Origin of the sequence: Bradyrhizobium sp. HKCCYLRH2047 (assembly GCF_051168175.1) — a bacterium.
Classification (GTDB): Bacteria; Pseudomonadota; Alphaproteobacteria; order Rhizobiales; family Xanthobacteraceae; genus Bradyrhizobium.
This window is the reverse complement of record NZ_JBNPUM010000003.1, coordinates 220,252-277,922: the sequence shown is the minus strand read 5'-3', so window position 1 is coordinate 277,922 and position 57,671 is coordinate 220,252. Positions and strand designations below refer to the sequence as shown.

Below are 57,671 nucleotides of genomic sequence, written 5' to 3'. Positions count from 1 at the left end.
TCGCCGATGCCACCGAGGCGCTGCGGCTGGCACCGGCGCAGGCGATCTACAATCTGCGCGGCTCGGCCTACTACGACAAAGGCGAGTACGAGATCGCGATCGCCGACTTCAACGACGCCATCAAGAGCGGCGCGCCGAGCGGCACGCTCTTCCACAACCGCGGCAACGCCCATCGCGGCACCGGCGACTACGCCAAGGCGATCGCCGACTACGACCAGGCGATCAGGCTGATGCCGAAATCCGCGCTGTCCTGGCAGAATCGCGGCATCTCCAAGGAAGCGACGGGCGACCTCGACGGCGCGCTTGGCGACATCAACGAGGCGATCCGGCTCGATCCGGCGCTGGCCTCGCCGCTGATCAACCGCAGTGTGATCTGGCGCGCCAAGGGCCATCTCGACCGCGCCGTCGCCGACGCTTCGGAGGCGGTCCGGCTCGCGCAGAATCCGCCGGCCAACGTGATGACGCCGCCGGGCAGCGTCGTCATCGCTGCCCATGTGCATCGTGCGCTGGCCTATGAGGCCAAGGGCGAGTTCGACGCGGCCAAGGCGGATTACGCCGCGGCGCTGACGCCGACCGCATCCGATGCCGGCAGCAAGGCCAACCAGGCCACCGCCAGGGTGCGTCTGTCGCTGCTGTCGGAGGCGGTGGTGCGCCCCCAGCCGCAGCCGGAATCCACGGCCCCCTCCTCGGCCGCAGCGGCGCCGACGGGGCAGCGCATGGCGCTGGTCATCGGCAACGGGGCCTACGCTCACGTGCAGCCACTGCCCAATCCGCCGCGCGATGCGCGAGCAATCGCCAGGAGCCTGCGCGACATCGGCTTCACGGTGACCGAGGGCATCGATCTCGACCGCGCGGCGATGCAGGCCAAGACGCGCGACTTCCTGCGCGAGGCGACGCGGGCGCAGGTGGCCGTCGTGTTCTATGCCGGCCACGGCGTGCAGATCGACGGCCGCAACTATCTCCTGCCCACCGACATCGCACCGTCCGCGGGCAGCGATGTGGTCACGGCAATGGTCGACATGGACCAGATCCTGGCCGGGCTCGACGACCAGGTCCGCACCAACATCCTGATCCTCGATGCCTGCCGCAACAATCCGTTCGCGCCGCCGGAGACCGCAAGCGCCGGACCCGGCCGGGGTCTCAGCGCCAGCGGGCTGGCCGCACCATCGTCGCTCGGTGCCGGCGCGACGTCCGGGGCCGGCACGCTGATCGCGTTCGCGACCGCGCCGGGCAAGGTCGCGCTCGACGGCGACGGCGACAACAGCCCGTTCTCGGCGGCGCTGACCCGCCACATCGGCACGCCCGGGCTCGAGGTGCAGCAGATGCTGACGCGCGTACGCGCCGAGGTCGTGGCCGGCACCAAGAACCGGCAGGTGCCGTGGTCGAATTCCTCGCTGCTTGGCGAAGTCTATCTGGCGGCGAGATAAACCTGCGGCTGGGCAGGCACTGCCACAGCCCGACCATCACAGCCCGCGAGACAGGTGCGGCACGCCCGAATCCTGATATCCTTTCTGAACAATGGAGACCAAGCGTGTCGCCGTCGGCCCGCCGCATCGCCGACACGATCCGCTAGCAACAAGTTCGTCTCGAAGGATGAGGGAGGCTCGCATGATCGGTCGTTTCGTTGTCGGACTAGGTGTGTCGCTCGCGCTGGCGGCAGGCCCGGCGCTCGCCGACGATGTCAGCGGCGTCTGGCTGCGCGAAAGCGGCGCCTCCAAGGTCAGATTCGCGCCCTGCGGCGGCGCCATCTGCGGCACGCTGGTCTGGATCAAGGAAGGCACGGTTACCCCCGCCAAGGTCGGCCAGCGGCTGTTCTCCGGCATGAAGCCGACCGGACCCAACGCCTGGGCCGGCAGCTACAGCAATCCCGACGACGGCAAGACCTACGATGCCAAGATGACCCTGTCCGGCGGCACGCTGACCACGGCCGGCTGCGCCTTCGGCGGCGTCATCTGCCGTTCCTCGACCTGGACGCGGACGAATTAGAGCTCCGTTTGCGAATTCATACTACGGTCGGGTCACATCAGGGCATCGATCGTCCATATGGCAGCGAAAACGCAGGCGCGGCTGGGATTCGTGCTGTTTGCGGTGATCACCGCGGCAGCCGCGACGTTCGTGCTGGCACGCCGCTCGGCGACACCGTCCGGCAGCGACCACCGCATGGTCCGCCAGCTCGTCGTCCACTACAATCTGCTGGCTCGCCCCGATGACCCGATCATCGTGCTCGGTGACAGCATCGTCGAGGCGGCGACGCTGCCGGCCAACGCCTGCGGGCATCCGGTCGTCAACGCCGGTCTCGCCGGCGCCGGGACGCGCAGCGATCTCGCCGGCTGGCTGAAGCCCGCACTCGGGCCGAAACGGCCGTTCGCGATCATCGTCTCGCTCGGCGTGAACGACGCGCTGGCCGCCAAGCCCGACTCCAGCGAGGTCTTCGCTGCGCGCTACGAGGCCCTGCTGCGCGAGCTGTCAAAGCTCACCACGCGCATCTTCATCGCCGAGTTTCCCTCCGTCGAGGCGCGCGGGCCATTCACGCCGGCCATGGAGAAGGCCGCCGCGGCGAGCATCACCGGCTATCGCGCCGTGCTGCCGGACCTCGCAAGGCGCACCGGCGCGACCTTCCTGCCCCTGCCGCCGATGGAATCGCCGTTCACGCTCGAAGGCATCCATCTGAATGCCACGGGCTATCGGTCCTGGGACCAGGCGATCCTGCAAGGAACCGAGCTCGCCTGCCGCTGATCCGCAGGCTGCGAAAACATTCCTTCACTTCGCGCCGGCTAGGATTGGGCGCACATCCCGTCGAGACGGTTAACGATCGCCGCATGGCCCTGCCTCACACATCGACATCGTCTGGGACTCACAAGCTGCTCGGGCTCGAGCTGCTGCGTTTCATCGCCACGATCTCGGTGCTGTTGTGGCACTATCCGCACTTCGCCTACGTCGCCGACGCGCCGGTCGATCTCGTCCGAAGCGAATTGCCATTCTACCGCGTGCTGTTCCCGTTCTACGAGCTCGGCGAATACGGCGTGGTGATCTTCTGGTGCATCTCCGGGTTCATCTTCTTCTGGAAGTACAGCGCGCTCATCCCGGATGGCGCGGTCGACGGCTGGACCTTCTTCGTCAACCGGCTGTCGCGGCTCTATCCGCTGCATCTCGCAACGCTGCTGCTGGTCGCGGGGCTGCAGGCCCTCTATGTCGCGCAGCACGGCTTCTTCTTCGTCTACCAGAGCAACGATCTCGCTCATTTCGTCGCCCAGCTTTTCATGGCGAGCGACTGGCTGCCGCCGACCGGGGTCAGCTTCAACGGCCCGATCTGGTCGGTCTCGATCGAGGTGCTGGTCTATGCCGCGTTCTTCCTGGCGCTGCGTTTCGTCACCGCATCGCCGCTGTTGAACCTGGCGATGATCCTGGCCGGGATCGCGAGCGGGACGCTGGTCGGAAAATGTTTCGTGTTCTTCTATGCTGGTGGCCTCGCCGCGATGGCGCGGCAGAGCGTTGCCGATGCCCCGTACCGGCCAAAACTGGAGGCGCTCGCCGCCTGCGCCGTCGTCGGCATTCCCTTGGCGCTGCGGGTGTCAGGCATCGCGCTCGCCGAGCGCGCGGCAGCGCTCCTGCTCGTCTACACACCGCTCCTGTTGTTCGTCTGCACAACCCCGCTGACACTGCCCAAGCGTGTCGAAGATCTGCTGCAGGCCGCGGGCAACATGACCTATTCGTGCTACCTGCTGCACTTCCCGATCCAGCTCATGATCGCGCTGGCATTCGCGTCCTGGGGCCAACCGATCCCGTACGGCAGCCAGCTGTTCTGGATCGGCTTCATGGGACTGACCCTGACGGCGGCATATCTCACTTATGCCGGCTTCGAGGCCCCCGCCCAGCGACTGATCCGCCGCGCGCTGCTGCGCAAAAACGAAGCGGGGCGGATTGCTCCGGCCCCGCTTCCACGTCATTGATCATCGCCTGATCGCCAGGCGCGCTGCCTCAGGCAGCTGATTACTTGCCCCAGATCTCCTCGGCGAGCTCGACGCAGAGGCGCAGCTTGGCCCACTGCTCTTCCTCGCTCAGGATGTTGCCTTCCTCGGTGGAGGCAAAGCCGCATTGCGGCGACAGCGCGAGCTGGTCCAGCGGGGCGAACTTCGAGGCCTCTTCCAGGCGGCGCTTGATGTCGTCCTTCTTCTCGAGCTCGCCGACCTTCGAGGTGACGAGACCGACGACGACGACCTTGTTGCCCTTGGGCAGGAAGCGCAGGGGCTCGAAGCCGCCGGCACGCTCGCTGTCATATTCCAGGAAATAGCCGTCGTAGTTGGTGTTGGCGAGCATGGTCTCCGCAACCGGCTCGTAGCCGCCCGAGGAGATCCAGGTCGAGCGGAAATTGCCGCGGCAGACATGGGTGGTGATGGTCATGTCGGCGGGACGCTCGGCGATCGCGTAGTTGATGATGCGCGAATAGATCTGCTGCAGGCCGTCGGGATTGTCGCCGCGCTCGCGCGCCTTCTTCAGCTCGTCCTGCGAGCACAGATAGGCCCACACGGTGTCGTCGAACTGCAGATAGCGGCAGCCGGCGTCGTAGAACGCCTTCACGGCCTTGCGGTAGGTCTTGCCGAGATCCTCGTAGAAGGCGTCGAGATCGGGATAGACGTCCTTGGAGATCGATTTGCGGCCGCCTCGGAAGTGCAGCACGGCCGGCGACGGGATCGTCATCTTCGCCGTCACATGCGCCGTATCGGCGTGCTTCTTCAGGAAGCGGAAATGGTCGAGCATCGGATGATCGGCCGGGAAGTCGAGCTTGCCGATAACGCGCACCGCGTCATGACGGGTCTGCACGCCGGTGAACTGAATACCGGCGTCCGGGTGAAACAGCTCGCAGCCGGTCAGCTTGGCGAGGAAGTCGAAATGCCACCAGGAGCGGCGGAACTCGCCGTCGGTCGCAAGCTTCAGGCCGGTCGAGGCCTGGCGATGCACGACCTTCTCGATCTCCATGTCCTCGATCTTTGCGAGGTCGGCCGCCGAGATCTCGCCCTTCTCGAGCTTGGCGCGGGCTTCCTTGATCTTCTGCGGCCGCAAGAGGCTGCCGACTTCGTCGGCGCGGAATGGGGGCTTGGTGCGTTGCATGTGCTCACTCCTTGGAAGGCGTCGATTCGTTGGATAGGGTTGTTGGACCCGCGATCTGTCCTGGCTGGTCACCTGGGCAAAGCGTGATGGACTGGGTCCATCCCCTACCCCGTATCCGGTCGGTATACAATTCTGTCGAAGAGAGATCGTGGAGAGGCACGGCGCAATCCATGCCAGGTGCGGTGGTCTGGCCAATTCCGACCGCGTTCGATGGGCAATCTTGAGGTGACCCCATCAAATCCGTCTCCAGGCAAAGCGCCCTCGGGATAACGAGGCTCCGGCCGCCAGGCCGTCACAACTGGATTCTGCATACCGATGTTGACGACGGCCGCGCCATACCGCCAGACCTTCCGCGCGACCTCGGTCGATTGCGCGAGCCACGCCGTCCCCGCAACCAATGATGACGCTTCGGCTCGTCGCGTTCAAGCCTATCGATCAGGTCAGTGCGCGGCGGCGCTCGCGACGCCGAGATGCCGCTCCAGGGGCGCCGGATCGGCCTTCAAGGCGCTCGACGGCGCATCGTGCACGATGGTGCCGCGCTCCAGGATCACGACACGGTCGGCCAGCGCCAGCAGCTTCTGCGCGTGCTGCTCGACGATGATGGAGCACAGCCCGCCGGCGCGGCTGATGGTGCCGATCGCAGCCAGCAGCTCCTCGACGATGATCGGCGCGAGGCCTTCGGTCGGCTCATCCAGCAGCAGCACCTTGGGATTGAGCGTCAGCGCGCGGCCGATCGCCAGCATCTGCTGCTCGCCGCCGGAAAGCTGGTTGCCGAAATTGTTGCGCCGCTCCTTGAGCCGCGGAAACATCTGGTAGACGCGCTCGACCGTCCAGGGTCCGGGCTGCGCCACCGCGGTCATGTTCTCCTCCACCGTGAGCGAGCGGAAGATGTTGCGCTCCTGCGGCACCCAGCCGATGCCGGCGCGGGCGCGCTGGTCGGCGCGCAGGCCGGTGATGTCGGCACCATCAAGCGCAATCGTGCCGGAGAAGCGGCGGGTAACGCCGACGATGGAGTTGATCAGCGTGGTCTTGCCGGTGCCGTTGCGGCCGAGCAGCGCCAGCACCTGCCCCTCGGGCAGCTTCAGCGACATGTCCGGCAGCACGACCGCCTGGCCGTAGCCGGCGCGCAGGTTCTCGATTGTCAGCAGATCGGTCATCACGCGGCCTCGCCGAGATAGACGGCCTTGACCTGCGGATCGCGCGCGACCTCGTCGGGCGCGCCCTCGACCAGCAGCGCGCCGGAGACGAGAACCGAGATGCGGTCGGCGAAGGAGAAGACGAGATCCATGTCGTGCTCGATCAAGAGCACCGTCACGTCGCGCGGCAGCGCCGCGACGGCGGCGAGAATATCCTTGCGCTCGCCCTCGGGCACGCCGGCGGCGGGCTCGTCGAGGAGCAGAACGCGCGGGCGCGCGGCGATCGCGACCGCGATCTCCAGCAGGCGCTGCTTGCCATAGGGCAAGGTCGAGGTGCGATCGTTCATCACGTCGAGTAGCCGGAAGCGTTCCAAGGTCTCGGCGATCTCGGCATTGATGTCGTCGCGCGTGCCCATGCGCCGCCACCAGTTGCCGCCGCCGCCGAGTCGCTCGGAGACCGCGAGCCCGATCGTCTCCAGCGGCGTGAGGTCCGGATAGAGCTGGTTGATCTGGAAGGTGCGCGACAGGCCGCGCAGCACGCGCTTGTGCACGGGCAGGTCGGTGATGTCCTGGCCTTCGAGCAGGATGCGCCCCGCGCTCGGCTCCAGCACGCCAGTGAGCTGATTGATGACTGTGGTCTTGCCGGCGCCGTTCGGACCGATCAGCGCATGGCGCGCGCCCGGCGCGATCTGCAGCGACAGATTGCGGGTGACATGGAGGCCGCCGAAATGCTTGTCGAGGCCGCGGGTTTCCAATGCGTAGGTCATGGCGCCTCGTTATCGGTGAGGGCCACCGCGGCCTTGCGGCCGGCGATCTGCCGAAGGATGAGATTGGGCAGCCACAGCGCATAGGCGTGGATGCGATGGCGGCCGACCAGAACGATGACGACGAGCACGAGGCCGATCCAGAACATCCAGTATTGCGGCGTGATCCACTGGAACAGCTCCTGCAGCATCCGGAACACGGCGGCGCCGATCAGCCCGCCATAGAGATAGCCGGATCCGCCGATGACCAGCATCAGCACGAGGTCGGCGGAGCGCTCGAACGAGAACACGTCGAGCGAGGCCAGCGCCGTGGTCTGGGTGAACAGCGCCCCGGCAATGCCGGCGTAGAACGCGCCGACGGTGTAGATCGCGATCAGGCGCTTGTTGACGGGAATGCCGACGGCGGCGGCGCGCAACGGATTGTTCTTGATCGCGCGCAGCGACAGACCGAAGGGGGAATGCACGATCGTCCGCGCCAGCAGGAACAGCACGAACAGCACCGCGAGCGCATAGAAGAACCCGGTCTTGCCGAACATGTCGAAGGCGAACACGCCGAAGATCGGCTGGATGTCGATGCCCTGGAGACCGTCGGTGCCGCCGGTGATGTTGGAGAAGCGCTCCGCCAGCGCCTCCATCAACAGCGCGATGCCGAGCGTCACCATCAGCCGCGTCAGGTCGACGCCGCGGATGACCAGGAAGCTGGTGGCGAAGCCAAGCACGGTGGCGGTGAGGCCGGCCACGATCAGCGCCAACACCGGCTCGTTGATGATGCCGTGCACCGAGAGCAGGCCCGCGCAATAGGCGCCGACGCCGAAGAAGGCGGCGTGGCCGAGCGAGACGATGCCAGCATAGCCGAGGATCAGGTCGAGCGACAGCGCGAACAGCGCCAGCCGCAGGATCTCGGTCATGATCAGGTAGCGCGAGGGAAACGCGAGGCCAACCGCCAGCACGACGATCCAGAAGGCGAACTCGCTCCAGTGCCAGCGGCCGTGCTGCCTGGCGTGAAATCCGACCTCGGTTTGTGCGTTCGTGGTCATGCGATCCTCACCGCGTCGCCGTGCGGCCGAACAGGCCGTTCGGACGCCAGATCAGGATCACGATCATGATGGTGTAGATGACGAAGGGGCCGAGCTTCGGCACATAATATTTGCCGGCGACGTCGCCGATGCCGAGCAGCAGCGAGGCGAGGAACGGGCCGGTGATCGACGACGAGCCGCCCACGGTGACCACGATCAGGAAGTAGATCATGAACTTCAGCGGGAAGTATGGATCGAGGCCGAGGATCTCGGCGCTGAGCGCGCCGCCCAGGCCGGCGAGCCCGCAGCCGAACGCGAAGGTGAAGGCGAACACCTGCGGCACGTTGATGCCGAGGCCGCTCGCCGCGCGCGGATCATCGACGGCGGCACGCAGCCGGCTGCCGAACCGCGTCTTGGAGAGCACCAGCTGCAGCCCCACCGTGAGCAGCCCGCAGATGACGATGATCATCAGCCGATAGCGGCCGATGCCAACGCCGAAGACGTCGAACTGGCCCTGCAGCACGTCGGGCAGATTGATGAAGATTCGCGAGGAGCCCATGATGTAGTCGACCGCGGCCACCGTCATGAAGACGAGCCCGATCGAGAACAGCACCTGGTCGAGATGGCTGCGCGCATAGAGATGCTGATAGAGCGTCCGCTCCAGCAGCGCGCCGATCATGGCGCTCGCGACGAAGGCCAGCGGCAGCGCCGCGAAGAACGGCCATCCCATCCGGTTGACGAGCACGGCGCAGACGTAGCCGCCGGCCATGGCGAAGGCGCCATGGGCGAGGTTGACGAAGTTCATCAGGCCGAGCGTCACGGCGAGCCCGCAGGCCAGCACGAACAGCAGCATGCCGTAGGCGACGCCGTCGAAGAGGTTGGTGAGGATGGCGGTCATGGAGTCTAGTTTCAGTCCCCGGTCATCCCTTCATCCGAAGGGCATGCATTCAATGCTTGCTCGGTCTGCGCCTCCCCCGCCTGCGGGGGGAGGTCGGATCGCATCTGAACGATGTGATCCGGGTGGGGGACATCTCTCCACACGACGCGTGTGCCGTGGGGTACCCCCACCCCAGCCCTCCCCCGCACGCGGGGGAGGGAGCGCACCGTTCGTGCGCGCTCGAGATGACGCCTATCGCGTCACTTCTTGGCCTTGCCCGGATCCTTGACGGCCTCGAAGGTCTGGAACTCGACGTTGTAGAGCTCGCCGTCGACCTTCTCGACCTTGCGGATGTAGACGTTCTGAACGATGTCGCGCGTCTCCGGATCGATCGAGATGGGACCGCGTGGGCTCTCCCAGGCCATGCCCTTCATCGCAGCAAGCAGGGAATCGCCGTCGGTCTTGCCACCGGTCTTCTTCAGCGCCTCGTAGATCAGATGGATGCCGTCGTAACCGCCGACCGCCATGAAGCCCGGACGGCTGTTGAACGCCTTCTTGTAGGCCGCGACGAACTCCTTGTTCTTCGCCGACGGATGCGCCGCCGAATAGATGTGCGCGGTGACGGCGCCGAGCACGGCGTCGCCCATGTCGTTGAGCAGGTCGTCGTCGGTGACGTCACCCGGTCCGATCACCTTGATGCCGCTCTTGTCGAGGCCGCGCTCGGCATATTGTTTCATGAAGTTGCCGCCCTGGCCGGCCGGCACGAACACGAACATGGCATCCGGCTTGGCGTCCTTCATGCGCTGCAGGAACGGAGCGAAGTCGGGGTTCGCCAGCGGAACCTTGATTTCCTCGACGATCTCGCCGCCGCCGGCGGTGAAATGCTCCTTGAACGAGGCCAGCGCGTCGTTGCCCGGCGCGTAGTCCGAGGTCAGCGTGGCGACCTTCTTGATGCCGTTCTTGACCGCCCAGTCGCCGATGATCGTCGAGGACTGCGGCAGCGTGAAGCTGGTGCGGACGATGTAGGGCGACTTCTCGGTGATGATGGAGGTGCCGGCCGCCATTACGACTTCCGGGATCTTGCCCTGGGTGGCAAGCGGCGCGGCGGCGAAGGCCGCCGGTGTCACGCCGAAGCCGGCGATCACATTGACCTTGTCGTTGACGATCAGCTCCTGCGCCAGACGCTTGGTGTTGTCGGGCAGCGCCGCGTCGTCCTTGAGGATGACCTGGATCTTCTTGCCGGCGACGGTGTCGCCGTTCTGCTGCATGTAGAGCTTGATGGCATTGTCGATCTGCTTGCCGGTCGACGCCTGGCCGCCGGTCATCGGCACGATCAGGCCGATCTTGAACACGTCTTCGGCCCGCGCCGCACCGGACGCGAGCGCAGCCGCGGCGAGCGCCGCACTGGCGGCGAGCGTCAGTGTCTTGTTTCGCACGAACATTGAAACTACCTCCCTGGTCGATCAGGACCGCAGCCCCCGGCCATTGTTGTCTTAACCGTGCGATCTCGTTCACGATATCGCGGGCGCATCGCTGCGGACTTGGGACCCCGTTGTCAATGGCGATCATGGGAGGCTTCGTGAACGGTAGGTTTCCGCAACGGACCACCGATCCGTGATTGGTATATTAATACCTAAACCATCGAACGGCCAAATTTTACCAATTGATGGCAAGTCGTTAGGGTCCGGGCCGCGGGTCGCCCGCAGCACGAAAGGTCCCCCGTCAATGCCGGCCAGACGCCCCCACCGGACCAGGCTCTTTCCGGCCGCGATGATGCTTCTGGCCGCGGCCGGGCCGATCCTCGCCGGCTGCTCGTCGATCAATGAGAAGGTCGGCGCGGGGATGGGCGATCTGATGCCGCAATGGGCCGGCGGCCTGCCGGCCGACGCGCCACCCCGGCCGGGCACCCCCGAATACGACCGGTTCATGCAGGAGCGCGAGCGGCAGCGGCAGTTGCCGGCCGCCGAACGCGACAAGCAGACGCAGTCCAACGCCAACGCGCAGGCGACCGCCCCCGGCCGCTGACGGCGGCGACATCAATCCATGAAGACGACGGTCTTGCGGCCGTTGAGGATGACGCGGTCCTCGAGGTGATAGCGGATCGCCCGCGCCAGCACGCGCCGCTCGATGTCGCGGCCCTTGCGCACGAGATCGTCGGGGGTGTCGCGATGGCTGATTCGCTCGACGTCCTGGTCGATGATCGGGCCCTCGTCGAGATCGCGGGTGACGTAATGGGCGGTAGCGCCGATCAGCTTGACGCCGCGCTCATAGGCCTGGTGGTAGGGTTTCGCGCCCTTGAAGCCCGGCAGGAACGAATGGTGGATGTTGATGCAGCGGCCCGACAGGCTCGCTGACATCTCGTCCGACAGGATCTGCATGTAGCGCGCCAGCACGACGAGATCGGTCCTGGTCTCATCGACCAGCTTCAGGATGGCCTGCTCCTGGTCGCGCTTGGTGTCCTTGGTGACGGGCATGTGGTGGAACGGAATGTCGCCGAAATCGAGCCCGGCATAGGTCTCGCGCGGATGGTTGGAGACGATCGCGGTCGGAATCATCGCGAGGTCGCGGGTGCGCCAGCGATAGAGGATGTCGACCAGGCAATGGTCGAACTTCGACACCAGCAGCATCACCCGGCGCTGCCCGGCGCGGTCGCGCATCTGCCAGTCCATCGCAAAGCGTTCGGCAATCGCGGCGAATCCGGTCTGCAGCGCCGGCAGGTTGACCGCGAGGTCGGCCGCCGTGAACACCACGCGCATGAAGAAATGACCCGTCTCGAAGTCGCCGAACTGCTGGGCGTCGAGAATATTCTGGCCGTTATGGGCGAGGAAGGTGGAGACGGCCGAGACGATCCCGGGACGATCCGGGCAGGACAGGGTCAGGACATATTGGTGGTCGGACATGGCGTGACGTTACCGGGCGGAGGACGAAGGGTGAATGATGCGGCAGGCTTGGCGCCCGTTCGGGCCCTGCTCTATCACCCTCCGCGCGCTTGCGCCAACGCTCGGCCCATGGGCAGGATGAACAAAATATCAACTCTCAAACTTCGAGCATCGTCATGGCTGACAGGCTGACCGGCAACCGCATCCTGATCCTCGAAACCCGCGAGGAGGCGCAGTTCTCCCGGCTGCTCGCCGAGCAGGGCGCCGACGTGCTGCAATGTCCGATGTTCACGATCGAGGATGCGCCGGACCCGGCGCCGATCGAGGCCTGGATTCGCCGCTGTAACGAACGGCCGTTCGACGATCTCGTGCTGATGACCGGCGAGGGCCTCAGGCGGTTGATGACGGTGGCGCGCCGGATCGGCGTCGAGGCCGAGTTCATCGCCGCGATTGGCAAGGCCCGGACCTTCACCCGCGGTCCCAAGCCGGGGCGCGCCTTGCGCGAGCTGGGCCTGGAAGCGCAGGTCACCACGGAGAAGCCGACCTCGGAAGGCGTGGCCGAACTGCTGGCAGGCTACGACCTCACGGGCCATCGGCTCGGCCTGCAGCTCTATCCCGACAAGGATCATTCGGCGCTGATCGGCGCGATCAAGGCTGGCGGCGCCGAGGTCGATCCGGTGCTGCCCTATGCCTATGATGCCAAGGCGGCGGACGCGAACATCCTCACCGCGATCGACGAGATGATCGCCGGCAAGGTTGACGCGATCGCGCTGACGAGTTCGGGCCAGCCGCGGCGGCTGTTCGACGTCGCCAGGGCGCACGGCGTCGAGGCACGCCTGCGTGAGGGACTGGCACGCACGCAGATCGCCTCCGTCGGGCCTGTGGTGACGGAGGAGCTGGCTGCGCATGGGCTGACGCCGTCGATCACACCGGCGGGCGAGGCCTATTTCATGAAGCCGCTGATCTCGGCGATGGCCAAGGCGCTGGGTGTGAAAGTGCCGCCAGCGGCGCGTTACTAACAGTGTCGTCCCGGGCTTGACCCCGGACCTATAGCCACCGATCGCGATGAGGCAGGCAACTACCAGCCCCGTTCCCAGATAGCGTCCGCGGTATGGGTCCCGGCGTTCGCCGGGACGACAGCGGAGGGTTAGGGGGCGGCCTGCCCCGTCTCCTGCAGAAACGCTTGATACGCGCGCGCGATGCCTTCCTTCAGCGACGTCGTCGCGCGCCAGCCGAGCTTTGCCAGGCGCGAGATGTCGAGCAGCTTGCGCGGCGTGCCGTCGGGGCGCGAGGTGTCGAAGCTGATCCGTCCCCGATAGCCGGCCGTCGCCGCGACCACACGGGCGAAATCGGCAATCGTGATGTCCTCGCCGGTGCCGATGTTGACCAGCCCGGCCTCCGAATAGGTCTTCATCAGGTGCACGCAGGCATCGGCCATGTCGTCGACATAGAGGAATTCGCGCCGCGGCGTTCCCGTGCCCCAGACCACCACCTCCGGCGCATCGGCGAGCCTCGCCTCATGGAAGCGGCGGATCAGCGCCGCAACGACGTGGCTGTACTCGGGATGGTAGTTGTCGCCGGGACCATAGAGATTGGTCGGCATCACGTTGATGAAATCGGCGCCATACTGGCTGCGATAGGCCTCGACCATCTTGATGCCGGCGATCTTGGCGATCGCGTAGGGCTCGTTGGTCGGCTCCAGCGGCCCGGTCAGCATCGAATCCTCGCGCAACGGCTGGGGGGCGAGCTTGGGATAGATGCAGGAGGACCCGAGAAACATCAGCTTCTCGGCGCCGTTCACATGCGCGGCGTGGATGACGTTGGTGGCGATGGCGATGTTCTCGTAGATGAACTCGGCACGCAGCGTGTTGTTGGCGACGATGCCGCCGACCTTCGCCGCGGCGAGGAAAACGGCCTGCGGCCGGGCGCGCGCAAACCATGAGAACACCGCCGCCTGGTCGCGCAGATCGACCTCGCTGCGCGGCACCGTCAGCAGTTCGACGCCTTCGCTCGCCAACCGCCGCACCAGCGCGCTGCCGACCATGCCGCGATGGCCGGCGACGAAGACACGCTTGCCGCGGAGATCAAATGGCGTGGCCACTGCTCGCCTCCCGCCGTGCGGCGCACAGATCGCTGGCGACCATCTCCTTGACCAGTTGGGCGAAGCTCGTCCTTGGTTTCCATCCGAGCTTGTCGCGCGCCTTGCTGCAATCGCCGATCAGGAGGTCGACCTCGGTCGGGCGGAAATAGGTCGGGTCGATCCGCACCACCGCCTTGCCGGATCTCGCGTCGATCCCGGTCTCCTCGACCCCCTCGCCGCGCCATTCGATGCGGCGATCGACCTCGGCGAAGGCGAGCTCGACCAGCTCGCGCACCGAATGGGTCTCGCCGGTCGCCAGCACGAAATCGTCAGGCGTATCGGCCTGCAGGATACGGTGCATGCCCTCGACATAATCGCGCGCATGGCCCCAGTCGCGCTTGGCCTCGAGATTGCCGAGATAGATCGTCTCCTCCAGGCCGGTCTCGATGCGGGCGACGCCGCGGGTGATCTTGCGGGTCACGAAGGTCTCGCCACGGATCGGGCTCTCGTGGTTGAACAGGATGCCGTTGCAGGCGAACATCCCATAGGCCTCGCGATAGTTCACCGTGATCCAGTAGCCGTACAGCTTGGCGCAGCCATAGGGCGAGCGCGGATAGAACGGTGTCGTCTCCCGCTGCGGGATCTCCTGCACCAGGCCGTACAGCTCCGAGGTCGAGGCCTGGTAGAACCGCGTCTGCTTCTCCATGCCGAGAATGCGAATGGCTTCCAACAAGCGCAGAACCCCGAGCGCGTCGGCATTGGCCGTGTATTCCGGACTCTCGAAGCTGACGCCGACATGGCTCTGGGCCGCGAGATTGTAGATCTCGTCGGGGCGGATCTGCTGCACCAGCCGGATCAGGTTGGTGGAATCGGTCATGTCGCCGTAATGCAGCAGGAACGGGACGTTGCCTTCGTGCGGATCCTGGTAGAGATGATCCACCCGCGCGGTATTGAAGGACGATGACCGCCGCTTGATGCCGTGCACAGTGTAGCCAAGGCCGAGCAGATATTCGGCCAGATAGGCGCCGTCCTGGCCCGTGACGCCCGTGATCAAGGCCACGCGGCCGCTGCAATCCTTCCCCGCCATACTCACTCCAACACCGTCGCGCCCCCTCGGGCCGAAGTTCCCGGCGAGCAGTCCACAGCCGAAGCCGCCGGTCAAGCTCGACGGAAAACAAGGCGTTGGATCAATCCCGTATCGGCGCGACGCAAGGCGGGATCTAGTCCCCGTAGCAGCGCAGCCGGTCGAGATCGAGCACGGTCACCCCGCCATATTCGACGCGCAGCAGGCCTTCGCGCTCCAGCGTCTTGAGGCATTGATTGGCGTTCTGCCGGGACAGGCCCGACAGCGCGCCGATCTCCTCCTGGGTGATCTCCAGGTGGCGGGTCGTATTCGGGTAGAGGATCGGATTGAACAGTGACGCGATGCTGCGGGCGAGCCGTGCCGTCGCATCCAGCGTGCGGCCGACCTCGACCAGGCCGATGAACTGGCCGAGCCGCTCGTTGAGCTGGGTGACGAGGAAGCGATTGAAGCCGACGCTGTTCTCGAACAGCCACATGAAGGTCGGTCGCTCCATCAGCGCGACGCGCGTATCGCGCAGCGCCACGACGTCATAGCGGCGCGGCTCGTTCTTCAGCACGCTGCCCTCGCCGAACCAGGCGCCGGCCGACATGCCGGCGAATGTCGTCGCCTTGCCACCGCGCGACACCGTGCTCATGCGCGCCAGACCCGTGACGATCCCGGTCCAGTAGTCGAATTGGTCGCCGCGGACGAAGATGTGTTCGTTGGCCGCAAACGACCGCTCGACGACGCCGGCCGCGGCCGTGTCGATTTCCTCGGGCTTCAAATGGCGGGACCAGGGCGCGATGCGCAGAAGGGTATCGGGAGAGATCAAGCCGTCATCTCGTCTCGTCGAAGCTCGCGGCAGCCATATTGCATCGCAACAATCCAGCGGTGAATTTAGCCTGGGAAATGTCAGGCGCAAGACAGTTCCTGATAGCGCTTTCCCCTATCGAGGGCCACTGCTCTCGACTCGCGCCTCCGATGAGGTGCATCCGAGATGCGGCAAAATGCGCCCGCCCGGGTGGCCCGTCATTCGTCGGATGGCGCGGAACCGATGCCCGGGATAGGATTGCAGCCGACGCGACGAGCTCAACGTCGCGCGACACGATGCCTTGAAGAGCGCGCCAAGCGCCCAAGACAATTCGGGAGGACGACTTGGACTATACGTTGGAAGCGCGCGGAGTGTCGCTGCGTTTCGGTGGGGTGCGGGCCCTGACCGACGTCAGCTTCGGCGTGCGCGAGGGCGAGTTGTTCTCGATCATCGGCCCGAACGGTGCCGGCAAGACCTCGATCGTCAACTGCATCTCCGGCCGCTACAAGCCGACCGAGGGCCGCCTGTTCCATCGCGGCCGCGACATCACCGGCCTGCCGCCGAGCGCGCGCGCCAATATCGGCATCGGCCGCACCTTCCAGAACCTCGCCCTCTTCCACCACATGAGCGTGCTCGACAACATCATGGTCGGGCGCCATCACCTCTTGAAGAACAACTTCCTCACCGGCTCTCTGTATTGGCTCACCGGCGCGCGGCGCGAGGAGCTGAAGCACCGCGAGAAGGTCGAGCAGATCATCGACTTCCTCGACCTGCAGTCGGTGCGCAAGGCGCCGGCCGGCACGCTCTCCTATGGCCTGCGCAAGCGCGTCGAGCTCGCCCGCGCCATGGCGCTGGAGCCACATCTCATTCTCCTCGACGAGCCGATGGCCGGCATGAACTTCGAGGAGAAGGAGGACATGGCGCGCTACATCGTCGACCTCAACGAGGAATACGGCATGACCGTCGTGATGATTGAGCACGACATGGGCGTGGTGATGGACATTTCCCACCGCGTCATGGTGCTGGATTTCGGCCGCAAGATCGCCGAGGGCGACCCGGCCGCGGTGCTCGCCGATCCCCACGTCAAGCGCGCCTATCTCGGCGAGGAGGACGAACTGCTGGTCGATCCCGACGAGGCGCCGTCCATCGCGGAGGACGCGGCATGATGGACTATGCGGGTCGCGTCCGGCAGGCCGACACCTATCCGAAGCTGCTACGGCTGAACGCGAAAGAGCACGGGACGGAGATCGCGCTGCGCGAAAAGGATCTCGGGCTGTGGCGCACCTTCACCTGGGCCGACTACCAGGCGCGCGTGCGCGATTTCACGCTCGGCATGGTCGAGCTTGGGCTCGGCAAGGATGCCGTGATCGGAATCATCGGCGACAACCGGCCCGACTGGGTCGCGGCGGAGATCGCAACGCATGCGATCCGAGGCTACAGCCTCGGGCTCTATCGCGATGTGCTCGACGACGAGGCCGCCTACCTGCTCAATTACGGCGAGGCTCGGTTGGTGTTCGCCGAGGATGAGGAGCAGGTCGACAAGCTGCTCAACCTCGCCGAGCGCGTGCCGGCGCTCAAGCATATCGTCTATTCCGATCCGCGCGGCATGCGGAAGTATGACGATCCCAGGCTGATGCCGGCGGACAAGCTCGCTGAGCTCGGCCGCAATCGGGCGGCGCGCGAGCCGGATCTGTACGACCGCATGGTCGATGCGACCGTCGGCGACGACGTCGCCATTCTCTGCACCACCTCGGGCACGACCTCGCATCCGAAGCTCGCGATGCTCTCGGCCGCGCGCGTGCTCAAGCACTGCGCGACCTATCTCGCGTTCGATCCGAAGGGGCCGGAGGACGAATACGTTTCGGTGCTGCCGCTGCCCTGGATCATGGAACAGGTCTACGTGCTCGGCAAAGGACTGCTCTGCCGGATGAAGGTCAACTTCGTCGAAGAGCCCGACACGATGATGAACGACTTCCGCGAGATCGCGCCGACCTTCGTACTGTTTGCACCAAGGGTGTGGGAGCAGATCGCGGCCGACGTCCGTGCCGCCGTCATGGACGCCTCGCCGCTGAAGCAACGGCTCTACCATCTGGGCATGTCGACCGGCCTTGCGGCGCTGGAAAAGGGCCAGCATTCGAGCCTTGCCGACATGCTGCTGTTCCGTGCGCTGCGCGACCGGCTCGGCTTCACCCGGCTGCGCTCGGCTGCCACCGGCGGTGCCGCGCTCGGGCCCGATACGTTCAAGTTCTTCCGCGCCATGGGCGTACCGCTGCGCACGCTCTACGGCCAGACCGAGCTGCTCGGGGCCTACACGCTGCATCCGGACGACAAGGTCGATCCCGACACGACCGGCGTGCCGATGGCTGACGACATCGAGATCAGGATCGACCAGCCCGACAGCCAGGGCATCGGCGAGATCCTGGTACGCCACCCGAACATGTTCCTGGGCTACTACAAGGCCCCGGAAGCCTCGACCGCCGACGTCAAGGACGGCTGGATGCATTCGGGCGACGCCGGCTATTTCAACGACGCGAAGCAGCTCGTCGTCATCGACCGCATCAAGGACCTCGCCGAGACCGCGCGCGGCGAGCGCTTCTCGCCGCAATATATCGAGAACAAGCTGAAGTTCTCACCCTATATCGCCGAGGCCGTCGTGCTCGGCGCCGGCCGCGAGCACCTCGCCGCGATGATCTGCATCCGCTATTCGATCATCTCGAAATGGGCCGAGAAGAACCGCATCGCTTTCACCACCTATTCCGATCTCGCCTCGCGCAACGAGGTCTATGCGCTGCTGCAGAAAGAGGTCGAGACCGTCAATGCCCACCTGCCGCCGGCGCAGCGCATCTCCCGCTTCCTGCTGCTGTACAAGGAACTCGATGCCGACGACGGCGAGCTCACACGTACGCGCAAGGTGCGCCGCAGCGTCATCAACGAGAAGTACGCCGATATCATCGACGGCATCTATGGCGGCAAGCCGGCGATCCCCGTCGACACGGTCATCCGCTTCCAGGACGGCACCACCCAGCGCATCCGCACCACGCTGAAGGTGGTGGACCTGGACAGCCACGGCCCCATGGCGGAGGCCGCAGAGTGATGTGCTTATCGTCATATTCGGTCATCCTGCGCGGGCTTGACCCGCGCATCCATCTTCTTGCGAGAGCGATGGATCGCCGGGTCGAGCCCGGCGATGACGAGCAGCGGCTTGAGCCGCAGCGAAGGTTACTGCGCATGACTGCGCCCTCTCCCCTTGTGGGAGAGGGCATCTCGGCCGGTCAACGCAAACGCGGTCGGGTGAGGGGTCCCTCTCCTCTCGCTCGCCCGCGGAGAGAACCCCTCACCCGGCTGCGCTGCGCGCAGCCACCCTCTCCCACAAGGGGAGAGGGTAAGAGCCACGCCGGCTCGGCACACCCAATCGTCATGCGCGGGCTTGCCCCGCGCATCCATCCTCTTCCGACAAAGCTGGATCGCCGGGTCAAGCCCGGCGATGACGAGTGAGAACGATCATGAACACCGCCTTCCTGATCCAGCTCCTGGTCAACGGCCTCGTCGTCGGAACGCTCTATGGCGTGGTCGCGATGTCGTTCGTGCTCATCTACAAGGCGACCCAGGTCGTCAATTTCGCGCAAGGCGAGCTGCTCCTGATCGGCGCCTGGGTGTGCTGGGCATTGCTGACGAAATATCAGGTGCCGTTCTGGGTCGGCATGCCGCTGACGCTGGTCTTCATGTTCGCGTTCGGCATCGCGATCCAGGTTGTGATCCTCCGGCCGATGATCGGCGAGCCCATCATCTCCGTCATCATGGTCACGATCGGCCTGTCGACCGTGTTCCAGGCGGCGCTGAAATGGATGTTTGGCGTCAATCCGCAGCCGTTCCCGCCAGTGTTCGCCAGCACGTCCGTCGACCTGTTCGGACTGCAGATCCAGACGGTCTACGTCATGAGCCTCGTCGTGTCGCTGCTGATGATGCTCGGCATGGCCTGGTTCTTCAAGGCCTCCAAATATGGCCTTGCGATGCGCGCCACCGCCTTCAACCAGCAGGTCGCGCAATCGCTCGGCATCTCCGTCAAGAGCGTGTTCGCGATGGCCTGGGCGATCTCGGCGACCGTCTCCGCCGTGGCCGGCGTGGTCGTCGCCGTCGTCAACGGCGTGTCCTCGGGATTGTCGGCCTACGGCATCAAGGTGTTTCCGGCGGCGATCCTCGGAGGCCTCGACTCGGTCGGCGGTGCCGTGCTCGGTGGCATCATCATCGGCCTCCTGGAGAACATCGCGCAATATGTCGACAGCCAGTATCTGCACTGGGGCAATCTGTACGAGATCGCGCCGTTCTACGTCCTGATCATCATCCTGATGATCAAGCCCTACGGCCTGTTCGGTACCAAAGACATCGAGCGGATCTGAACCATGGTCGCACGTTCCACGATACCCGCCGGTGACTTCCGCACCTCCTACGCGGCCGACACCACGATCTTCCCGACCAGGACCAGCCGCAATTTCGCGATCGCCGGTGTCATCCTGCTGTGCTTCGCGCCGCAGGTGTTCTCCGAATACTGGCTGTCGGTTTCGATCCAGATCGGCATCTTCGCGATCGCGGCCCTCGGGCTGAACATCCTGGTCGGCTTCACCGGCCAGATCTCGATCGGCCAGGCCGGCTTCTTCCTGCTCGGCGCCTTCACCTCGGCCTACATCAACAACGCCTATGCCATCCCGGTGTTCTTCGCGATCCCGCTCGCCGGCGTGATCACGGCCCTCGTTGGTCTGGTCTTCGGCCTTCCGGCGGCGCGGCTGAAGGGGCTCTATCTCGTCATCGCCACCCTCGCTGCGCAATACATCCTGCTCGACTTCTTCTCCCGGGCCGAATGGTTCTCCGGCGGCTCGGTGCCGGCTTCGGCCAATCCGTTCTCGATTCTAGGCTACACGCTGCGCGGCGACCGGCAGTATTTTTATGTCGTGCTGGCCTATGTGCTGGTCTGCTACCTCCTCGTCACCAACCTGATGCGCACCCGCGACGGCCGGGCGCTGATCGCGATCCGCGACCATTATCTCTCGGCCGAGATCATGGGCATCAACCTGACCAAATATCGCACGCTGTCGTTCGGCCTCGCCGCGTTCTTCGCCGGCATTGCAGGCGCCCTCTATGCGCACTACCAGCTGGTGATCTCGCAGGAAGGTTTCGGCATCGAGCGCTCGATCCTGTTCCTTGCGATGATCATCATCGGCGGCACCGGTTCGATCATGGGCACGCTGATGGGGACCGCCTTCGTCGTTCTGCTGCCGGAATCGATGGAGTGGCTCAGCCATCTCCTCAAGGGCGGCGCGATCGACAAGGCGCTCGCGCTCAACAACAACATCACCTTTCTGCGCGAGATCGCGATCGGCCTGATCATCATCGGCTTCCTGATGTTCGAGCCCGACGGGCTCGCGCATCGCTGGCGCCAGATCAAGACCTATTGGAAGCTCTATCCGTTCTCACATTGATTCCAACCAACAGGGACCGGCGGCAATCCGGCCCGAACCCACCACAGGAGGAAGCACTATGACGATCAAATCATGGCTCGGCTCGGCGGCACTGGCGCTCTTGGCGGGCGCATTCGCCCCGTCGGCGCAGGCGCAGCAGATCGCGATCGGCCATCTGCAGGATCTCTCAGGCGGCACGTCCGACGTCGGCACGCCCTACGGCCAGGGCGTCGCGGACACCTTCGCCTGGGTCAACAAGAACGGCGGCATCGGCGGCAAGCAGCTCGCAGTCGACAGCAACGATTATGGCTACCAGGTGCCGCGCGCGATCGCGTTGTACAAGAAGTGGTCGGCACCGGACAACAAGGTCGCGGCGATCATGGGCTGGGGCACCGCCGACACCGAGGCGCTGACCGGCTTCCTCGCCAACGACAAGATCCCGGACATGTCCGGCTCCTACGCTGCCGCGCTGACCGATCCGGAAGGCACCAGCGGCAAGGCGAAGCCGGCGCCGTACAACTTCTTCTACGGCCCGAGCTACTCGGATGCGCTGCGCGCCGAGCTGACCTGGGCGGCCGAGGACTGGAAGGCCAAGGGCAAGCCGGGCAAGCCGAAATTCGTCCACATGGGCGCCAACCACCCCTACCCCAACGCGCCGAAGGCGGCCGGCGAGGCGCTCGCCACCGAGCTCGGCTTCGAGGTGCTGCCGCCGCTGGTGTTCGCGCTGGCGCCGGGCGACTACAGCGCGCAGTGCCTGAGCCTGAAGAGCTCCGGCGCCAACTACGCCTATCTCGGCAACACCGCGGCTTCCAACATCTCGGTGATGAAGGCCTGCAAGAATGCCGGCGTCGACGTGCAGTTCCTGTCCAACGTCTGGGGCATGGACGAGAACGCCGCCAAGACCGCGGGCGCTGCCGCCGACGGCGTGATCTTCCCGCTGCGCACCTCGGTGGCCTGGGGTGGCGATGCGCCGGGCATGAAGACGGTGCAGGAGATCTCGAAGATGTCCGACCCGACCGGCAAGGTCTACCGCCCGGTGCACTACGTCGCCGCGGTCTGCTCCTCGCTCTACATGAAGGAGGCGATCGAGTGGGCTGCGAAGAACGGCGGTGCCACCGGCGAGAACGTTGCCAAGGGCTTCTATCAGAAGAAAGATTGGGTGCCGGCCGGGATGGAGGGCGTCTGCAGCCCGTCGACCTGGACGGACAAGGACCACCGCGGCACCATGAAGGTCGACCTCTATCGCGCCCGCGTGACGGGTCCGACCGATGGCGACCTCAACGACCTCATGGCCAAGGGCGTGATCAAGCTCGAGAAGGTCAAGACCATCGAGCTGCCGCGCAAGGCGGAATGGGCTGGTTGGTAAGTTGATCGGCGACGGTTGAGTGAACTCAGCAGTCGCCCCACACACGATCGTCATCCCCGCGAAAGCGGGGATCCAGTACGCCGCGGCTCATCGATCAAGCATCGGCGTCTCTGGAATACTGGGTCCCCCGCCTGCGCGGGGGACGACAGCGGTGGACAGCCACAATGACCGAAACACTCGACACTCCGCGAACCGGCGCAGCCAGCGCGACAGCAGCCCCCCTGCTCTCCGTCCGCAACATCGAGGTCGTCTATGACGACGTCATCCTGGTGCTGCGCGGGCTCAGCCTCGATGTGCCCAAGGGCGCGATCGTCGCGCTGCTCGGCGCCAATGGCGCCGGCAAGTCGACGACGCTGAAGGCGATCTCCGGCCTGTTGAAGACCGAGGACGGCGAGGTCACGCGCGGCGAGATCATGTTCGACGGCGCGCGCATCGACGGCATCGATCCGGAGAAGATCGTCCGCCGCGGCATCTTCCAGGTCATGGAGGGGCGCCGCATCGTCTCCGACATGACGTCGCTGGAGAACCTCAAGCTCGGCGCCTTCACGCGCTCCGATCGCGAGGTCGCAAGCGACATCGAGATGGTGTTCAACTATTTCCCGCGGCTGAAGGAGCGCACCGGCCTCGCCGGCTATCTCTCCGGCGGCGAGCAGCAGATGCTGGCGATCGGGCGCGCGCTGATGGCGCGGCCGAAGATGATCCTGATGGACGAGCCGTCGATGGGACTGTCGCCGCTATTGGTCAAGGAAGTGTTCGCGATCATCAAGGAGATCAACCGCGATCTCGGCGTCACCATCCTGCTGGTCGAACAGAACGCGCGCGCGGCGCTGTCGGTGGCCAGCCACGGCTACATCATGGAGCAGGGAAAGGTGGTGCTCGACGGCACCGCCGACAGCTTGCGCGACAACGAGGACGTCAAGGAATTCTACCTCGGCGGCGCCGGCGACCAGCGCAAGAGCTTCAAGAACCTGAAGAGCTTCAAACGGCGGAAGCGGTGGCTGTGAACGTCACACTCCGTCATTCCGGGGCGCGCGGCACGCGCGAACCCGGAATCTCGAGATTTCCGGGTGCGGTCCAGTGCGCCAAATGGCTTCGCCAGTTCGCGCAGCGAGCCGTCCCGGAATGACGTGCCAGGACACGAGCAATGACCACCCACTACGACGCCCTCGAAACCCGTGATCCCGCAGCCCGCGAGCAGGAGCTGTTCGGCCGCCTGCCCGACGTGCTGCGCGCGGCGACGACGGCGCCGGCGTATGCGGCGCTGCTGCAGGGCATCGATCCCGGAGAAATCACGAGCCGCGCCGCGCTGGCGCAGCTGCCGGTGCTGCGCAAGTCCGAACTGCCTGCCCTGCACAAAGCTGCCCCGCCGTTCGGCGGCTTCGTCGCGCAGGCGCCCGGCGCGTTCTCGCGCCTGTTCACATCGCCCGGACCGATCTTCGAGCCGGAGGCAGCGCACAACGATCCCTGGCGCGGCGCCCGCGCGCTGTTCGCGTCGGGCTTGCGCAGTGGCGATGTCGTGCTCAACACCTTCAGCTATCATCTGACGCCGGGCGGCTTCATCTTCGATGCCTCGGCGCGCGCGCTCGGTTGCGCTGTCATTCCGGCGGGACCAGGGAACACCGAGGCGCAGTTCGAACTGATCGAGGCCTATCGCCCGATCGGCTACAGCGGCACGCCCGACTTCCTCAAGATCCTGCTCGATGCCGCCGCCAGCGCCGGCCGCGACGTCTCCTCGCTCAAGCGCGCGCTGGTGTCTGGCGCGGCGTTCCCGCCGTCGCTGCAGGCCGAGATCAAGGCGCGCGGCATTGATGCCTATCAGGCGTTCGGCACCGCCGATCTCGGCATCATCGCCTATGAGACCGCAGCACGCGACGGCATGGTCGTCAACGAGGACCTGATCTTCGAGATCGTCCGCCCCGGCACCGGCGATCCGGTGGCGCCAGGCGATGTCGGCGAGATCGTCGTGACCTCGCTCGATCCCCACCATCCCTGGATTCGCCTCGCCCTCGGCGACCTCACCGCCGCTCTGCCCGGCATCAGCGCCTGCGGCCGCACCAACATGCGCATCAAGGGCTGGATGGGCCGCGCCGACCAGACCACCAAGATCAAGGGCATGTTCGTGCGCCCCGAGCAGGTCGCCGAGATCGGCAAGCGCCACCCGGAGCTCGGCCGCCTCAGGCTGGTCGTGACCCGCGCCGGCGAGACCGATGCGATGACGCTGAAGGCGGAATGCGCCTCGCCATCAGATGGCCTGCAGGACGCGCTCGCCGCCAGCCTGCGCAACATCACCAAGCTCGGCGGCAGCATCGAGCTGGTCGCGCCGGGCGCGCTGCCCAACGACGGCAAGGTGATCGCCGACGAGCGGTGAATTCCTCTCATTGTCCCCGTAGCGGGAAGCCCTGCACCAGCGGCATGAGCGCGGCGGCGCGCACCGCCCCCACGCAATTGTCGCATCACGCGCGCTCTCCTATACAGCCATGTCCCGTCTCTCGGAGTTCGTCCGCATGGCCTTTCCGCGCGCGTCCAAAGCCCTGTCCCGCTTCACCGTGCTCGATCTGACGCGGGTGCGCGCCGGCCCGACCTGCGCGCGGCAGTTCGCCGATTGGGGCGCCAACGTGATCAAGATCGACGCCATGATGGAAGACGGCGGCGAGGCGCTCGGCGGCCCGCGCCGCGGTTCCGACTTCCAGAACCTGCATCGCAACAAGCGCGCGATGACGCTCAATCTGAAAGATCCCAAAGGCGTCGACGTGTTCATGCGGTTGGCGAAGCAGGCCGACGTGGTCATCGAGAACTATCGCCCCGACGTCAAGACCAAGCTCGGCATCGACTACGAGGCGGTGCGCAAGGTCAATCCGCGCATTGTCTATGGCAGCATCTCCGGCTTCGGCCAGGACGGCCCCTATGCCAAGCGGCCCGGCTTCGATCAGATCGCGCAGGGCATGGGCGGGCTGATGTCGATCACCGGCGCGCCCGGTGAAGGACCAATGCGTGCGGGCATCCCGATCGCCGATCTCTCGGCGGGCCTGTCCTGCGCGATGGGCATTCTCACCGCGCTGCTCGAGCGCGAGGTCTCCGGCGAGGGCCAGTGGGTGCAGACCTCGTTGTTGCAGGCGCAGATCTTCATGCTCGACTTCCAGGCCGCGCGCTGGCTGATGGAGAAGGAGGTCGCTCCTCAAGCCGGCAACAACCATCCGACCAGCATCCCGACAGGCGTGTTCAAGACTTCCGACGGCTACATCAACATCGCCGCCACGGGGGGACGGATCTGGGAGCGGCTGTGCCAGACGCTCGGCGCGCCCGAATGGATCGACAATCCGGACTACGCCACCGCGCCGGCGCGCTCGAAGAACCGCGATGCGCTCAACGCCGAGATCAACGCGCGCACGCTGGCAAAGACCAGCGAGCAATGGGTTGCCGAGCTCAACGCCGCCGGCGTGCCCTGCGGCCCGATTTACGCGATCGATCAGATGTTCGAGGATCCGCAAGTGAAGCATCTCGGGATGGCTCAGCAGGTCGCCAGCGACGACGGCCGTGACATCACGCTGGTGGCGCAGCCCTTCACCTTGTCGCGCACGCCGAGCCGGATGGCGGCGCGGCCGCCGGACTTCGGTGAGCAGACCGAGGAGATCCTTTCGGAATTCGGCTTCACCGACGGCGAGATCGCCGATCTCCGGCTGCATCGCGTCGTGTGAGCAAGTGCAATATGACCAAGCTGCGGCATCCCGCCGCTGTGGCCCAGATGTCACCACGTTGGAACTTCGACCTGGGCGGGATTGAGGCCAGAGCGAGACCGCGTTAACCTCTTCTCATCAGTTGATCGCGGACCCCCGGGGCCCGCGGGCTTGAGGAGTAGCGGGTCATGAGCGCATCGGAATTGAACGAGTTTCTGTCGGCGATGGATATCGTCCGCGACGTCAACGCCGCCGCTCTGAATCACGACGGCGCGCTGCCCTTCGATGAGACGATGCTGGACAACGAGTCCGACTGGTACCACATGCCGGTCGCGGAGAAGGCCAACTGAGGCTGACCTGCCTCGGGTTCGCGTCCTCGCTGACCTACATCACCTTTGCTCGAAGCCTTCGTTCCGAAAAGCCGGACGGAGGCTTTTTCTTTTCGAGGGTGACGGGATGAGCTGCGAACCCTGATCCACCGAATGCAAAAAAAAGCCCGACGCACGCGCCGGGCAAGGTGATCGTCTCGGGAGGAAACATCAGGGCGCGATGACCAAAGATCAGGCACCGCGCGTGAGCAGCACGACGTCTGCCCATGAATGAAGCCTACCACTGTGCTGCCTAAAATGCTGTCATCGCAAAGACACAACCTCTGGAGAAGCGCGGAAGCGATTCGAACAACGGTCCGTCGCTGCCGATCCGGCCTCTCGTAAACGTGTCGGCGGTGCCACAGTCCGATTACGATCTGCACTGCCGCTCAATTCACCCAAAAAGTCACAATTCCCGCCCCCGCAAATTTGCGTGCTTTGGACGACGGCCTGCGTCCGTCGATCGGCACCGGCCTGACATCGAGTCGCGCGAAGGGCTGAAGTGCTGATCCCAGGCAGATTGAAGAACGAGACATCGGCCGATTCACTCCGACTTACTCAGTTGCGTTGGCTGACAGCGACGACAGCGCTACTCACCGTCATGCTCGCCAGCCCAGTCCTCGCCCAGGCGACGAGTGGCGGCGACGGCGGCGCAGCGACTGGGAATGGCGGCACGAGTTCGGCCACTGGTTCGGGCGGCGATGGTGGTGCCGGAGCCAACATTGCGCAAGGAGGCGGCGGCGGCGGCGCGGGTGTGAACGGCGGCAACGGCGGAGGTGACAGCACGGGCCAGACCCTGGGGGGCCAAGGCGGCATCGGCGCGGGCGAGCGGGGACATGCCGGCGAAAGCGGCAGCGGGAGCACCGGCGGCGGCGGTGGCGGTGGTGGCGCTCATGGCGCGGTGGTCATCACGAACGACGTCAATTCGACAACCGTAACCGGCGGCAATGGCGGACGGGGCGGCTCGACCAGCCTCAGCTTCGGAGCCGGCGGCGGTGGAGCGGGCGGCTACGGGGTGGTCGTGGATGGCAGCGGCCTGACGTACACGAACGTTGGGGTGATCACTGCTGGTGGCGGCGGTCCCGGCGGCGTCGCCAACGGCACTGGTCGTGGAGGCGACGGCGGCGATGGTGGTTACGGCGTCTATCTGACCGGCACCAGTATCCTGGTCAATTCTGGCGCGATTTTCGGTGGCGTAGGCGGCGATGGCGGCAACACCGCCAACAGCATCCAATTCCACGCCGGTGGCGATGGCGGCAATGGCGGTGCAGGCGCGGTCTTCGCAGCCGGTGGAACCTTGATCAACTCCGGGAGCATCAGCGGTGGCGCTTCAGGAAACAAGGGCGTTGGCCCAAATGCGAACGACGGCGACTACCGTCCGGCCGGGGCCGGCGTCACCGGCGCCAATCTCACCATCATCAACAGCGGCACGATCTCGGCCGGGTTCAATACCGGCGGCGTCGCCGTGACCAGCGCCAACGCAATCACCTTCACCGGCGGCAGCAACACGCTGGAGATCTGGGCGAGCTCGATCATCAACGGCAACGTGGTCGGCACCGGCAGCGACACCTTCCGGCTCGGCGGCGCTGTGAACGGCACCTTCGACGCGTCCACGATCGGCGCTTCGGCGCAGTATCGGGGCTTCTCGAGCTTCGTGAAGACCGGCACGAGCACCTGGACGTTGACCGGCACCACCACCGCCGTCACGCCCTGGGCCATCAACCAGGGCACGCTCGCGGTCTCCTCCGACGCCAGCCTCGGCGCGGCCTCCGGCGGGCTCTCGTTCGGCGGCGGCACGTTGCAATATCTCGCGGGCTTCAGCTCCAGCCGCAACATCACGCTCAATGCCGGCGGCGGCAGCTTCGACACCAACGGCAACAACGCCACGCTCAGTGGCACGATCACCGGCAGCGGCGGACTGACCAAGCTCGGCGCGGGCACCCTGACGCTGACCGGGACGACCACTTTTGCCGGCGACACCGTCATCAGCGGCGGCACCCTGCGGACCGGTGCGTCCGGCGTTCTCTCGGTCGCCAGCAGCTACATGATCGCGAGCGGTGCGACGCTCGACATCGATGGCACGGGCCAGACCATCGGCGGACTTGGCGGCAGCGGCAGCGTCCTCCTCGGAACCAACGGGTCGCTGGCGATCGGCGACAATGGCGGCGCCACCGTGTTCTCGGGCACGATCTCGGGCAGTGGCACCTTCGTCAAGAGCGGCCCGGGCGTGCTCACACTCGGCGGCCCCAACACCTACACCGGGGCGACCATCGTCGATGGCGGCACGCTGCGCGCCGGCGCGGCCGGCGCCTTCGCCCCCTCGAGCTCCATCGAGGTCGACAATGGCGGCACTCTCGATCTCAACGGCTTCAATCAGACGATCGCCTCGCTGACGGGCGGCGGGGCCGTGCTGCTCGGCGCGGGCACGCTGACGTCAGGCGGCGACAACGCCAGCACGAGCTACACCGGCACGATCTCCGGCAGCGGCGGCTTCACCAAGGTCGGCACCGGCACGATGCGGTTCGACGGGCCGACCAGCTACACCGGCGCGACCACGATCGGCGCCGGCACCTTGCAGGCCGGCGCCTCCGGCGTGCTCGCCTCGGCCAGCGCGTTCATGATCGCGCCGGGTGCGACGCTCGATCTCAACGGCTTCGATCAGAGCATCGGCTCGCTGGCGGGGAACGGAAGCGTCCTGCTCGGCGCGGCGACGCTGACGGCGGGCGGCAACGATGGCAATACGACCTTCTCAGGCACGATCTCCGGCAGCGGCGGTTTCACCAAGGCCGGCAGCGGCCGGATGACTCTCACCGGCGCCAGCAGCTACACCGGTGCGACCACCATCAACGGCGGCGTGCTCGACGTCGAGGGCGCGATCACCAATACGTCCGGTGTGACCGTCAATGCCGGCGGCACGCTGATGGGCGCGGGCCTGGTCGATCCGCCGATGACAGTCAGCATCAACAATGGCGGCACGCTGGCGCCCGGCAATGGCGCAGCCGGCTCGTCGATGACCATCGTCGGCAACCTCGCGTTGCAGTCCGGCGCCTTCTATCTGGTGCAGCTCGATCCGACGACGGCCACGTTCGTGAGCGTGACCGGATCGGCCACGCTCGGCGGCGCGACCGTCAAGGCCGAGTTCGACGCCGGCGGCTATGTCGACAAGCGCTACACCATTCTGACGACGAGCGGCGGCATTACGGGCAGCTTCGGCTCGGTGGTGAAGACCAACCTGCCCTCCGGCTTCAAGACCAGCCTGAGCTACGACGCCAACAACGTCTATCTCGATCTGATCCTCGCCTTCGCCCTGCCCGGCGGGCTCAACGGCAATCAGAAAGCGGTCGGCGACACGCTCTCGGTCTTCTTCGACCGAACCGGCGACATTCCGGTCGTGTTCGGCAAGATGAATCAAGCCGGGCTGACACAGGCGTCCGGTGAGAGCGCGACCGGGAGCCAGCAGACGACGTTCAACGCGATGAGCCAGTTCGCGGGCCTGCTGACCGATCCGTTCGCACAGCGTGCTGGCGGCGGTACCGGCAGTGGCAGCGCGAGCAGCTACGCGGACCCCACGCGCAAGCGCACCGATGCCTTTGCGATGCTGACCGACGACAGGCCGGCGGACTTCGCGCAGCGCTGGAATGTCTGGGCGGCCGGCTTCGGCGGCTCACAATCGACCAGCGGCAATGCGGGCGTCGGCTCCAGCGACACCACCAGCCGCATCGCCGGCACCGCTGTCGGCGCCGATTACCGGATCGCGCCGCAGACCTTTGCAGGCTTCGCGCTCGGCGGCGGCGGCACCAACTTCAGCGTCGGCGGCCTCGGCTCCGGCCGTTCCGACCTGTTCCAAGCCGGCGCCTATCTGCATCATCATATCGGCCCGAGCTATCTCGGAGCCGCCCTGGCCTATGGCTGGCAGGACGTCACCACCGACCGTGCCGTCACCATCGCCGGCGCCGACCGGCTGCGCGCGACCTATCAGGCCCACGCCTGGACCGGCCGCATCGAGGGCGGCACCCGCTTCCTTGCGCCGGTCGGCGGCATCGGATTGACGCCGTACGCAGCGGCGCAGGTCACGAGCCTGCGGCTGCCCGGTTACGTCGAGCAAGCCGTCGCCGGGGCCTCGACGTTCGCGCTGAGCTACAACGGCAAGACGGTCGCTGATACGCGCACTGAGCTCGGCCTGCGGACTGACAAGTCCTATGCCTTGAGCGATGGCACACTCACCCTGCGCGGCCGACTCGCCTGGGCGCACGACTTCAATCCCGATCGTTCAGTCGCCGCGACCTTCCAGACGCTGCCGGGCGCGAGCTTCGTCGTGAACGGCGCAGCGCAGGCGCGCGATTCCGCGCTAGCGACCACATCGATCGAGATGAATTGGCTGAACGGCTGGAGCGCAATGGCCACACTGGAGAGCGAGCTCTCGAACGTCACGCGCTCCTATGCAGGCAAAGGGACCGTGCGCTACGCGTGGTGAGAGCTGGCGCGGCGCTCACCTCTCCCGCGCCCGTCCTTCGAGACGCCCGCCAAGGGGCGGGCTCCTCAGGACGAGGTCTGAATCCGCGGCGCGATCAAGATCCTCTCCATGAATACGCGGTCGGCGTGTTCATGGCCTCGTGTAAGGCGGCCGCTCGGTCCCTAGCCCGTCATGGTGAGGAGCGCCGCGCCCAGACCAACGAAAATGGCAACGGTCGAGCGCGGCGCGTCTCGAATTATGAGGCCCAATACGTCGCGGCCAGCTTGCCCTACGCCTCGGCCTTCGCCGCAGGCGCGCTGGACTTGCCGAAGCTCGCCACCAGCCGATCGATCAGCGGCCAGAACAGCAGCAGGATCGCCAGCGTCGTGATGGTGCCGACGAGACCGTTGGCCCAGAACACCTTCATGTTGCCGCCGGAGATGATCATCGACTGCCGGAATGCATCCTCGGCACGGCTACCGAGCACCAGCGCCAAGGTGAACGGCGCCAGCGGGATCTTGATCTTCTTGAAGACATAGCCGACGACGCCGAAGCCGAGCATCAGCCACACGTCGAACATCGCGTTCTGGATGGCGTAGGCGCCGATCGCGCAGGACACCACGATCATCGGCGCCACCGCCGCGAACGGCACGCGCAGGATCGAGGCGAAGATCGGCACGGTCGAGAGCACCAGCACGAGGCCGACGACATTGCCGAGATACATCGAGGCGATCAGGCCCCAGACGAAGTCCTTGTGCTCCACGAACAGCAGCGGGCCGGGATTGAGGCCCCACACCATCAGGCCACCGAGCAGGATCGCCGCGGTACCCGAGCCGGGAATGCCGAGCGCCAGCATCGGCAACAGCGCCGCGGTGCCCGAGGCATGCGCTGCGGTCTCGGGTGCGAACACGCCCTCGATACGGCCCTTGCCGAAACTATCCTGGTTCTTGGAGAAGCGCTTGGCGAGGTTGTAGCCCATGAAGGAGGCCGCAATCGCGCCGCCCGGCGTGATGCCGAGCCAGCAGCCGATCACTGAGGAACGCAGCAGCGTCATCCAGTATTTCGGCAGATCCTTCCAGACGGCGAGCACCGTGCGCAAGGAGATCGCGGCGGCGTGACCGCGCAGCGCCAGGCGTTCCTCCATCGTCAGCAGGATCTCGCTGATGCCGAACAGGCCGATGACCGCGACCAGGAAGTTGATGCCGCGCAACAGATCGGTCGAGCCAAAGGTCATCCGCAACTGACCGGACACGGTGTCCATGCCGACGCCGGCAAGCAGCAGACCGAGCGCCATCGCAATGACCGTCTTGTGCTTGTCCTCGCGTCCCAGGCCCACGAACGAGCAAAAGGTCAGGAGATATACGGCGAAGAATTCAGGCGGACCGAACTTCAGCGCAAACGACGAGATCCAGGGCGCCAGGAAGGTGATCAGCATCACTGCGACCAGCGAGCCGATGAACGACGAGGTGAAGGCGGCGGTCAGCGCTTCCGCTGCTTTGCCCTGCTGCGCCATGGGATAGCCGTCGAAAGTGGTCGCCACCGACCACGCCTCGCCGGGAATGTTGAACAGGATCGAGGTGATGGCGCCGCCGAACAGCGCGCCCCAGTAGATGCAGGACAGCATCACGATGGCCGAGGTCGGGTCCATCGAGAAGGTCAGCGGCAGCAGGATGGCGACGCCGTTGGGGCCGCCCAGCCCGGGCAGCACGCCGACGAAGACGCCGAGCACCAGCCCGACCATCATCAAGAGCAGCGTCTTCCAGGTCAGGAGGACCGCGAACCCGTGCAGCAGCAGACCCAAGGCTTCCATGATTCCATTCCAGCTATTTTGCCGTCATTGCGAGCGCAGCGAAGCAATCCAGAGTCGAATGCGCAGCCCTGGATTGCTTCGTCGCTTCGCTCCTCGCAATGACGGGGAGAGACCGGTATCAGTACCCGAACGCCGCTTCGAGCGGGCCCTTCGGCATGATCACGTCGAACACGACATCGAACGTCACGAACATCACGGCGCTGAACAGGAACGCCGTGAGCAGCGATTTCCAGATCGCGATCTTGCCGACGAGGCGCATGAACCCGGCGATGAGCAGGAAGCTCGCGACATAGATGCCGAGGAACTGCATCGCGATGCAGAACAACAAGGTCGGCACGAACACGGCCATCACGCGGCGCAGTTGCGCGCGCGTCACGAAGGTCTCGACTGCTTCCTTGCTCGACAGGAAGGCGGCGCCGATCCCATAAAGGCTGGCGCCGCCGAGGATCACCGACAGATAGAACGGAAAGTAGCCGGGCTCCGGACCGGTCGAGTCCCAGGACGCACCGGTCCGCCAATTGTCCCAGGCGAGCACGACCGCGAGCGCGAGCAGCAGCAGCGACACCGCGACGTCGACGGTCCCGGTAGAGGTGACGGCCGGAGAATTCTCCTCCGGCGCGGTCGGATCGTCGACGGCAATCTCGAGCTCAGCGTTGGACATCGATCCTCCTCATCCCCTCGCCCCGTCCAGCCTTACTTGGCGACGAAGCCCGCTTCCGTCATCAGCTGCTTGTTGAGCGAGCCATCCTCTTCGAGGAACTGCAGCATGTCCTTGCCAGTGAGGAAGATCGGCTTCAGCGCCTGCTTCTCCATGTAGTCCTTGTACTCCGATGTCTGCACCAGCTTGCTGAACAGGTCGATGTAGAACTCCTGCTGTTCCTGCGTCACCTTGCCCGGCAGGAACATGCCGCGCAGCATAAGGTACTGCACGTCGAGCCCCTGCTCCTTGCAGGTCGGAATGTCGTTCCAGGACTGCGTTTCGGTGACCTTCGTCGTGTAGGAGATGCGCTCCTTGTCGAATACGCACAGCGGACGCACCTGGCCGGCGCGCCAGACTTCGAGATTTTCCGACGGATTGTTGACGTTGGATTCGGTGTGACCGCCGACCAGCTGGGTCGCGGCCTCGCCCCCCGACTTGTAAGGCAGATAGGAGAACTTGGCGCCGGTCTTCTTCTCCATGAAGACGGTCAGCACGTGGTCCTCTCGCTTGGAGCCGGTACCGCCCATCTTGAACGGCGAGGCCGACGTCTTGGCGGCATCGATGAACTCCTTCACCGTCTTTGGGCCGTTGACGTTGTCCCACAGCACGAACTGGTCGAGTGCGATCACCGCAACCGGCGACAGCTCGTGCCAGTCGAACGGCAGCTTGGCCGACAGCGGCAGCATGTAGATCAGCGAATAGGCGATCAGGATCTTGTTCGGATCGCCGTCGCTGGACTTCATGTACATCAGGGCTTCGGCGCCCGACGCGCCGCCCTTCAGCGACACGACAACCGGCTGCTTCAGAAGATTGTTCTTCTGAATGGCAGCCTGCATCATCCGCGCCATCTGGTCGGATGCACCGCCGGCGCCCGCGGCGACGACGATCTCGACCGGCTTGGTCGGCTCCCAGCCGGCAAAGGCCGGAGCGCTTGTGAAAATGGCCGCCGTCGCGGCCGCGATCTTGATCAGTTTGCGCACGTGTTTTCTTCCCCGTTCGAAACGCCAGCTTGCATCCTACCAGGATACTGCTGGCTTATTGTGGTCAGTTCAAGAACACAAGCACGATGCGGCCTCATGTTCCTCGGCATAAGGTCGCAAGCACGGCATCGGACTACTTGCCTTTCCAGTTCGGCGTCCGCTTGTTGAGGAACGCCTCCATGCCCTCGCGGAAATCCTCACTCATATAGGCGCGCAGGATCAAATCCTCGCCCTCGTCCCGCGACAGGGTCCGGCGGATGCGGCGCACCGCCTCCTTGGTCACCTCGAGGGTGATCGGCGCGTGCGAGGCGATGAGCTTCGCGGTCTCCAGCGCGCGCGTCTGCAGCGTCTCGACGTCAGGCACGATCTCGTTGAGCAGACCGAGCGCCAGCGCCTCGGGCGCCTCGACCAGCCGCGCCTTGAAGATGAGATCCTTGGTGCGCGCAGGCCCAATCAGCGAGACCACGCGCGAAATGTTCGACATCGACAGGCAGTTGCCGAGCGTACGCGCGATCGGAAAACCGATGCGCGTGGTCTCGGTGCCGATACGGATGTCGCAGCAGGCGGCGATGCCGGCGCCGCCGCCGGTGCAGGCGCCCGCGATCGCCGCAATCACCGGCACACGGCACAGTTCCAGCGTGCCGAGCACGCGGTCGATCCGCGCCTCATAGTCGAGCGCATCCTGCGCGGTCTTGAAGGCGCGGAACTGTGAGATGTCGGTGCCGGAAGCGAAGGCCTTGTCGCCGGCCCCGGTCAGGATCAGCGCCTTGATCGACCGATCGCCATTGATGGCCTCGCAGATCGAGGCCATCTGGTCGTACATCGCGAACGTCATCGCGTTGCGCGCCTGCGGCCGGCTGAAGGTGATCTTGGCGATGCCGTCGTCGACGGCATAGATGAGATCGTCGGAGCCGGTCACAGGTGCGGTCATCAGGCCACCTTCGGAATCGGCGCAGCTTCGCGCGCCTTCAGGACATCCATCGCCGCGAGCACGCCGCCGGCGCGATGCGGGACGTTGGCGAGCGCAAGGCCCATCTCGACGCCGGAAAGCGTGCCCATCAGCATCAGGTCGTTGAAGTGACCGATATGGCCGATGCGAAACACCTTGCCCTTGATCTTGTTCAGGCCGGTGCCGAGCGACATGTCGAAGTTTTCCAGCACCGTCTTGCGGAACTGATCGGCATCATGGCCTTCGGGCATCACCACGCCGGTCAGCGCCGGCGAATGCGCCTGCGGGTCCTGGCACTGCGTGTCGAGGCCCCAGGCCTTCACGGCAGCCCGCGTCGCGAGGCTGTGGCGGCGGTGGCGCGCGAACACGTTCTCGTGGCCCTCCTCCTCCAGCATCTTCAGCGCCTCGTTGAGGCCCATCAACAGATTGCACGCCGGCGTGTACGGGAAGGTGCCGAGCTTGTTGAAGGTGATGATCTCCTGCCAGTCCCAGTAGGAGCGCATGCCGGGATTGGCCTTGGCGGCGGCGAGCGCCTTCTCCGAGACGGCGTTGAAGCCGAGGCCCGGCGGCAGCATCAGGCCCTTCTGCGAGCCCGCGACGGAGACGTCGATGCCCCACGCGTCGTGCTCATACTCCATCGAGCCGAGGCCGGAGATGGTGTCGACCATCAGCAACGCCGGGTGGCCGGACCGGTCGAGGGCCTTGCGCACCTCGAGCGGCGGCGTCAGGCAGCCGGTCGAGGTCTCATTGTGCACGACGCAAACGGCCTTGATCTTGTGCGCCTTGTCGTCGACCAGACGCTGCTCGATCGCCGCGATGTCGGCGCCATGACGCCAGTCGCCGGGGATGAAGTCGACGTCGAGCTTGAACTTGTCGGCGATGCCCCGCCACAGCACAGCGAACTGGCCGGTCTCAACCATCAGCACCTTGTCGCCGGGCGCGAGCGTGTTGACGATCGCGGCTTCCCACGCGCCGGTTCCCGACGACGGATAGATGATCACCGGCTGCTTGGTGCGGAAGATGCGCTGGCTGGCCGCCAGCACCGCGAAGCCGAGCTCGGCGAACTCAGGACCGCGATGGTCCAAGGTCGGCATGTCCATCGCGCGCAGCACGCGGTCGGGTACGTTGGTCGGCCCCGGAATCTGAAGAAAATGCCGTCCCGTGTGCACAGTCATTGGCGTCCATCCCCGGTCATTTGGTTGGTGCGCGGACGTGGCATGCCACGCGCTCGCCGCGCTTTTCTCCCGCCAGACCGCTGGCGTCAATAAAGAAGACGCAAGCACCGATCGCTCCGGGCTGACATCCCTCAGATGCACACAAATCCCCTTCTTCTGTGCAGTGCGGCATAGCGGGGCACCCCGGCTTGCGGCACGCGATTTGGCCTCATGTCACCGCCGCAAGATGACTCGGCGCATTGCCCTGCGATGGCTCGTCGAGCAGGGCCATCGCGGCATCGACACCGCCGGCGCGATGCGGCACGCCGGCCGCGCGCAGCCCCATCTCGACACCGCTCAGCGCAGCCATCAAGGTCAGCGCGTTGCACTCGCCGAGATGGCCGATGCGGAACACCTTGCCCGCGACCTTGGACAGGCCCGAGCCGAGCGACATGTTGTACTTATCGAGCACGACCTGGCGGAACTGATCGGCGTCATGGCCCGGCGGCATGAGCACGGCGGTCAGCACCGGCGAAAAATCCTTTGGCTCCTGGCACAGCACCTCGAGGCCCCAATGCTCGACCGCGGCGCGGGTCGCGGCCGCAAGGCGCTGGTGGCGCGCGAACACCTGATCGAGCCCCTCCTCGAGCAGCACGGCAATCGCTTCGCGCAGGCCATAGAGCAGGTTCGTCGCCGGGGTATAGGGGAAGAAGCCATTCGCGTTCAGCTTCAGCATGTCCTCCCAGTCCCAGAACGAGCGCGGCATCTTGTTGCCCTTGGCAACGAGGCGCGCCTTGTCCGAGATGGCGTTGAAGCCGAGCCCCGGCGGCAGCATGAAACCCTTCTGCGAGCAGGATACGGCGACATCGACCTTCCACTCGTCGAAGCGGAAGTCGGCCGAGGCGAGACCAGAGATGGTGTCGACCATCAGCAGCGCCGGATGTTTGGCGCGGTCCATGGCGGCACGCACCTCGCCGACCCGGCTGGTCGCGCCGGTCGAGGTCTCGTTGTGCACGACCATCACCGCCTTGAGCCGATGGCCGGCATCGGCGACCAGCTTCTCCTCGATGACAGAGGGATCGACGCCACGGCGCCAGTCGCCAGGAATGAAGTCGACCTCGATGCCCCACCGCGCCGCCATCTGCCGCCACAGCGTGGCGAAGTGGCCGGTCTCGACCATCAGCACCCTGTCGCCCGGCGACAACGTGTTGACGATGGCAGCCTCCCAGGCACCGGTGCCCGAGGAGGGGTAGATGATCACCGGGCTGGTGGTCTTGAAGATTGTTTGCGAGCCGCTGAGCACGGCCCTCCCCAGCTCGGCGAACTCGGCGCTGCGGTGATCGATCACCGGCATGTCCATGGCCCGCAGCACCCGCTCGGGCACCGGACTTGGGCCCGGAATATGCAGGAAATGACGGCCTTGGGGACGGGTCACGGCAGAACTCCAGGGAGACGACGGCATTCTGGCACCCATGATTGCATTCAATTTCTTGACGTGCAAGAGCTTAAACGCATTCACGGATGAGGTCGACCACATCTGTAACTACCGCTACAATGGGTAAGATGAATTCCACGATTCCCGATATCGAGACGCCACCCTTGGCTGGGCCAAGCGGTCGATCCGTGCCCGCGCGGGACGAGACCTCGCTGCATGACGAGATCCTGGCACGGCTGCGCGACTACATCGTCGAGGGCCACGTCGCCGACGGTGGACGCCTGTCCGAGCGCCAGCTTTGCGAAATGCTGGGGGTATCCCGCACGCCCTTGCGCGAAGCGCTGAAGGTGCTCGCAGCCGAAGGGCTGGTCGAGCTACTGCCCAATCGCGGCGCCCGGGTGCGCCCTCTCAGCGCCGCCGACATCCATGAATTGTTCGACCTGATGGGAGGCCTGGAAGGCCTCGCCGGGCGCCTCGCCTGCGAGAAGATTTCGGATGAAGCGATCGCGGAAATCGAGCAATTTCATCACGATATGTACGGGTTCTACATGCGGCAGGACATGCAGGGCTATTTCCGCATGAACCAGTTGATCCACCGCGCGATCGTCGACGCCGCCGCCAATGCCACCCTTCATGCGACCTATGAGAGCTTGGCGGGCCGCATCCGCCGGGTGCGCTTCTCCGCCAATTTCGCCCGCAAGCGCGAGCGCTGGAGCGAGGCCATGCGCGAGCATGAGCTGATCCTCGATGCGCTGCGCCGCCGCGCCGGAAGCGAGCTGTCGGACATCCTGTTCCAGCATCTGCGCAACAAGGGCGCGGCTGCGATCGCCTACTTCGCAGAGGGCCAGCCGCCGCTGGCGGGAGCCAAGCCGGACAAGGTCGAATAACGCCCGGGATTGCGCAAATTTGCATGCAATCAGATTGACGCATTTGCGGAAATGAATGACACCGGGCGGAACAGCGCCCGCCGGACGACAGCCGGGCCCGACCAGGGATCACCATGCCGAACGCCAAAGCCGGTCCGTCCAGGCTCGAACAGAAGCTCCGCGCCGAGATCACGGGCAACGTCTTCTTCGACCGCTTCAACCGCGGCCGCTACGCCACCGACGCCTCGTTCTACCAGGTCATCCCGGCGGGCGTGGTCGTGCCGCGCACGATGGACGAGGCGCTGCTTGCGCTCGCCATCGCCCGCGACGACGGCCGCATCGTCACGCCCCGCGGCGGCGGCACCTCGCAATGCGGCCAGACCGTCAACGAGGGGATCGTCGTCGATTTTTCCAAGCACCTGAACCGCATCGTCTCGCTCGATGTCGAGGCCCGGACCTGCGTGGTCGAGCCGGGCATCGTGCTCGACGATCTCAACCGTCAGCTCAAGAAGCACGGCCTGTGGTTTCCGGTCGACGTCTCTACGGCATCGCGCGCCACGATCGGCGGCATGGCCGGCAACAATTCCTGCGGCGGCCGCTCGCTGCGCTACGGCACCATGCGCGACAACACCATCGCGATCGATGCGGCGCTGGCCGACGGCACGCTGGCGCATTTCGGCGAGGTGCCGCGCGACCTTGGTGACGTCAGCGCGCCCGACGGCGCCCGCGCGCTGTTTCGCGACATGCTGGCGCTGGGCGAGCGCGAGGCGGCCGAGATCGCCGACAAGTTTCCCAAGGTGCAGCGCCGCGTCGGCGGCTACAATCTCGACGCGCTGACGCCGCGCAACGCTGCCAACAACATGGCCCACCTGCTGGTCGGCTCGGAAGGCACGCTCGCCTTCTCCACCCGGATCGAGCTCAAGCTGTGGCCGCTGATCCGCACCAAGGTGCTCGGCGTCTGCCATTTCGGCAGCTTCTATCAGGCGATGGATGCGGCCCAGCACCTGGTCAAGCTGAAGCCGATCGCGGTCGAGCTGGTCGACCGCACCATGATCGGGCTGGGCCGCGACATCGCGATGTTCCAGCCGGTGATCGCGGCAGCCGTGCGCGGCGATCCCGATGCGATCCTGGTGGTCGAGTTCGCCGAGGAGACCAAGGACGAGAATCTCGCCAAGCTGCAGCAGCTCTGCGAGCTGATGGGCGATCTCGGCTTCTCCTGGAGCAACGAAGTCACCAAATGGGGCGGTGTCGTCGAGATCACCGAGCGAGCGCTGCAGGCCGCCGTCGCCGACTTCCGCGCCGCCGGCCTCAACGTGATGATGTCGATGAAGGAGGCTGGCAAGCCGGTGTCGTTCGTCGAGGACTGCGCGGTGCCGCTGCCGCATCTCGCCGACTACACCGCGCGCCTCAACGAGGTCTTCGCCAGGCACGGCACGCGCGGCACGATGTATGCGCACGCCTCCGAAGGCTGCCTGCATGTCCGTCCGGTGCTGAACCTGAAGCTGGAGAAGGACGTGAAGGCGATGCGCGCGATCGCCGAGGAAGCCTTCGCGATGGTGCGCGAGTACAAGGGCTCGCATTCCGGCGAGCATGGCGACGGCATCGTGCGCTCGGAATTCCATGAGCAGATGTTCGGCAGCCGCATCGTCGCCGACTTCAAGGAAGTGAAGCGGCGCTTCGACCCGGCGAACGTGCTCAATCCCGGCCGCATCGTCGATCCGCCCAGGATGGACGACCGCTCGCTGTTCCGCTATCCGCCGGACTACCGCGTCGACGACATCAAGACAGTACTCGACTGGTCGGCCTATCCCGGCGCCGCCGGCGGTTTCCAGGGCGCGGTCGAGATGTGCAACAACAACGGCGCCTGCCGCAAGCTCGACGGCGGCGTGATGTGCCCGTCCTACCGCGCCGCCCGCGACGAGAAGGATGTCACGCGCGGCCGCGCCAACACCTTGCGGCTCGCGATTTCCGGCCAGCTCGGTCCCGGCGCGCTGTCGTCCGACGAGATGATGGAGACGCTGAAGCTCTGCGTGTCCTGCAAGGCCTGCCGCCGCGAGTGCCCGACCGGCGTCGACATGGCCAAGATGAAGATCGAGGTGCTGGCGGCCCGCGCGACCACGCATGGCCTCACCTTGCGCGACCGGCTCGTCGCCTATCTGCCGCGCTATGCCGATATGGCTGCCCGCTTCGCGCCGCTCGTGAACCTGCGCAATCACGTCGCGCCCCTGCGCGCACTGATGGAGCGCGTCGCGGGCATCAGCGCCAGGCGCAAGCTGCCGGCCTTCCGCAGCGACACCTTCCGTGTCGACGCCGACGCGTTCGGTCCGGCTGATGGCCGCGAGGTCGTGCTGTTCGGCGACACCTTCAACCGCGTCTATGAGCGCGAAAACCTCGACGCCGCGCTGCGCGTGCTGATCGCCGGCGGCTATCGCGTGCATGTGCCGAAGCCGACGGATGGTGGCCGCCCGCTGTGCTGCGGCCGCACTTTTCTCTCCGCCGGCCTCGTCGACGAAGCCAAGTCCGAGCTGCAGCGCCTGGTCGAAACCTACGCGCCGTTCGCATCGCGCGGCGTGCCGATCATCGGCCTGGAACCGAGCTGCCTGCTGACGCTCCGCGACGAGCTGCTGTCGCTGCGCAACGACGCGACCGCGAAAACGATCAGCGCACATGCGCTGCTGCTGGAGGAGTTTCTGGCGCGCGAGGCCGAGAGCGGCCGGCTCGCGCTGCCGCTCGCCCCCCTGCCCGGCAAGGCGCTGCTGCACGGCCATTGCCACCAAAAGTCCTTCGCCGCCTTCAAGCCTGTCGAGCAGGTGCTGCGGCTCATTCCGGAGCTCGAGATCGAGACCATCGAATCCTCCTGCTGCGGCATGGCCGGCGCCTTCGGCTACGGCGCGGAGACCTACGAGGTCTCGCTGCAGATGGCGGAAGCATCGTTGCTGCCGGCCGTGCGCAAGGCTGACGGCACGACCTTCATCGTCGCCGACGGCACCTCCTGCCGTCACCAGATCCAGGACGGCGCCGATCGAAGCGCCGTGCACGCCGCGCAACTCCTGGCGATGAGCCTGGAGCGAGGGCGCGCACCAACGTAGCTCATAAGTGGGCAAAGTGGAGCGTGCCCACCACAGACCTTCCGCTTCGCCAGATGGTGGGCACGCTCCGCTTTGCCCACCCTACGCAGCTTCGTTTGAGTTAATGACACAGGGACTAACAGACATGGCAGACCTCTCGCTCGACACCGCCCGCAAGATCCTCGATGCCACTCTCGCCAAAGGCCTCGAGAAGAAGCTCAAGCCGCTGGCCGTGATGGTGCTCGACGCGCGCGGCTGCCTGAAGGCCGCCGCCGCGCAGGACGGCACCAGCCTGATGCGGGCCGAGGTCGCGCATGGCAAAGCTTATGGCGCGCTGGCGCTCGGCCTCGGCTCCCGCGCCCTGTTCCAGCGCGCGCAGGAGCAGGCCTATTTCATCGACGCCGTGAACACGCTGGCCCAGGGCCGCATGGTGCCGGTGCCCGGCGGGGTGCTGATCATGGACGGCACCACGCTCGTCGGCGCCGTCGGCGTCTCCGGCGATACGTCCGACAATGACGAGATCTGCGCCGTCGCCGGCATCGAAGCCGCCGGCCTCAAGGCCAATGCGGGCTGAGCTCGGTCGCACCAGCAGCTCTCTGCAAGTTCTTCCGTTTCACGATCTCGAGGGGGCTGGCCTGCCCTCTCGGAGCTCGGTGGATCGCGTGTCGAACTCCCCGGCGCCGTCAAAAGCTGACGCAGAATTCATTCGGCCGGCCTTGCCGGGCCGAAACATTGCCGGCCGCCGCACGTTTGTATCACGGGGCGCGTGGAGAAACCGGACATGCCTCGCAGACGAACTCGCACCATCATCATCACTGGCGCCTCCGCCGGCGTCGGCCGGGCCATCGCGAAGCGTTTCGGCGAAGCCGGCGATCGCATCGGCCTGATCGCGCGCGACGAGGAAGCGCTGCGCGACGTCCAGCGCGAGCTGCAGGCGCGGTTTGCCCATGCCGAATACGAGGCCGTCGATGTCGCCGATGCGCAGGCCCTGTTCGACGCGGCCGAGCGGCTCGAGCAGCGCCTGGGTCCGGTCGACATCTGGATCAATGACGCCATGGAGACGGTGTTCTCGACCGTAGCGGACATCACGCCGGAAGAATTCCGCCGCGTCACCGAGGTCACCTATCTCGGCTTCGTGCACGGCACGATGGCGGCGCTGCGCTCGATGCGCCGGCGCAGCGAAGGCCGCATCATTCAGATCGGTTCGGCGCTCGCCTATCGCGGCATTCCGCTGCAGGCGGCCTATTGCGGCGCCAAACATGCGATCCGGGGCTTCACCGACTCGCTGCGTGCCGAGCTGATGCACGAGCGCTCGGGCATCACGCTCAGCATCGTCGATCTGCCCGCGGTGAACACACCGCAATTCGACTGGGCCCGCGCGCACCTTGCGCATACGCCACGCCCGATGGGCCGGCCGGTGGAGCCCGAGGTGATCGCGGACGCCGTCTATCGCGTTGCCGACGGCGGCTTCCGCGAATATTGGATCGGCTGGCCGACATTGCTCACGATCCTCGGTAACGCCGTCGCGCCGGCTTTGCTCGACCGCTACCTCGCAGCCAAGGCGATCGCCGGGCAACAGACCGATGTGCCGCTGGTGCCCGACCGCACCGACAATCTCGATCACCCGGTGACGCGCCTGCACCGCACCCGCGGTTCGTTCAGCCGCGGCGCGGCCCAGCAGACCCTGCTGGTGCCCGGTGATGTCGCGCGCGCGATGACGGTCGCGCTCGGCGCCGCGGTCTTTATTGCGTTGGGAGCGGCAATGAGCCGGCGGCGCTGGCGATGAGCCGCGACGCTGCCCTTGCCTGACACCGGCAGGATACGCTTTCCTGCAACGCGGCTTCCACTAGGGCTCGGAGCGCCTTCATGACCATCGAGAGCATCAGCGCGATCACCATCGCCACCCACGACATGGCGCGTGCCGTCGCCTTCTATCGCGCGCTCGGCTTCGACAACATCGCTCATGGCGGCGCCCACACGCCGTTCACGAGTTTCAGGGTCGGCTTCGGCTTTCTCAACCTAATCGCCATGCCCAAGGACAAGCAATGGAGCTGGTGGGGCCGCATCATCTTCCATGTCGCCGACGTCGACGCCGTCTACGCGAAGGCGCTCGGCGCCGGCTTCACGCCCTCGACCGAGCCGCGCGACGCCGAATGGGGTGAGCGCTATTTCCACCTCACCGATCCCGACGGTCATGAACTGAGCTTCGCGCGGCCGCTGGGCTAACCGAGCTCGAAGGTGGTGACGCCGAACACCCGCTCGATCCGTAGCGGCGGGATCGGCCCGGTGTACATCCGCGCGGTCTCGAACACCGGCTTGAGGCCGAGGCTCTCGGCGAGCGCCACCGCCGCGGAATTGATCGCGGGCACGTCGAGGAACACCTCGGCTTCGCCGGCCGTGCTCAACAGAGCCGCGATTACGGCCTCGGCATCATCGCGCCTCTCGGCAACCAGCGGACCGATCTTGTAGCCGATGCGGCACGGACGGATCACACCCCAGGCGGCTAGCGTATCGTCGCGGATCAGCGCCCGGCCGACATGACCGGGCGTGTCGATCCAGGCCCGCAGGAATGCACGGCGCGGGGCAGGAAACACGGTCGCGTCTGACGCTTCGATATCGGCGAACGACACATCGCCCAGAGTGACGACACCTGATCGCTCCACCGACTGCGGCAGGGCTACGGGTCGCCCGCCGTAGCGGATATTGGCATACGCATAGCTGAAGCCGGATTTCCGGTAGTTGTCCTGCTGCGCGACCACGCCGTCGAGCCCGACGACCCGCGAACCCGCATGGGCCATCGCCGCCTGCCAGAGCCGCAAGCCGTAGCCGTGCCCGCGCAGCTCGGAACGGACGATGTAGAAGCCGAGAAAGGCGAAGCGGTCGTCGTAGTTCACGCAGGACACGGTTGTGACCGGCACGCCCTCACGCTCGGCAATCAGAAAGCCGCCGGGATCGACCACGGCGAAACAGGCCGCATCCGACCGGCCGGGATTCCAGCCCTCGGCCGCCGCCCAATCGATGGCGAGCGAAATCTCGTCCGGGCGCATCGGCCGGATGCGCAGGCCGTCAGCGTTGGGATGTCCGGCCGATGGCGTCATGTTCTCCTCGATCCGAATGCCGCAGCATCCATCAATCATGACGCCGTGCGAAGCTCGGAGCAACCTGCGTAGCCAATTCTGCTGTAAGGTTTCAGTCGCAAACGAAGATCATCCAAGCTCATTGTTCATCTGCGGCAAGGACAAAACCAGGCAACGCTCGAAAGTGTGCTGCGCAGTCGCGGGCAAATCGTAGGCACGTCTCGATAAGATGCCGAATCGCCTCGTGCATCGCTCCGAATATCTTTTGCCGGATAGAGCTAGAATTGAATTTTGATGTGCCCCTCGACCGAGTGATCCTGGGTGCTGGTCGAAAGATTGCCGCGATAGGACAATCCTATGACAGTATTGGCGCCTGTGCGCAGATCAAGCGCGGTTTGCACCAGGGCGGCATCGCGGGCGAGCGGCACCCCGGCGATGTCGAATCGAGCGCCCGTGCTTCTGAAAAGCAGGTAGTCTTCCGGCTTAAGCTGGCCGAACCCGTGTTGCCAAGCGAGCGATGCTGAAGGTTTGAGCGCCATTCCGCCCGACAATCCAATCACCGCCGACGCGCGCGACCCGATCGCGGTATAACCCACGTCCTCCTCGCGCGATGCGACGGAAAGTGCGGCAACGTCACCGGCCTCATCGAAGCCATTGGTATGGAGATGGATCCAGGACCAACCTGTGAATGGCTCCACAACAGCATTCGCGAGGTTTAGATCATACCCAATCTCACCAAATAATTGTGAGCTGAACGCGCCATAGCGCCCGGTCGCCCGTTCGAGAAAACCGGGATAGCTGATCGAGCGAGCGCTCCCAATCGTGCTGAAACTCAGAAGTGCCCCCGAGCGGACGTTCCAGGCACCCACGCCCAACCCTGTATAGACGCCGAAAAATGCGCTCTCGATATCGGCCGAGCTCGCACGGGCATCGATGCTCATCCTCGAATTGGTGTAGCCGAGTGCAACGCCTGCCCGCCAGTTGTCTCCCAGCCGCCCGTCTACTCCGCTGAAGAAGCCGCTCAGGCGTCTGCTCATACCAGCAGCACTCCCGTCACCATGAACCGTGCCCCAAGCCCCCACTCCCTGAGCCCACCAGGCAATATTCCGCGATGTGGATGCGTTGGCCGACAAAGGAATGCTGCCAGCGCGGAAAATGTGCCTGCCCGTATCGGCGTAGGCTAGGTGCTTCGGCGGGGATCGATCGGCATCACCGTAGATCACGGCCGGACCTTCGGAGCCAAAACCCGCAAAGGCCCCAAAACGGTCCTCAAACGAAGTTTGACGCAAGCGTCCGAGGACGGCATCCCGGGCGTAATGGCCGTCTTCAACAATGGACGTCCGTGCGCTGGCATGAAATTCGCCCGATAGCGCGTCGAACGCCTGCTGCGCGCCGGCCGCCGTCTGGAAGATCACGCTGCCGAAAAGCCGGCTGTCCGGCGAGCTTTCCTGGAGAGCGGTGGCTACGGCCAGCTGGTTTGCCGTCCGCGCGACGCTCGGAAAGAAGGTCGACTGGGTCAGCGAGAGGAACACGTTGTTGGCATCATAACTCAGGCTGGGAAACAGGAACGCAGAGTTGCTGCTCACCCCAGAGAAGGTACCAATGACGCCATCGGCGGCATTGAGAATATTGTAGGTCGTACGGAAGCCATAGGCACCGCTTTGCGGCAGGACAACAACATTGCCATTGAGTCTTGCCGTGCCGGTCGCCGCGATCCGGTCTGCGGCCCCGGTCGCGTTGGTCTCGACTTCGTAGGCGGAGCCAGAGGCAAAGGATAGATCGCCGGAGACATTAAGCATCCCGATCGAATTGCCTGGCGCAACGACTCCGCTGCTCGCGACACCGAGCCCCCCGATCGTGCCATTGCCCGTGAGCCGGGTCCCGGAGTTGACGAACACGGTCGATGCAAGCCGCCCCGTGACGTCCAGTATTCCGCCGTTGACGAACGTCGGACCGGTATAGCTGCTGTCCCCGCTCAGGACGAGCGTGCCACTGCCGTTCTGCTCAAGGGTACCAGGGCCCGAGATCGTTCCACCGAAGGTGTAATTGTCGGAACGATTGAAGGCCAAGATTCCGTTGTTGATCACGTCGCCGACGATCGAACCGCTGGTGCCGCCATTCCCGAGTTGCAGCGTCCCAGCGCTGACGGTGGTGCCGCCGGTATAAGTGTTCGCACCAGAGAAGATGGTCGAGCCGGAGCCAAGCTGTTGGAACGTCCCGGTCCCCGAAATGATGCCACCGAACGTGTAGCTGTCGGAACGATTGATCGCGAAGGTGCCATTGTCGTTGACGTTGCCGCCGATCGAGCCGCCGCTGCCGCCATTCCCGAGTTGCAGTGCGCCGCTATTCACCGTGACCGAGGTGTTTGGCATGCTTCCGTCAACCTCGAGCAGGCCGCCATTCACGGCAAAGCTGGAGATGAGCGGAGTGGTGCCCGTAAGCGTCCAGTGGCTGCTGCCCTCCTTGAGAAACGTCCCGAAGCCCTGGTATTGCAGGCCTGTACCGACCGTTGCGACGTTGAAGCTCGCTGTACCCGTGCCGCCCAGTGCAAGGGTGTCGCTGCCGCCGCCGAAGACGTTGCCGTTGATCACAGCGGTTGGATGAAGCTCAAGCCGGTTCGCCGAACCATGAAATCGCACCGCCCCGCCTGCACCGCCGTTGAGCGTGCCGGCCACAGTGAGAGTCGTGGGGCTGACGACGAGGCTCGATGTATCAATGGCGAAACCATCCGCCCCCGTACCATTCGAGGTCACCTGGCTTCCGGCACCGATCGCAATCGCAATCGATCCGCTCGTTCCGCTTCTCGCATATATGCCCGTCGTATTGGTTCCTGTGACGTCGCCCGAGATGGTAATCTTTACCGCGCCATTGCCATCGCTCCGCGCAAAGATGCCACTCTCCTGGCCGCTCACGGCGGTTCCGGCGGTTGTGGTCACCGTGACATCCGCGTTCCCTCTCGCGAGAAGCGCGAAATCGCTGCCGGTCGTGCCGGCGGCTGTGACGTCACCATTGACCGTCACGGTCGTCGATCCAGTGCCGTAGTTGCGGCTCAGAATTCCGTAGCGTGCGCCACTAACGTTGGAGCCCGCGCCGGTTGTCACGGTCAGATCAGTGCCGAAATTGATCGCCACGATTCCCCGCGATACCGCGGTTGTGCCCGTGCTGACGACATCGCCATTGGTCGTGATGTTGAGCGCGCCGGTGCCCTGGTTGCGGCCCCGAATGCCGTAGTTGAGGGCGGTGATATCACCGTTGGTATTGACTGTGATGCTGCCCAGAACGCCGGCTGTCGTCGTCATATTGAGTCCGTTACCGGCGCTCGCGGTAAACGGAGAGGAGTTCGTGTCGGTATATGAAAGGTCGCCAGCGCCGGTGATCGTGAGGGCATTCGCGGAGACGGTGGTAATGCGGAATCCCGATAGCGCAGTCACGTGCGCGTTGGCGCCCGAAATCGTCTGGGCGGTGCTGGCCCCCGAGCATTCCCAATTGGAACCGCCCACATTGGCGCAAGCAGAGTAGGCCCGGCGGCTATAGCCGGAAACAGCACCCACCAGCATCGAAGACGACAGCACCAGCTGCCGGCATAGAGACCTGTCGGACAAGCGCCCCCTCCTTGGGCTAGGAAATTCAACCTTTATATGTCAAAAATCACTCGACAACCAGGAGATGCCGCACTTCGATCACAAAGTCGTAGGTCGATCCCGTCTTTCGAGGCGCTCTCCTGGGCCGCGCTGAAGAGGCGCGGCCTCTTGTCGGGTCCACCGCCGTTTGGGGAAGCATCCATGTGCTGTCGTGACGATGTGCCGACATTCGAATCAAACGAGATTTTGCCCGCCGATCAAACTGGCCTGCGCCTTCCCGCGGAACAGGTCGGCCAAGCCGGCGGGGAGGCGCTTCGGTACTCCATGTCCCCCGGACTGCCCGAGTTTCTTGGTTCTCAGCGCATCGCCATCGTGGGTTCGTCCTATCAATCCGGCAAACTCTATTTCCTCGGTCAGAACGTCGATGGCGGGCTCTTGGTCCACGAGCGCCTCTTTCACAAGGCTATGGGACTCTGCGTCGTGGACAGAGACACGATTCTGCTCGCCACGATGTTCCAAATCCTGAAATTCAGGAACGTGCTTGCGCCCGGCCAGCGGATCAACGATCTGCACGATGCCTGTTATGTCCCGCGCCAGATATTCACCACCGGCGAGCTCGATGTTCACGACGTCGGGGTGCTGAGCGATGGCCGCATCGTCTTCGTCAACACGCTTTACAATTGTCTTGCTTCAATATCGGAACGGCACAGCTTCACGCCGCTGTGGAAGCCTTCATTCATTTCGAAGATCGTCAAGGAGGACCGATGTCACCTGAACGGACTTGCCATCGAAGACGGCACCCCTTGCTACGTTACCGCGATCAGCAAATCGGATACCGTCGATGGCTGGCGCGACCGTCGCTCCGATGGCGGCATCGTCGTCGACGTGCACTCCAACGAGATAGTGATCGGCGGTCTCTCGATGCCTCATTCCCCCCGACTCTATCGCGGGAGATTGTGGGTGCTTAACTCGGGCACAGGGGAGATCGGGTGGATCGCGCATTCAGCAGCCGGCGCGACGTTCCAGGTTTTGGCCTTCTGTCCCGGCTTCGTGCGCGGGCTCGCGTTTTTCGGCAACCATGCCTTCGTTGGCTTGTCGAAACCTCGCTATGAGCGGTTCGAGGGTCTCGCACTGGATCGCCGGTTAGCCGAAACCGATTCCGAACCGTGGTGCGGAATCCAATTAATCAATCTCGATACCGGTGTCTGCGAAAACTGGTTTCGGATCGACGGGGCGGTAACCGAATTCTACGATCTAGGCGTGGTGGCAGACGTGGTGCGCCCCATGGCGATCGGCTTCGCCAACAACGAGATCCTTGATCTCGTCACCCATGATCCGATTGATGCCGCTCAGAGCGCTTGGCCTGTGCAGAAACGAGCGCCGGGAGTGGGGTCCCCGTGGCGGGCGTAGAGTTGCACGCTAGCCGAGGAACAAGTGCTCCTCAAAGACGGCAGGCCGCACGCACGTGACGGTGACCCGAAAGCCCGGGGCACCAGAGAGATCACGTATAAGCCGATTCACCTGCCCTGCGCCCTCTTCATCTCTGAGTGCTGAGACCAGAACGGGACTCGGGCGCACGGCGCCGCGAGATTGCTGACGAATATATTCTGTTGCTCGACGATGGCGACGATGTTGAGAACGCGCGCACGTCTCCACCAGCGTTATTCCGGACCGCGCCTGCAAGGCGTGGGCACGGAATCCATAACCGCCATCGGGAGTATGGATTCCGGGCTCGCCCTACGCGCGCCCCGGAATGACGACCTCATCATACGAGCGAAATCATTTCCCCGGCCACACCGGCTTGCGCTTCTCGGCAAATGCCTTCAGGCCTTCCTTGGCGTCCTCGGTCATCGCCAGCAGCGCGATCTGGCTTTCGAGATAGGCGATGGACTCGTCGAACGACATCGAGGCGATGGCGCGCATGGCGTATTTGCCGCGGCGGATGGCTGTCGGCGACTTGTCGACGAGGCGGCCGATCAGCCAGTCGATCTTGCCGTCGAGCTCGGCCGCCGGCACGACGTGGTTGAGCAACCCGGCGGCCTGTGCAGCCTTGGCGTCGAACGGCTCGCCCGTGAGCGCCCATTCGTTGACGAGACGCGGCGGCGCGATGCTCTGCAAGAGGCTCAGGACCTGCATCGGGAACACGCCGACCTTCACCTCCGGAAGGCCGAAGAGGACGTGGTCGGCCGCGACCGCCATGTCGGTCATGCACAGCAGGCCCATGCCGCCGGCCATGCAGACGCCGCCGACCCGCGCGATCGCCGGCTTGGTGGCATTCTGCGACAGCCTGAGCAGATCGGCATAGTCGACATTGGGACGGGAGAAATCCATCGCGAACGCCGCGCCGGAGTTCTGCAGGTCGGCGCCCGCGCAGAACGCCTTGTCGCCCGCCCCCGTCAGCACGATCACGCGCACCCCGGGATCGTCATGCGCTTGGCGATAGCCGCGCGAGATGCCGGCGATGACGTCGCCATTCAGCGCGTTGCGCTTCTCCGGACGATTGATGGTGATCCAGAGGGCCTGCCCGCGCTTGTCGAGAATCACGCTGTCGTCGGTCATCGCCTTGCCTGTCGCTTGCTGTCGGATGCGAGATTGTCGCGGGATAGCCGCGAGGAGCAAGGAAAACTTGCGTCAGGAGGCCGCGCGGCGGCCGATCTCATCGATGACGCCGCGCAGCAGCGGACGCGCAGGCTCGAACTGGCCGGTACGCAGGAACGCGATGGTCTGCCGGAACGACGTCGGATGCACCAGCAGTCCCACGTGCGAGGCCTTGACGGTCGTGTAGTCCGTCATCCCGACGAGCTTGCAGCTCTCGACCGAGACGCGGCCGTCGTTCGGCCATGGCAGCAGGAACAGCCCGGCGATCGGGTCGAGGAAACGGTTGCCGGCGATCACGCCGATCTCGTAGTCGGCGGCCGGCAAGGAGGCGAGCGTGACGTCTTTCGTGGTCACCAGTTGCAGGCCTGCCGGCCCGAAATAGGCGCGATACAGCCCGACGTTCTGCAGCCGGTCGGCGAGCTCGCTGCCGCCATTGGGCGTTCCCAGCATGACGACACGGCCGAGCCGCGCCGGCCGATGCTTCGCGATCGCGACCCGTGCCAGCAGCCCGCCCATCGAGTGGGTGACGAAATGGACCGGACCGTCGATCCCGGCGGCGAAATCGGCGATCGCCGGGCGGATGTCGTCAGCAAGAAACTCGAGCGGCTTCTTGCGGCTCTCATAGTCGAGGTTCAGCGTCGCAAAACCTGCGCGCTGCAACCGCTTTTCCAGCGGACGCAGCATCAATGACCGGCCGGCGATGCCATGCAGCAGCACAACCCCCGCGTCGCGGGGGCCACTGTGCTGAGAACGCCGGCGCAGCGAGGCGATCACGCGACTTCCCGCTCCTCCGGCCCGCGCTCGGTCGTCGCCGGCGCCGCACTCGCCTCGGCAAGCGCCTTGGCGCCGACATAGTCGGTCTTGCCCGAGCCGAGCAGCGGGATCTTGTCGACCACCATCACGACGGCCGGCACCGCAAGCTCCGGCGCGCCTTGCGCCTTGGCCTGACGCTGTATCGCGGAGCGTTCGGCATCCTTCTGCGTCGTGATCAGCACGATGCGCTCGCCCTTGCGCTGGTCGGGGATCGACACCGCGACCGAGGCTGCCTGCGGCCACAAAGCCGCGGCGATCTGCTCGACCACCGTCAGCGACACCATCTCGCCGGCGATCTTGGCAAAGCGCTTGGCGCGGCCCTTGATCGTGATGAAGCCCTGCGCGTCGATGGTGACGATGTCGCCGGTGTCGTGCCAGCCCTCCGGCAGTGCCTCGAGCACGCCGGGATTTTCGGCCCTGACATAGCCGAGCATGACGTTGGGGCCGCGGACCGAAAGCCGTCCGCCCTCCTCGATGCCCGGCACCTTGTCGAGTCGGTACTCCATCAGCGGCGACAGGCGGCCGACGGTGCCGACACGGTTGGCCATCGGCGTGTTCATCGCCAGCACCGGCGCGGTCTCGGTGACGCCATAGCCTTCGAGAACGCGGATGCCATAACGCTCCATGTAGATCTGCCGTGTCCGATCCTTTACCGGCTCGGCGCCGGCAATGACCAGCCGCAGGGTGCGGAAATCGTAGGCATGAGCGGAGCGCGCGTAGCCGGTCAGGAAGGTGTCGGTGCCGAACAAGATCGTGGCGCCGGTCTGGTAGATCAGTTCGGGCACGATCCGGTAATGCAGCGGCGACGGGTACATGTAGATCGGGATGCCCGCCAACATGGGCATCATCATGCCGCCAGTGAGGCCGAAGGAGTGAAAGACCGGCAAAACATTGAACACAAGATCGTTAGCGTTGGCATCGACCCTCGCCAATGCCTGCGCGGCATTCGCGAGAATGTTGCGATGGGACAGGACGACGCCCTTCGGGGTGCCTTCGGAGCCGGACGTGAACAGAATCACCGCCGGATGGTCGGCATTGCGGGCGACGCGCGGCTTGGTGCCGTCGATCATCCCCTTGATCTTGTCGGCCAGGCTGACGGAGGCCTTGACGTCCTCGAGATAGACCAGGCGGGCCTGTCCTTCGATCGCCGCGATCAGCTTGTCGAGCTTGCCCTTCTCGATGAAGGCCCGCGACGTCAGAACGGTCGTGACCTGCGCCGCCTTCATTGCCGCCAGCACATTCACCGGGCCGGCGGAGAAATTCAGCATTGCCGGCACGCGGCCGATCGACTGCAGCGCCATGAACACCACGGCGACGCCGGCGGAGTTCGGCAGCAACAGGCCGATGTTCTCGCCCACCATCGTGCCCTGCTCGAGCTTGCGGCTGAGCACCTGCGAGCCGAGCAGCAGCTTGCGATAGGTCAGCTTGGTGCCGAGCGGATCCTCGATCATCACCTTGCCGGTGTCGTGGTCGCGATGGGCATGGGCGAGCGCCTCGAACAGCGTCCGATCCAGCATGGCGTTCTTGACCATGGCGTCGATCATCACGTCCTGCAGCGCCGCGCCGGCCGCATTGCGGCGGGTCTTGCCCTTGAGAGCCGCATCGATGGTGAGCTTCACCGGCGGCAGGATCGTCACCGTCACCTTGGGAAACCAGGAGCGCTTGATCTGGCCATCCTTGAGATAGCTGAGATGCGAGCGCTGCGCGCCCTCGATGCGAACGGGCACCACGATGGCGTCGGCCTTGTCGGCGATCATTGCGGTGCCGTCATAGACCTTCATCAGCGAGCCCGACACAGTGATGCGGCCCTCGGGGAAGATCACCACCGGCTCCTGGCTGGCGACCAGCTTGATCAGGTCGCGAGCACCGAGCGGCTTGGTCGGGTCGATCGTGATGTGGCTCACCAGCTTCAGGAAGACCTTCGCCCACCAGGCCTTGGAGATCCCGGTGTCGACGGCGAAGGTCGCATCGATCGGCAGCACCGCGTGCAGCAGCGGACCGTCGATCAGGCTGACATGGTTCGGCGCGATCAGCATGCGGGTGCCGGCTGGCGGCAGGTTCTCCAGGCCGCGCACTTCGGTGCGGAACAGAGCACGGAACAGCATCGCGCCGAAATCGCGCACGCCCTCCCTGCCCCATTTGTTGAGCACGAACCAGACGGCGCCGAAGCTGGCCAAAGCCAGACCGAAGAAGATCCAGGCGATCGAGACGCCCGCGGCCTGCAGGCCGGCTACGCCCAGCGAGCCGACCACCATGAAGGCGGCCTGCAGCACATTGCCGGCAGCGATGACCCGGGCGCGCTCGGTCGGCTCCGACCAGGCCTGCACGGCGGCGAACGCCGGAACCACGAACAGGCCGCCGCCAAAGGCGAAAACGGCGAAATCGATCAGCATGCGCGCGCCCGCCCAAGAGCCGACGAAGGCGAGCGGCGTGAGGCCCTTTGCGGCCTCGGTCGTCCCGATCGCCCAGGACAGATCGAGGCCGAGCACGCCCATGAGGATGGCGCCGATCGGCACCAGCGCGAGATTCGGCCTGACGTGGCTGAGATGCGCTGCGAACAGCGAGCCGATGGCAATGCCAATCGCGAAGATGGCGAGGCACAGAGTGACCACGCCCTCGGTGCCGCCGACGACATCCTTGACCAGCGCCGGCAGCAGCGACAGCACGACGGCGCCGACCAGCCAGAACCAGGACACGATCACCATGCCGTCCCACAGCCGCGGCGCGGCGTACAGCGACTTGAGAAGGTGCGAGGTCGAGGTCCAGGGATTGGCCGTGATGCGCAGATCGGGGGCCGACGGCGACGTGTGCGGAATGCGCGAGGCCGACGCCCAGGAGATCAACGCGAGGCCGATGACGGCGAGAGCGACCCATCCCATGTGCGACGAGCCGGAGACGAGTTGGCCGCCGGCGATGGTGCCGATCAGGATGGCCATGAAGGTCGCGCCTTCGACCAGCGCGTTGCCGGTTGCGAGCTCACCGACCGTCAGTTGATCGGGCAGCATGGCGTATTTCACGGGACCGAACAGCGCGGCAATGACACCGAACATGCCGAGGGCGACGAACAGCAGCGGGATCGAATGCAGAAAGAAGCCCAGCGCCGCAAAGGTTGCGGCGAAGATCTCCGCGAATTTGAGCCGGCGCGCCACGATTCCCTTAACATATCGATCCGCCAGCTCGCCGCCGAGCCCGGACAGGATGAAGAACGGAAAGATGAAGACGGCGCCCGCCACGGTCACAAGCGCGTCGCCATGCGTTGCCACGGCGCCATAGAGCAGCATGATGACCAGCGCATTCTTCAGGACGTTGTCGTTCAGCGCCGAGGAGAATTGAGCCCAGAACAGCGGGGCAAAACGGCGCGACGACATCAACTGCTTGATCATGATCGATTCCTGATGTGCTGCAGCGGCTTGGCCGCAAGGATCGCAAGAGTCTTGAAGGTTGGTGATGAAATGAGGCGGAGCCGGCGATGCATCCCGTTAGACGCGGTCATGCGGTTAGGCGTTCTGTTGTTGGTCGCCGACCAGGATGGAAAATAGCGCGAAGGTCGTGTGCAAAAGGCTTATCCAGACCGATGGCAACGGGACGGAGGGGGTGGGACGCGAGGACATGGTGACCGCTTCGTTGCGCATCAGATCGGGATTTGAGACGAGGTCAGGTCAGTTCGCTCAGGTAGTGGAAGCAGCCGAACAGGCCGCCACGGCGCAGCCGGTGCCCTTCGCGCCCGGCGGCACGAAACAGACGTTGTCCCGCCAGCCGCCTCGTTCGCCGCGCAGCCAGCAGACCGGCAACATCACAAGCATTTGCGATCCGCTCGACGCGCGCCCTCCAAAGGTGAGACGCGAACCGCGCGAGACCGTTCAGTCCTGTCGGCGCATTGGTCGAAAAAAAATGGGGAGCGCGAGAGTCGAGAACCTGCATGAGACTTCTCCATATTTTGAGCAGCGCTCAAAATATATATCGCGCTTTTGAGCGACGCTCAAGAAGAGAATGTAAAACGTCAAAGAAGGGTAAAATGATCCTGCGAGGCGCCCGCCCCTCGGCGTGAGGGGCAATTAGGGCCCTCGAATCAGAAGGGATTTTCGATAACTCGGCTTGCCCCAGTGGGTCAGCCTGCCGATTTGCGCAGCCAGACCTTGTTGTCGTGGAAGGCCGCGCCCCCGATCGGGGCGACGGTGTCGGCGGCGGTGAGCACGTTGATGCCGCGTCCCCCGACATGGGCGCGATTGGGATGGATCGATTCGGCGATCAACACTCCGCGCCGGACTCCGTCGAACAGCCGGGCCGCAAGCGAGGTCTGTCCGCGCTCATTGCCGAGCGTGACGATGTCGCCGTCGACGATGCCGAGCGGGGCTGCATCCAGCGGATGGATCATGACGGAGGGGGCCCCTTCCCGCGCCTGCGACGATGGCGTCTCGTTGAAGGAGGTGTTGAGGAACGAGCGTGCGGGACTGGTTGCAAGCCGGAACGGATGCTGCTGATCGACCTCTTCGGTCACCGCCCAATGGTCGGGCAATGACGGCATGCGCTCCGGATTGCCCATGACGCGTCCGAATGGCGGATGAGCCCAGTCGGCCTTGAAGTGGAATTTGCCGTCCCTGTGCGCGAAGCCGTCGAGATAGTGCGACGTGCGGAAGTCCGGCTGAAGGTCACGCCAGACATCGGCCTCGAGCCCGGCGATATCGCCATGGCCGCTCTTCTTCAACGTCGCATCGATCAGCTCGCGCGGCGACATCTCGAAGCCCGGATGCACAGCCCGCAGCCGCCGCGCCAGGCCTTGCAGCACCTCGTGGTTGGAGCGGCACTCACCCGGTGGATCAATCAGCTTCGGTCCGACCGAGATGTGCTGATGGCCGCCGCCGTAATAGAGATCGTCATGCTCCATGAACATCGTGGCGGGCAGCACGATGTCCGCCATCTGCGCCGTCTCGGTCATGAACTGCTCGTGGACGGCGACGAAAAGGTCTTCGCGCGCAAATCCGTTGCGAACCAGCTCCTGCTCGGGCGCCACCGTCATCGGGTTGGTGTTCTGGATCAGCATCGCCTTGACTGGCGGGCCTCCACAGAGGGCCACCGCGTCTCCCGTCAGGATGCGCCCGATCTGGGACTGATCGAGGAAGCGGGTGGAATGATCCACGGCGTCATGGCCCTCGATGATCGACTCATCGAAGTGCCAAAGCGCGGCGTTGTTGAAGAAGGCCCCGCCTCCTTCGTACTGCCAGGCGCCCGTCACCGCGGGAATGCAGGATGCCGCATGCATCTGCGTGGCACCGTTCCTGCTACGGGTGAAGCCGTAACCCAGCCGGAAGAAGGTGCGCTTCGTCTCTCCGACCAGACGGGCGAACGCCTCGATCTCGGCCACGGGAACGCCAGAGATTTGCGATGCCCATTGCGGCGTCCGCGTCTGCAGATGCGCTTCGAGTTCCGCAGGGCAGTCCGTGTACTTCTCCATATAGGCGCGGTCGGCAAAGCCGTCGCGAAACAGCACGTGCATCACGCCGCAGGCAAAGGCGCCGTCGGTGCCCGGGCGCAGGATGATCTTGATGTCGGCCTGCTTCATCGTCTCATTGTCGTAGACATCGATCGCGGCG

At 65.3% G+C, this 57,671-nt stretch carries 45 protein-coding genes (2 of these 45 only partly in view); 22 read left to right on the top strand and 23 right to left on the bottom strand.

Annotated features, from left to right (window positions below; translation table 11 throughout):
• The 4 genes from ACQR1D_RS08625 to ACQR1D_RS08610 form a co-directional block, all read left to right on the top strand.
• Positions 1-1,427 carry the 3' portion of a caspase family protein gene (locus tag ACQR1D_RS08625; RefSeq protein WP_434837794.1) on the top strand. The gene continues 241 nt to the left of window position 1, outside the view, so 1,427 of the gene's 1,668 nt are visible here — the last part of the coding sequence; its start codon lies beyond the left edge, outside the window; its stop codon occupies positions 1,425-1,427.
• A 181-nt stretch (positions 1,428-1,608) separates the two neighbouring features.
• Positions 1,609-1,986, top strand: a complete 378-nt coding sequence (locus ACQR1D_RS08620) for a DUF2147 domain-containing protein (RefSeq protein ID WP_315803541.1) — start codon at positions 1,609-1,611, stop codon at positions 1,984-1,986.
• Positions 1,987-2,043: 57 nt separating this feature from the next.
• Complete coding sequence (locus ACQR1D_RS08615) at positions 2,044-2,736, top strand: SGNH/GDSL hydrolase family protein (protein ID WP_434837793.1); 693 nt, start codon at positions 2,044-2,046, stop codon at positions 2,734-2,736.
• An 83-nt stretch (positions 2,737-2,819) separates the two neighbouring features.
• Complete coding sequence (locus ACQR1D_RS08610; protein WP_316238916.1) at positions 2,820-3,950, top strand: acyltransferase family protein; 1,131 nt, start codon at positions 2,820-2,822, stop codon at positions 3,948-3,950.
• A 40-nt stretch (positions 3,951-3,990) separates the two neighbouring features.
• Here ACQR1D_RS08610 and ACQR1D_RS08605 read toward each other — a convergent pair whose 3' ends face one another.
• From ACQR1D_RS08605 to ACQR1D_RS08580, 6 genes are all read right to left on the bottom strand, one after another.
• Positions 3,991-5,109, bottom strand: a complete 1,119-nt coding sequence (locus ACQR1D_RS08605) for a cobalamin-independent methionine synthase II family protein (RefSeq protein ID WP_315803544.1) — start codon at positions 5,107-5,109, stop codon at positions 3,991-3,993.
• A gap of 440 nt (positions 5,110-5,549) precedes the next feature.
• The gene (locus ACQR1D_RS08600; RefSeq protein ID WP_434837792.1) at positions 5,550-6,266 is read right to left on the bottom strand and encodes an ABC transporter ATP-binding protein; all 717 of its coding nucleotides are present in this window, start codon (positions 6,264-6,266) and stop codon (positions 5,550-5,552) included.
• Complete coding sequence (locus ACQR1D_RS08595) at positions 6,266-7,012, bottom strand: ABC transporter ATP-binding protein (RefSeq protein WP_315803546.1); 747 nt, start codon at positions 7,010-7,012, stop codon at positions 6,266-6,268. The genes ACQR1D_RS08600 and ACQR1D_RS08595 overlap by 1 nt, the downstream gene beginning before the upstream one ends.
• Complete coding sequence (locus tag ACQR1D_RS08590; protein ID WP_316238918.1) at positions 7,009-8,046, bottom strand: branched-chain amino acid ABC transporter permease; 1,038 nt, start codon at positions 8,044-8,046, stop codon at positions 7,009-7,011. Before ACQR1D_RS08590 ends, ACQR1D_RS08595 begins: the two co-directional genes overlap by 4 nt.
• A 7-nt stretch (positions 8,047-8,053) precedes the next feature.
• On the bottom strand, positions 8,054-8,923 hold the full coding sequence (locus ACQR1D_RS08585; RefSeq protein WP_315712905.1) for a branched-chain amino acid ABC transporter permease: 870 nt from the start codon (positions 8,921-8,923) through the stop codon (positions 8,054-8,056).
• A gap of 239 nt (positions 8,924-9,162) precedes the next feature.
• Entirely contained in the window at positions 9,163-10,344 is a 1,182-nt protein-coding gene (locus tag ACQR1D_RS08580) for an ABC transporter substrate-binding protein (RefSeq protein WP_315803548.1), read from the bottom strand.
• Between the two features lie 283 nt (positions 10,345-10,627).
• On the opposite strand from ACQR1D_RS08580, the gene ACQR1D_RS08575 reads away from it, so the two are divergent.
• Positions 10,628-10,927 (top strand): hypothetical protein, encoded by a 300-nt coding sequence (locus tag ACQR1D_RS08575; RefSeq protein ID WP_315803549.1) that lies wholly within the window; start codon positions 10,628-10,630, stop codon positions 10,925-10,927.
• 11 nt (positions 10,928-10,938) lie between these two features.
• Here the strand turns inward: ACQR1D_RS08575 and purU are convergent, their stop codons facing one another.
• Positions 10,939-11,802 carry a formyltetrahydrofolate deformylase gene (gene purU / locus ACQR1D_RS08570; protein ID WP_316180092.1) on the bottom strand — a complete coding sequence of 288 codons (864 nt, stop codon included), beginning with the start codon at positions 11,800-11,802 and terminating at the stop codon, positions 10,939-10,941.
• 155 nt (positions 11,803-11,957) lie between these two features.
• Here purU and ACQR1D_RS08565 point away from each other — a divergent pair, with 155 nt between their 5' ends.
• Complete coding sequence (locus ACQR1D_RS08565; protein WP_316180090.1) at positions 11,958-12,800, top strand: uroporphyrinogen-III synthase; 843 nt, start codon at positions 11,958-11,960, stop codon at positions 12,798-12,800.
• 128 nt (positions 12,801-12,928) lie between these two features.
• Here the strand turns inward: ACQR1D_RS08565 and fcl are convergent, their stop codons facing one another.
• The 3 genes from fcl to ACQR1D_RS08550 form a co-directional block, all read right to left on the bottom strand.
• Positions 12,929-13,882, bottom strand: a complete 954-nt coding sequence (gene fcl / locus ACQR1D_RS08560; RefSeq protein ID WP_316180088.1) for a GDP-L-fucose synthase — start codon at positions 13,880-13,882, stop codon at positions 12,929-12,931.
• Positions 13,866-14,921 (bottom strand): GDP-mannose 4,6-dehydratase, encoded by a 1,056-nt coding sequence (gene gmd, locus ACQR1D_RS08555; RefSeq protein WP_409997946.1) that lies wholly within the window; start codon positions 14,919-14,921, stop codon positions 13,866-13,868. The genes fcl and gmd overlap by 17 nt, the downstream gene beginning before the upstream one ends.
• A gap of 160 nt (positions 14,922-15,081) precedes the next feature.
• A complete protein-coding gene (locus ACQR1D_RS08550) occupies positions 15,082-15,756 on the bottom strand; it encodes a Crp/Fnr family transcriptional regulator (protein WP_315803554.1) in 675 nt (224 codons plus the stop codon).
• Between the two features lie 323 nt (positions 15,757-16,079).
• Between ACQR1D_RS08550 and ACQR1D_RS08545 the strand changes: the two genes are divergently transcribed.
• From ACQR1D_RS08545 to ACQR1D_RS08500, 10 genes are all read left to right on the top strand, one after another.
• A complete protein-coding gene (locus ACQR1D_RS08545; protein ID WP_315803555.1) occupies positions 16,080-16,901 on the top strand; it encodes an ABC transporter ATP-binding protein in 822 nt (273 codons plus the stop codon).
• On the top strand, positions 16,898-18,829 hold the full coding sequence (locus tag ACQR1D_RS08540) for a long-chain fatty acid--CoA ligase (protein ID WP_316180086.1): 1,932 nt from the start codon (positions 16,898-16,900) through the stop codon (positions 18,827-18,829). The genes ACQR1D_RS08545 and ACQR1D_RS08540 overlap by 4 nt, the downstream gene beginning before the upstream one ends.
• A 409-nt stretch (positions 18,830-19,238) precedes the next feature.
• Complete coding sequence (locus ACQR1D_RS08535; RefSeq protein WP_315803557.1) at positions 19,239-20,132, top strand: branched-chain amino acid ABC transporter permease; 894 nt, start codon at positions 19,239-19,241, stop codon at positions 20,130-20,132.
• A gap of 3 nt (positions 20,133-20,135) precedes the next feature.
• On the top strand, positions 20,136-21,209 hold the full coding sequence (locus tag ACQR1D_RS08530; RefSeq protein WP_315803558.1) for a branched-chain amino acid ABC transporter permease: 1,074 nt from the start codon (positions 20,136-20,138) through the stop codon (positions 21,207-21,209).
• 58 nt (positions 21,210-21,267) lie between these two features.
• On the top strand, positions 21,268-22,554 hold the full coding sequence (locus tag ACQR1D_RS08525) for an ABC transporter substrate-binding protein (protein WP_315803559.1): 1,287 nt from the start codon (positions 21,268-21,270) through the stop codon (positions 22,552-22,554).
• Between the two features lie 164 nt (positions 22,555-22,718).
• Entirely contained in the window at positions 22,719-23,558 is an 840-nt protein-coding gene (locus ACQR1D_RS08520) for an ABC transporter ATP-binding protein (protein WP_316180084.1), read from the top strand.
• A gap of 140 nt (positions 23,559-23,698) precedes the next feature.
• Positions 23,699-24,922, top strand: a complete 1,224-nt coding sequence (locus tag ACQR1D_RS08515) for a phenylacetate--CoA ligase family protein (RefSeq protein ID WP_316180082.1) — start codon at positions 23,699-23,701, stop codon at positions 24,920-24,922.
• Positions 24,923-25,058: 136 nt separating this feature from the next.
• Positions 25,059-26,249: a CaiB/BaiF CoA transferase family protein gene (locus ACQR1D_RS08510; protein WP_434837791.1), complete on the top strand. Its 1,191-nt coding sequence runs from the start codon at positions 25,059-25,061 to the stop codon at positions 26,247-26,249.
• 167 nt (positions 26,250-26,416) lie between these two features.
• A complete protein-coding gene (locus tag ACQR1D_RS08505) occupies positions 26,417-26,578 on the top strand; it encodes a hypothetical protein (protein WP_315803563.1) in 162 nt (53 codons plus the stop codon).
• 580 nt (positions 26,579-27,158) lie between these two features.
• The gene (locus ACQR1D_RS08500; RefSeq protein WP_434837790.1) at positions 27,159-31,070 is read left to right on the top strand and encodes an autotransporter domain-containing protein; all 3,912 of its coding nucleotides are present in this window, start codon (positions 27,159-27,161) and stop codon (positions 31,068-31,070) included.
• A gap of 268 nt (positions 31,071-31,338) precedes the next feature.
• Here the strand turns inward: ACQR1D_RS08500 and ACQR1D_RS08495 are convergent, their stop codons facing one another.
• The 6 genes from ACQR1D_RS08495 to ACQR1D_RS08470 form a co-directional block, all read right to left on the bottom strand.
• Positions 31,339-32,859 (bottom strand): tripartite tricarboxylate transporter permease, encoded by a 1,521-nt coding sequence (locus ACQR1D_RS08495; RefSeq protein WP_316180076.1) that lies wholly within the window; start codon positions 32,857-32,859, stop codon positions 31,339-31,341.
• 118 nt (positions 32,860-32,977) lie between these two features.
• Complete coding sequence (locus tag ACQR1D_RS08490; RefSeq protein WP_315803566.1) at positions 32,978-33,520, bottom strand: tripartite tricarboxylate transporter TctB family protein; 543 nt, start codon at positions 33,518-33,520, stop codon at positions 32,978-32,980.
• A 32-nt stretch (positions 33,521-33,552) separates the two neighbouring features.
• Positions 33,553-34,539, bottom strand: coding sequence for a Bug family tripartite tricarboxylate transporter substrate binding protein (locus ACQR1D_RS08485; protein ID WP_315803567.1), 987 nt, complete (start codon positions 34,537-34,539; stop codon positions 33,553-33,555).
• A gap of 133 nt (positions 34,540-34,672) precedes the next feature.
• Entirely contained in the window at positions 34,673-35,470 is a 798-nt protein-coding gene (locus ACQR1D_RS08480; protein ID WP_316238925.1) for an enoyl-CoA hydratase/isomerase family protein, read from the bottom strand.
• Positions 35,470-36,663 carry a pyridoxal-phosphate-dependent aminotransferase family protein gene (locus ACQR1D_RS08475; protein WP_316238926.1) on the bottom strand — a complete coding sequence of 398 codons (1,194 nt, stop codon included), beginning with the start codon at positions 36,661-36,663 and terminating at the stop codon, positions 35,470-35,472. Before ACQR1D_RS08475 ends, ACQR1D_RS08480 begins: the two co-directional genes overlap by 1 nt.
• 208 nt (positions 36,664-36,871) lie before the next feature.
• Positions 36,872-38,077, bottom strand: a complete 1,206-nt coding sequence (locus tag ACQR1D_RS08470) for a pyridoxal-phosphate-dependent aminotransferase family protein (protein WP_315803570.1) — start codon at positions 38,075-38,077, stop codon at positions 36,872-36,874.
• Between the two features lie 128 nt (positions 38,078-38,205).
• Between ACQR1D_RS08470 and ACQR1D_RS08465 the strand changes: the two genes are divergently transcribed.
• The 5 genes from ACQR1D_RS08465 (at position 38,206) to ACQR1D_RS08445 (ending at position 44,237) form a co-directional block, all read left to right on the top strand.
• Positions 38,206-38,964 carry a GntR family transcriptional regulator gene (locus ACQR1D_RS08465; RefSeq protein WP_316180066.1) on the top strand — a complete coding sequence of 253 codons (759 nt, stop codon included), beginning with the start codon at positions 38,206-38,208 and terminating at the stop codon, positions 38,962-38,964.
• A gap of 113 nt (positions 38,965-39,077) precedes the next feature.
• A complete protein-coding gene (locus ACQR1D_RS08460; protein WP_434837789.1) occupies positions 39,078-42,032 on the top strand; it encodes an FAD-binding and (Fe-S)-binding domain-containing protein in 2,955 nt (984 codons plus the stop codon).
• Positions 42,033-42,156: 124 nt separating this feature from the next.
• Positions 42,157-42,585, top strand: a complete 429-nt coding sequence (locus ACQR1D_RS08455; RefSeq protein ID WP_315803573.1) for a GlcG/HbpS family heme-binding protein — start codon at positions 42,157-42,159, stop codon at positions 42,583-42,585.
• A 207-nt stretch (positions 42,586-42,792) separates the two neighbouring features.
• On the top strand, positions 42,793-43,797 hold the full coding sequence (locus ACQR1D_RS08450) for an SDR family oxidoreductase (protein WP_315803574.1): 1,005 nt from the start codon (positions 42,793-42,795) through the stop codon (positions 43,795-43,797).
• An 80-nt stretch (positions 43,798-43,877) separates the two neighbouring features.
• Entirely contained in the window at positions 43,878-44,237 is a 360-nt protein-coding gene (locus ACQR1D_RS08445) for a VOC family protein (RefSeq protein ID WP_315803575.1), read from the top strand.
• Here the strand turns inward: ACQR1D_RS08445 and ACQR1D_RS08440 are convergent.
• Both ACQR1D_RS08440 and ACQR1D_RS08435 read right to left on the bottom strand, forming a co-directional pair.
• Entirely contained in the window at positions 44,234-45,109 is an 876-nt protein-coding gene (locus ACQR1D_RS08440; RefSeq protein ID WP_434837788.1) for a GNAT family N-acetyltransferase, read from the bottom strand. The genes ACQR1D_RS08445 and ACQR1D_RS08440 overlap by 4 nt on opposite strands.
• A 257-nt stretch (positions 45,110-45,366) precedes the next feature.
• Positions 45,367-48,690, bottom strand: a complete 3,324-nt coding sequence (locus tag ACQR1D_RS08435) for an autotransporter outer membrane beta-barrel domain-containing protein (RefSeq protein ID WP_434837787.1) — start codon at positions 48,688-48,690, stop codon at positions 45,367-45,369.
• A gap of 180 nt (positions 48,691-48,870) precedes the next feature.
• On the opposite strand from ACQR1D_RS08435, the gene ACQR1D_RS08430 reads away from it, so the two are divergent.
• Complete coding sequence (locus ACQR1D_RS08430) at positions 48,871-50,079, top strand: TIGR03032 family protein (protein ID WP_434837786.1); 1,209 nt, start codon at positions 48,871-48,873, stop codon at positions 50,077-50,079.
• Positions 50,080-50,448: 369 nt separating this feature from the next.
• Here the strand turns inward: ACQR1D_RS08430 and ACQR1D_RS08425 are convergent, their stop codons facing one another.
• The 5 genes from ACQR1D_RS08425 to ACQR1D_RS08405 all read right to left on the bottom strand — a co-directional run.
• Positions 50,449-51,228 (bottom strand): enoyl-CoA hydratase/isomerase family protein, encoded by a 780-nt coding sequence (locus tag ACQR1D_RS08425; protein ID WP_434837785.1) that lies wholly within the window; start codon positions 51,226-51,228, stop codon positions 50,449-50,451.
• A gap of 72 nt (positions 51,229-51,300) precedes the next feature.
• Positions 51,301-52,038 (bottom strand): esterase/lipase family protein, encoded by a 738-nt coding sequence (locus tag ACQR1D_RS08420; protein WP_315803791.1) that lies wholly within the window; start codon positions 52,036-52,038, stop codon positions 51,301-51,303.
• Positions 52,038-55,463 (bottom strand): acyl-[ACP]--phospholipid O-acyltransferase, encoded by a 3,426-nt coding sequence (locus ACQR1D_RS08415; protein ID WP_434893842.1) that lies wholly within the window; start codon positions 55,461-55,463, stop codon positions 52,038-52,040. The genes ACQR1D_RS08420 and ACQR1D_RS08415 overlap by 1 nt, the downstream gene beginning before the upstream one ends.
• Positions 55,464-55,734: 271 nt before the next feature.
• Entirely contained in the window at positions 55,735-56,001 is a 267-nt protein-coding gene (locus ACQR1D_RS08410) for a hypothetical protein (RefSeq protein WP_434893843.1), read from the bottom strand.
• Between the two features lie 187 nt (positions 56,002-56,188).
• A protein-coding gene (locus tag ACQR1D_RS08405) for a molybdopterin oxidoreductase family protein (RefSeq protein ID WP_434893844.1) crosses the window boundary here: on the bottom strand, positions 56,189-57,671 show its 3' portion. It continues 605 nt past the right edge of the window; the window shows 1,483 of its 2,088 coding nt (coding positions 606-2,088); its start codon lies off the right edge, out of view; the stop codon is at positions 56,189-56,191.

Excerpts from the sequence above, each read along its gene's own strand:
- ACQR1D_RS08620 (WP_315803541.1), top strand. The coding sequence starts at position 1,609 with ATGATCGGTCGTTTCGTTGTCGGACTAGGTGTGTCGCTCGCGCTGGCG.
- ACQR1D_RS08615 (WP_434837793.1), top strand. The coding sequence starts at position 2,044 with ATGGCAGCGAAAACGCAGGCGCGGCTGGGATTCGTGCTGTTTGCGGTG.
- ACQR1D_RS08610 (WP_316238916.1), top strand. The coding sequence starts at position 2,820 with ATGGCCCTGCCTCACACATCGACATCGTCTGGGACTCACAAGCTGCTC.
- ACQR1D_RS08605 (WP_315803544.1), bottom strand. The coding sequence starts at position 5,109 with ATGCAACGCACCAAGCCCCCATTCCGCGCCGACGAAGTCGGCAGCCTC.
- ACQR1D_RS08600 (WP_434837792.1), bottom strand. The coding sequence starts at position 6,266 with ATGACCGATCTGCTGACAATCGAGAACCTGCGCGCCGGCTACGGCCAG.
- ACQR1D_RS08595 (WP_315803546.1), bottom strand. The coding sequence starts at position 7,012 with ATGACCTACGCATTGGAAACCCGCGGCCTCGACAAGCATTTCGGCGGC.
- ACQR1D_RS08590 (WP_316238918.1), bottom strand. The coding sequence starts at position 8,046 with ATGACCACGAACGCACAAACCGAGGTCGGATTTCACGCCAGGCAGCAC.
- ACQR1D_RS08585 (WP_315712905.1), bottom strand. The coding sequence starts at position 8,923 with ATGACCGCCATCCTCACCAACCTCTTCGACGGCGTCGCCTACGGCATG.
- ACQR1D_RS08580 (WP_315803548.1), bottom strand. The coding sequence starts at position 10,344 with ATGTTCGTGCGAAACAAGACACTGACGCTCGCCGCCAGTGCGGCGCTC.
- ACQR1D_RS08575 (WP_315803549.1), top strand. The coding sequence starts at position 10,628 with ATGCCGGCCAGACGCCCCCACCGGACCAGGCTCTTTCCGGCCGCGATG.
- purU (WP_316180092.1), bottom strand. The coding sequence starts at position 11,802 with ATGTCCGACCACCAATATGTCCTGACCCTGTCCTGCCCGGATCGTCCC.
- ACQR1D_RS08565 (WP_316180090.1), top strand. The coding sequence starts at position 11,958 with ATGGCTGACAGGCTGACCGGCAACCGCATCCTGATCCTCGAAACCCGC.
- ACQR1D_RS08540 (WP_316180086.1), top strand. The coding sequence starts at position 16,898 with ATGATGGACTATGCGGGTCGCGTCCGGCAGGCCGACACCTATCCGAAG.
- ACQR1D_RS08535 (WP_315803557.1), top strand. The coding sequence starts at position 19,239 with ATGAACACCGCCTTCCTGATCCAGCTCCTGGTCAACGGCCTCGTCGTC.
- ACQR1D_RS08530 (WP_315803558.1), top strand. The coding sequence starts at position 20,136 with ATGGTCGCACGTTCCACGATACCCGCCGGTGACTTCCGCACCTCCTAC.
- ACQR1D_RS08525 (WP_315803559.1), top strand. The coding sequence starts at position 21,268 with ATGACGATCAAATCATGGCTCGGCTCGGCGGCACTGGCGCTCTTGGCG.
- ACQR1D_RS08520 (WP_316180084.1), top strand. The coding sequence starts at position 22,719 with ATGACCGAAACACTCGACACTCCGCGAACCGGCGCAGCCAGCGCGACA.
- ACQR1D_RS08515 (WP_316180082.1), top strand. The coding sequence starts at position 23,699 with ATGACCACCCACTACGACGCCCTCGAAACCCGTGATCCCGCAGCCCGC.
- ACQR1D_RS08510 (WP_434837791.1), top strand. The coding sequence starts at position 25,059 with ATGGCCTTTCCGCGCGCGTCCAAAGCCCTGTCCCGCTTCACCGTGCTC.
- ACQR1D_RS08505 (WP_315803563.1), top strand. The coding sequence starts at position 26,417 with ATGAGCGCATCGGAATTGAACGAGTTTCTGTCGGCGATGGATATCGTC.
- ACQR1D_RS08495 (WP_316180076.1), bottom strand. The coding sequence starts at position 32,859 with ATGGAAGCCTTGGGTCTGCTGCTGCACGGGTTCGCGGTCCTCCTGACC.
- ACQR1D_RS08490 (WP_315803566.1), bottom strand. The coding sequence starts at position 33,520 with ATGTCCAACGCTGAGCTCGAGATTGCCGTCGACGATCCGACCGCGCCG.
- ACQR1D_RS08480 (WP_316238925.1), bottom strand. The coding sequence starts at position 35,470 with ATGACCGCACCTGTGACCGGCTCCGACGATCTCATCTATGCCGTCGAC.
- ACQR1D_RS08475 (WP_316238926.1), bottom strand. The coding sequence starts at position 36,663 with ATGACTGTGCACACGGGACGGCATTTTCTTCAGATTCCGGGGCCGACC.
- ACQR1D_RS08465 (WP_316180066.1), top strand. The coding sequence starts at position 38,206 with ATGAATTCCACGATTCCCGATATCGAGACGCCACCCTTGGCTGGGCCA.
- ACQR1D_RS08460 (WP_434837789.1), top strand. The coding sequence starts at position 39,078 with ATGCCGAACGCCAAAGCCGGTCCGTCCAGGCTCGAACAGAAGCTCCGC.
- ACQR1D_RS08455 (WP_315803573.1), top strand. The coding sequence starts at position 42,157 with ATGGCAGACCTCTCGCTCGACACCGCCCGCAAGATCCTCGATGCCACT.
- ACQR1D_RS08450 (WP_315803574.1), top strand. The coding sequence starts at position 42,793 with ATGCCTCGCAGACGAACTCGCACCATCATCATCACTGGCGCCTCCGCC.
- ACQR1D_RS08445 (WP_315803575.1), top strand. The coding sequence starts at position 43,878 with ATGACCATCGAGAGCATCAGCGCGATCACCATCGCCACCCACGACATG.
- ACQR1D_RS08440 (WP_434837788.1), bottom strand. The coding sequence starts at position 45,109 with ATGACGCCATCGGCCGGACATCCCAACGCTGACGGCCTGCGCATCCGG.
- ACQR1D_RS08430 (WP_434837786.1), top strand. The coding sequence starts at position 48,871 with ATGTGCTGTCGTGACGATGTGCCGACATTCGAATCAAACGAGATTTTG.
- ACQR1D_RS08425 (WP_434837785.1), bottom strand. The coding sequence starts at position 51,228 with ATGACCGACGACAGCGTGATTCTCGACAAGCGCGGGCAGGCCCTCTGG.
- ACQR1D_RS08415 (WP_434893842.1), bottom strand. The coding sequence starts at position 55,463 with ATGATCAAGCAGTTGATGTCGTCGCGCCGTTTTGCCCCGCTGTTCTGG.
- ACQR1D_RS08410 (WP_434893843.1), bottom strand. The coding sequence starts at position 56,001 with ATGCAGGTTCTCGACTCTCGCGCTCCCCATTTTTTTTCGACCAATGCG.